We start from the raw sequence: 55645 nt of genomic DNA, 5'->3' as shown, positions 1-55645 counted from the left end.
AGTCATGGACCGCAATCGCGGGCCGTTGAGCAATGAAGAAATGGCGCGTCTGTTCCGCGAAATCATGTCTTCCTGTCTCGCGCTTGAGCAGCCGCTCAAGGTCGCCTATCTCGGCCCTGAGGGTACATTTACCCAGGCCGCCGCGATGAAGCACTTCGGGCATGCAGTCATCAGTCTGCCGATGGCTGCGATTGACGAAGTGTTTCGTAAAGTGGTTGCCGGTGCCGTGAATTTTGGCGTGGTCCCGGTGGAAAACTCCACCGAAGGCGCGGTCAACCACACGCTCGACAGCTTTCTTGAGCACGACATGGTGATCTGTGGAGAAGTCGAGCTGCTTATCCACCACCATTTGCTGGTTGGCGAAAGCACCAAGACGCAAAGCATTTCGCGCATTTATTCTCACGCTCAGTCGCTGGCCCAGTGCCGCAAATGGCTGGATGCTCATTACCCGAATGTCGAACGTGTGGCCGTTGCCAGCAACGCCGAAGCCGCCAAGCGGGTCAAGGGCGAGTGGAATTCGGCGGCTATCGCTGGCGATATGGCGGCAGGCCTGTATGGCCTGACCCGTCTGGCGGAAAAGATCGAAGATCGTCCGGACAACTCCACACGCTTTCTCATTATCGGTAATCAGGAAGTCCCGCCGACCGGCGATGACAAGACCTCGATCATTGTGTCGATGAGCAACAAGCCGGGTGCGCTGCACGAGCTGCTGGTGCCGTTTCACGAGAGCGGTCTGGACCTGACACGCATCGAAACCCGCCCGTCGCGCAGTGGCAAGTGGACTTACGTGTTTTTCATCGACTTTGTCGGCCATCACCAGGACCCGCTGGTCAAGGCTGTGCTGGAAAAAATCAGCAGTGAAGCCGTTGCCTTGAAGGTGCTGGGTTCCTACCCGAAAGCGGTTCTTTGAGGGCGTTGTGCATGATCCGTTTGTTTGTTGTTTTGTCGGGCTGTCAGGTGTGTTCGCGTGGTTGATGTGATTTCGGAACAACCTGCCCGGCCGTTGATCGGTCGTCTGGTGGTCGTGGGGCTTGGGCTGATCGGCGGCTCCTTTGCCAAGGGCGTGCGCGAAAGCGGCCTGTGTCGCGAAGTCGTCGGCGTCGATCTTGATCCGCAGTCGCGAAAGCTGGCTGTCGAACTGGGGGTAGTGGATCGCTGTGAGGCCGATCTTGCCGTGGCCTGTCATGGTGCCGACGTGATTCAGTTGGCGGTGCCGATCCTGGCTATGGAAAAGCTCCTCGCGCTGCTTGCGCCGCTGGATCTGGGTAACGCAATTCTCACCGATGTCGGCAGTGCCAAAGGCAATGTGGTCAGCGCTGCGCGCCAGGCATTCGGCCATATGCCGACACGTTTTGTGCCCGGGCATCCGATTGCCGGGTCCGAGCAGAGCGGCGTTGAAGCATCCAATGCGGCGCTGTTCAGGCGTCATAAAGTCATTCTGACTCCGCTGGCTGAGACCGATCCTCAAGCGGTGGCGATTGTCGACCGGTTGTGGTCTGCCTTGGGCGCCGATGTCGAGCACATGCAGGTCGAGCGTCACGATGAGGTATTGGCTGCAACCAGCCATCTGCCGCATTTGCTGGCATTCGGTCTGGTCGACTCACTGGCCAAGCGTAATGAAAACCTGGACATATTCAGGTATGCCGCTGGCGGTTTCCGTGATTTCACGCGTATCGCAGGCAGCGATCCGACCATGTGGCACGACATCTTCATGGCCAATCGGCAGGCAGTACTGCGCACGCTGGACAGCTTTCGTACGGATCTCGATGCCTTGCGCGATGCGGTAGACGCTGGTGATGGCGCACAACTGAAGGATGTGTTCACCCGCGCTCGCGCAGCCAGGGAGCACTTCGGCAGAATTCTGGCCAGTCGTGCCCGGGTCGATACAGCGTCTGGCGACCATCGTGAGGTTCGCGGCGGGCCTGCGGATGGCGTGAGCCACCATATCAAAGGGCCGGTGGATGTCATGTCTGCGGTGCTGTTCATGGTGGCGACGTCGATCAGCGAAGGGTGCGACTTGCTGCTCGAGGACGTTCCGGTCAGTTCCCCTTGTGAAGGGGTGATCGATATCCTGCGCCTGATGGGCGGCGACATCGTGCTGCAAAATGTCCGCAAGCTGGCGAGCGGGACGCTCGCAGACCTGCATGTCCGCTCCGCCCGGCTGAAAGGGGCTGATATTCCTGAAGCGCTGGTGCCATTGGCGATCAATACATTTCCGGTGCTGCTTGTTGCCGCAGCGTGTGCAGAAGGGCGTACCATTCTGCGCGGCGCACAGGCGCTGCAAGCCGACGAGTCAGAGTGCGTCAGGCTGATGGCCGATGGTCTGCTGGCTCTGGGTATCGAGGCCGAGCCTGTGCTGGATGGCATTATTATCGAAGGCGGTGTGCCAGGTGGCGGCGAGGTTGATGCTCGCAGCGATCAGCGTATCGTCATGGCGTTTCGCGTTGCATCGTTGAGGGCTTCGGCGCCCATCCGTATTCAAGCGTGCGCGGATGCCGCCGCATCGTTTCCCCATTTTCTGGCGCTGTGCGCTCAGGTTGGCATGCGTGTAGCGCAAGAGGACAAAAAGTGAAAATCAAAGCTCCCGTTATCACCATCGACGGACCCAGCGGTTCCGGAAAGGGCACTGTAGCCGGGTTGCTGGCCAGAAAACTCGGCTGGTGCCTGCTTGATTCCGGTGCGCTGTATCGCCTGCTGGCTTTTGCTGCGCGCAATCATGGCGTCGACCTGACCAATGAAGAAGCGCTCAAGCTTCTGGCCGCTCATCTGGATGTGCAGTTCGAAGCGACTGCGGCGGGGCAGGGGCAGCGCATCATTCTGGAAGGCGAGGATGTCACCCATGCCATTCGCAACGAGCAGGTCGGCAGCGGCGCGTCGCAGGTGGCTTCGCTGCCGGCGGTGCGCGACGCCTTGCTGTTGCGCCAGCGCGCTTTTCAGGAGGAGCCGGGCCTTGTTGCAGATGGTCGCGACATGGGCACCGTGGTGTTCCCGGATGCACCACTGAAGATATTCCTCACTGCCAGTGCCGAGGAGCGTGCGCGCAGGCGTTACTTGCAGTTGAAGGCCAAGGGCGATGATGTTAGTCTGTCGAGTCTGCTAGATGAGATATGTGCACGCGACGAGCGTGACACCCAGCGAGCGGTAGCCCCGCTGAAGCCGGCGCACGACGCCATACAGCTGGATTCCACTGAATTGTCCATCGAGCAGGTGCTGGAACGCATTCTGAGCGAAATCGCGCTTCGCGGTATCGCCGGATGACGAAGAAGCGTGTGGGAGACCAGTCATAGTCCCGCAGGTTTTCTTTTACTTGAACGAAACCCACGTTGTCTGGAGCGTGGCAGATGGGCGTATTCTTCGCCCTTGATCAACAGGAATTAAAATGAGCGAAAGCTTTGCAGAACTTTTTGAAGAAAGCCTAAAGACCCTCAACCTTCAGGCTGGTTCGATCATCACCGCTATCATCGTGGATATCGACTACCAGGCAGGTTGGGTTACGGTTCACGCCGGTCTGAAATCTGAAGGCCTCATCCCGCTGGAACAGTTCCACAACGACGCTGGCGAGCTGACCATCAAGATCGGCGATGAAGTTCACGTTGCGCTGGACGCGGTCGAAGATGGCTTTGGCGAAACCAAGCTGTCCCGCGAAAAAGCCAAGCGTGCCGAGTGCTGGATCGTTCTGGAAGCGGCTTTCGCAGCTGAAGAAGTGGTCAAGGGCGTTATCAACGGTAAGGTTAAAGGCGGCTTCACTGTCGACGTTAACGGCATCCGTGCGTTCCTGCCTGGTTCTCTGGTTGACGTCCGCCCTGTGCGTGACACGACTCACCTGGAAGGCAAAGAGCTCGAGTTCAAGGTCATCAAGCTGGACCAGAAGCGCAACAACGTTGTCGTTTCCCGTCGCAGTGTCCTGGAAGCCGAGAACAGTGCCGAGCGCGAAGCTCTGCTCGAGTCCCTGCAGGAAGGCCAACAGGTCAAGGGTATCGTCAAGAACCTCACCGATTACGGCGCATTCGTCGATCTGGGTGGCGTCGATGGCCTGCTGCACATCACCGACATGGCCTGGAAGCGCATCAAGCATCCATCGGAAATCGTCAACGTTGGCGATGAGATCGATGTAAAGGTCCTGAAGTACGATCGCGAGCGCAATCGTGTTTCCCTGGGTCTGAAGCAACTGGGTGAAGATCCATGGGTTGCTATCAAGGCTCGCTACCCGGAAAGCACCCGCGTTACCGCGCGTGTTACCAACCTGACCGACTACGGCTGCTTCGCAGAGCTGGAAGAAGGCGTGGAAGGCCTGGTACACGTTTCCGAAATGGACTGGACCAACAAGAACATCCACCCTTCGAAAGTCGTTCAGGTTGGCGACGAAGTGGAAGTCATGGTTCTGGACATCGACGAAGAGCGTCGTCGTATCTCCCTCGGCATCAAACAGTGCAAATCCAACCCATGGGAAGATTTCTCTGGCCAGTTCAACAAGGGCGATAAAATCTCCGGCACCATCAAGTCGATCACCGATTTCGGTATCTTCATTGGTCTGGACGGCGGCATCGACGGCCTGGTTCACCTGTCCGATATCTCCTGGAACGAAGTGGGCGAAGAAGCCGTACGTCGCTTCAAGAAGGGCGACGAGCTCGACACCGTGATCCTGTCTGTTGATCCTGAGCGTGAGCGCATCTCGCTGGGTATCAAGCAGCTGGAAAGCGATCCGTTCTCCGAGTACGTCACTGTCAATGACAAGGGCGCTATCGTTCGCGGTATCGTTAAAGAAGTTGACGCCAAAGGCGCCATCATCACCCTGGCCGACGACATCGAAGCGACCCTCAAAGCCTCCGAAATCAGCCGTGACCGCGTTGAAGACGCGCGTAACGTTCTGAAAGAAGGCGAAGAGATCGAAGCCAAGATCATCAGCGTTGACCGCAAGAGCCGCGTAATCAGCTTGTCCATCAAGTCGAAAGACGTTGAAGACGAGAAAGAAGCTATTCAGAGCCTGCGTAGCAAGCCTGAAGTCGCTGAAAGCACTGGTCCTACCACCATTGGTGACCTGCTGCGCGCGCAAATGGAAAAACAGAACTAAGTTCTGCTTGACCACAAAAAGGACGACTTCGGTCGTCCTTTTTTATTTCTGCTGCTAAGGCCTTACAGGCCCTTGTTTCAGGAATGTCTGCACATGCACTGCCCTAGCTGCCAAATGTCCTCAGTGGCCTCTCAGGCCGTCTCTATTCTTCGAATGCTTCAGCTCCCTTCCGATACGTCTCGCCTGTAATGTGGGTGTAATCTTTTCATGCCTGGTAGACAGTGTTGAACATAAGTCAATAGATGGGCTGTTCAAATTCATCCGGTCATGCTAAAACCTTCCAAGCGCTGATCTAGCTGCTTGAAAAAGAAGGGAAAAATATGACGAAGTCGGAGTTGATCGAACGAATTGTCACCCATCAAGGGCTGCTCTCATCCAAGGATGTCGAGCTGGCCATCAAGACCATGCTTGAACAAATGTCCCAGTGCCTGGCGACCGGTGACCGAATTGAAATTCGGGGCTTTGGCAGCTTTTCGCTGCATTACCGTGCACCGCGAGTAGGGCGCAACCCGAAGACCGGTCGGTCGGTCAGCCTCGACGGCAAGTTTGTCCCGCATTTCAAGCCGGGCAAAGAGCTGCGGGATCGGGTCAATGAGGATGAAGAAGAGGGCTTTTGAAGCCATTCACCACAGGATCATCAGATGCGTATCTTCAAACGAGTCATTTTGATCGTCGCCGTGTTGCTTGCTGTTTTGGCAACAGCCGTGTTCGTTCTTGAAAACCGGCAATCTGTCGCGGTAACTTTTTTCGGCTGGTCAGCGCCTCAGCTTCCGTTGGCATTGCCTGTTGTCCTCGCTCTGCTGCTGGGCATGATTATCGGCCCAGTGCTGACATGGATAACCAGTCTTCGAAAAAAACGTGCGCCTTCCCCTCGCTCCGTCTGAGCATCACAGCAGCGCTGATCAGGCGTCGCCGCAGGCATTTCTGGCGACGTGATATGCGCATTCTCCACGCCCTTGCGCTCAATTGAATGCCATGCGGCGTTTTGAGGCTGGCGTGTAATTTATGTCTATAGTCGGTATTTTTCAAAAAAAGCCGACTTATAATTCTGTCAGTTTATTTTTATGTTTTACGAGGAATAGTTACTTCGGTATGTAGGAATATTCTCTTTTTTAATTAAGGTGCCCATTCTAAAGGGCTATCCGGTTATCTTCTTTAGCAGCGTCTATTGCTGCTGTTCTGACGGCTTTGTGTCAAGTCTTGAAAATAAGCCTTTCACGTGCAGAATGCGCCGAAATTTACTGTTCAGATCCGATGCCGGATGTTGCAAACATCAAGTGAAGGCTGGCAAGAAAAGGTGACTGCATGTCTTATCCGGAAATTATTCATCATGGTGCTGTCGATACGGTAACGGGCTCATGCCATCAACTGTGTATGGATGTCTCGAGTAACCTGTTGATCGACTGCGGCTCGGTGCAGGAGCGCGGTGAGCGTGCCGCCTCGTTCGGGTTCGATCCCGAGACGATCAGGGCGCTGCTGGTCACCCATGTGCACAATGACCATGTCGGACGTATCCCCGAGTTGCTGGCCTCTGGCTACAAGGGACCCATACTGTGCAGCGAGCCCAGTGCTCATCTGCTGCCACTGGTCATGGAAGATATTCTGAAGATCGAGTTTGCGCATGACCCCGAACAAATACAGCGCTACCTGGAACTCATCAACAAGAGAATCATCGCGCTGCCATTCGATAACTGGTTCAGTCTGGTCGATCACGAAACATTGCACTGTCGGGTTCGTCTGCAGCGTGCCGGACATATACTCGGTTCTGCTTATATCGAGTGCGATCTGCATTACCCTGTGCAAGAGCGTTCCATGCGTTTGGTGTTCTCCGGTGATCTGGGCGCAAGTCATACACCGTTTCTGCCCGCCCCCAAGCCTCCGGAGCGAGCGGATGTTCTGATTCTGGAAAGCACTTACGGTGATCGCCTTCACGAGGATCGCAGCATTCGCCAGCAAGCACTTGAGCAGATCATTGACAAGGCACTCGAAGATAACGGCACCGTTCTGATACCTGCGTTCAGCATCGGCCGTACTCAGGAATTGCTCTACGAGCTGGAGGACATTCTGCGGCGCAAAATGCCGTTGAATCACTCTGTCGAAAACAGTGCGCTCCCGGCTGGAGGTGAAGTACCGCCTGCCGATTGGTCGAGATTGCCGATCATTCTTGACTCACCTCTGGCGAGCCGGTTCACGAAGGTTTATCAGGCATTCGAAGACTATTGGGATGAGGATGCCCGGCTAAGGCTTGACGCTGGCAGAAAGCCGCTGGGTTTCGAGCAGCTGATCACCGTCGATACGCATGAGGAGCACCTGCGTACCGTCAACTACCTGACCAGCACTGCGCGTCCGGCCATCGTGATTGCCGGCAACGGCATGTGCGCCGGCGGCAGAATTGTCAATTACCTGAAAGCCATGTTGGGCGATGCCAGGCATAACGTGGTGTTTGTCGGCTATCAGGGCAAGGGAACACCCGGTGCAGCCATCCAGATGCACGGTCCTTTGGGTGGCTATGTCGAACTCGACCGTGAACGCTTTGATATCCACGCAGGGGTTCATACTGCCAAAGGCTACTCCGCCCATGCGGATCAGGCAGGACTTGTCAGTTTCGTGACCGGCATGAAAGAGTGGCCTGCGCAGATTCGACTGGTGCATGGCGAGGCAACTGCGAAAAAGATGCTGGGGAATATTCTGGGTCGTAAATACGCGCTTGAAAAAAGAACCGTGGAGCTGCTTATTCCTTGAGGCGCGAGCGCGCTAGTTACGGTTGGGGTGTAATTGAATTTTCAAGGTGTGCACCTGACCCGGTTTAGTGTAAATCACCTCTGGCCCACACTGAAGGCCGGAGGGCACTGATGCAGGGATTTAAACAGTTGATTCAGGTGCGTTGCCGAAAAGGATTCTTACGCCAGCTGGAAAGTTATAAAATGAATTGAAGATATTTCAGTTGTCAAAAAGCGTCATATACGGAATATTTGGCTAATTTGGAAGGGCGTTCTTGCATGAGCGGTGATGTTGCATTGGTTGCAATAACAGGTGCGACAGGTTTCGTGGGCAGTGCGGTGGTGCGCCGATTGATCAAGCACACCGGTCATTCTGTTCGGGTCGCGGTGCGAGGGGCCTATAGCTGCTCTTCAGAACGTATCAATGTTGTCAGCGCAGAGTCTCTGGCCCCGGATAACCAATGGTCTGATCTGGTGACCGGGGCGCATGTAGTTATTCATTGTGCTGCCCGGGTCCATGTACTCAATGAGACTGCTGACGAGCCGGATCAGGAATACTTTCGCGCCAATGTCACTGCGACGCTGAATCTTGCCGAGCAAGCTGCAGCAGCGGGGGTCAGGCGCTTTATCTTCCTCAGCTCCATCAAGGCCAACGGCGAGTTCACCCATCCCGGTGCGCCGTTCAGAGCCGACGATCCCTGTAATCCACTGGACGCTTATGGCGTTTCCAAGCAGAAGGCCGAGGAGGGGCTACGCGAGCTTTCTGCCCGATCCGGTATGCAGGTTGTGATTATTCGTCCGGTTCTGGTCTACGGCCCGGGAGTCAAGGCCAACTTCAAGAGCATGATGCGCTGGCTCGACAAAGGGCTGCCGCTTCCGCTCGGGTCCATCAATAATCGTCGAAGCCTGGTGGCGGTGGATAATCTGGCTGATCTGGTCATGGTCTGCGTCGATCATCCTGCTGCAGGTGACCAGACATTTCTGGTCAGTGACGGGGACGACCTGTCTACTACCCGACTTCTGCGTGAAATGGGCAAGGCCCTCGGAAAACCGGCCCGCTTGCTGCCGGTGCCTGCAGGGCTGTTGAAAAACGCTGCTGCATTGCTTGGCAAGAAAGCCTTTTCACAACGGTTATGCAGCTCGCTGCAGGTCGATATCAGTAAAACCTGTACGATGCTGGACTGGCATCCACCTGTGAGTATTGAACACGCCATGCAGGATACTGCTCGATATTATCTGGAATACGACAAACATGATTGAGTGGCTGTCAGTCATTGCTATTGCCTTTGTGTCTCTGCTTCTGACGGCGTTGCTGCGCAAGTATGCCCTCGCCAGAAGTTTGATCGACGTTCCAAATGCCCGCAGCTCACATTCCACACCTACACCCAGGGGCGGTGGCGTTTCTATCGTCGTTACCTTTGTTATGGCGATGGCAGTTCTGGCTTGGGCGGGGGATCTATCTGCATCGGCTTTTGCTGCAATCGTCGGCTCGGGAGGGTTGGTCGCCGTGATCGGTTTCATGGACGATCATGGGCACATCGCCGCACGATGGCGCCTGCTGGGGCATTTTTTTGCCGCTGCCTGGGCGTTGTTCTGGCTGGACGGGCTCGCTCCGGTTGAGATCATGGGGTGGACATTCACCCCTGGTGCAGTCGGCCAGGTACTCGCGGCGTTCTACCTGGTATGGATGTTGAATCTTTATAACTTCATGGACGGTATTGACGGGATCGCCGGTATCGAGGCAGTTACGGTGTGCCTGGGCATGAGCATCATTTATGCGCTCGGTGACTATGTCGGGCTGTCGTTGGAGGTGCTTTTGCTGGCCGCCGCCGTTGCCGGTTTCCTTTATTGGAATTTTCCGCCGGCGAAGATATTCATGGGCGATGCAGGCAGCGGATTTCTCGGAATAGTGCTCGGTGTGCTATCCATTCAGGGTTCCTGGGCCTCGCCTCAGTTACTCTGGTCCTGGCTGATTCTGCTGGGTGTGTTTATTGTCGACGCCACGGTAACGCTTGTCCGGCGTCTGTTGCGCAAGGAAAAGCTCTATGAGGCCCATCGCAGCCATGCTTATCAGTTCGCGTCACGTCATTACGGCAGGCATTCGCCGGTCACGCTGGCTGTGGGGCTGATCAATCTGGTCTGGTTGTTACCTATTGCGATGTGGGTGGCACTGGGCGATGGCGAAGGGCTGATATGGACGGTAATTGCGTACATCCCCCTTGTTTTTCTGGCGCTAAGGTTCCGCGCCGGTGAGGCGGAAATCAGGTAACGAAGCGGTTTTCTGGTTGTCTCAGGCTCGTAGCTGTTTCACAGATACTGGTATGAGGTGATGGTTCAGCCGGTATTATAACGGAGCATTAAACAATTGATGAGCAGGTTGCGGGCCAGTTTGCTGGCTCTACCACGCCGCAAAAAGCGAATAATTCAGGTCGCTGCTGACGTTCTTCTTGTCTGGCTCGCGCTGTGGATGTCGTTTGTCGTGCGCTTGGGAATTGATGAGTTGATCAATCCTTTGGAAAAACATACCTGGCTTTTCATCAGTGCGCCGCTGGCTGCTATCCCATTGTTCATTCGTTTTGGCATGTACCGCGCGGTGATGCGCTATTTCGGTAACGACGCCCTGATTGCGATCATCAAGGCCGTCACGATGTCCTCTCTGATCCTCGGTTGCATGGTCTACGTTTACAGCAATCACCAGCAATTGGTGCCGCGCTCGGTCATCTTCAACTACTGGTGGCTGAGCATGGTGATGATCGGCGGCCTGCGCCTGGCCATGCGGCAGTATTTTCTCGGCGACTGGTTCGCCGCAGCGCAACACGTACCCTTTGCCAAGAGTGACAACGGTCTGCAGAAGGTCGCCATTTACGGCGCTGGCGCGGCAGGAAACCAATTGGTTGCTGCCTTGCGCATGGGACGCCTTATGCATCCGGTGGCGTTCATTGACGATGACGAGTCGATTTCCAATCGGGTGATTTCCGGCCTTCAGGTCTACAAGCCCAGAAATATCCAGCGAATGATAGATTCCACTGGTGCTCAGGAAATCCTGTTGGCGATCCCGTCTTCATCGCGCGGGCGTCGCCGGGAAATTCTGGGCTTTCTGGAAGGCTTCCCGCTCCACGTACGAAGCGTTCCCGGCTTCATGGACCTTGCCGCCGGCAGGGTCAAGGTAGACGATCTTCAGGAAGTCGATATCGCGGACCTTCTGGGACGCGATGCAGTTCCGGCCCGAGACAACCTGCTTGAGCACTGCATAAAGGGCAAAACGGTGCTGGTAACCGGCGCAGGCGGCTCGATCGGCTCAGAGTTGTGCCGACAGATATTACTGTTGCAGCCCACCCAGTTGCTGTTGCTCGACCACAGCGAGTTCAACCTCTACAGCATTCTTACCGAGCTTGAGCAGCGAGCGGCTCGCGAGTCTCTCTCGGTCAAGTTGCTGCCCATACTCGGGTCGGTACGCAATCACCCCAAGCTGCTGTCGATCATGAAAACCTGGAAGGTCGACACGGTCTATCACGCTGCAGCCTACAAGCATGTCCCTATGGTCGAGCACAATATTGCCGAGGGAGTCATCAATAACGTCGTCGGTACGCTCAATACCGCACAGGCGGCGTTGCAGGCGGGTGTTTCCAACTTCGTTCTGATTTCCACCGACAAGGCAGTGCGCCCGACCAACGTGATGGGCAGCACCAAGCGCCTTGCCGAACTGATACTGCAGGCGCTGAGTCGCGAGACCGCGCCGGTGATATTCGGTGACAAGGCCAACGTTTATCAGGTCAACAAGACGCGCTTCACAATGGTTCGTTTCGGCAATGTGCTCGGGTCGTCCGGTTCGGTTATTCCGCTGTTTCACAAGCAGATCCAGTCAGGCGGACCGTTGACGGTGACGCATCCCAAGATCACCCGTTACTTCATGACCATCCCCGAGGCCGCGCAGCTGGTCATTCAGGCGGGTTCCATGGGGCATGGTGGGGATGTGTTCGTTCTGGACATGGGCGAGCCGGTCAAGATTGTCGAACTGGCCGAGAAAATGATCCACCTGTCCGGTCTGTCCATTCGCTCCGAGAAAAACCCGCAGGGAGATATCTCCATCGAATTCACCGGGCTGCGTCCTGGTGAAAAGCTCTATGAAGAGCTGTTGATCGGGGACAATGTCGTTGCCACCGAGCACCCGATGATCATGAGTGCGAATGAAGATTTCCTGCAGTGGGATGTCTTGAAGGGCCGTCTTGTAAAACTGCTGGATGCGGTGGACCGCGACGATTACAACAGCGTGCGTCAATTGCTGCGAGAAACCGTAAACGGGTATGCGCCAGAAGGTGAAATCGTTGACTGGATGTATCAGGAGCGCAGCGGCGAACCGTGATTTGATCAACGATTACCGAGTGCCCGGCAACGGCAGACATACGTTTATTGATCTGGACATAGACAGCAACGCTCGACTTCTTTTCCAGGCGGCAGCAGTGCTCTAAGTTTCAGGCACAGCATGTGAAATGCTGCCTTTAACTGTTATGGAGCCTTATCTATGCGAACCCGTATCTTCAGTGCTTTGATCTTTGCCTTGCTTACCAGTGCCTCGGTTGCGGTCAACGCCACTGCGGCACCGTCTTCCTCCGCCGTGTCGCCCGCCACCATGGAAAACGCAGCGCCCGCTGCCGTTCACGAGCAACGTAACGATAAGGTCAATCTCAATACCGCTGATGCGCAAATGCTTCAGAAAGAACTGGCGGGTATAGGAAAAAACAAGGCCGATGCCATCGTTGCTTACCGGGACGCCAATGGCGAATTTACCTCCGTCGATGAATTGATCGAAGTAAAGGGCATTGGCAAGGCTATTCTGGAGAGGAATCGCGAGAAGCTGGCAATTGATTAACCCTTGCTCTATCCACTAAACAGACAGGCCGATCAATGATCGGCCTGTCTGTTTATGCACGCTTTATCGAGAACGGGTCTTGATAACGTTCTGCTTTCGATAAGTCAGTTGGCGCTCTTCTTTATCTCCTGTTTGAGATAGTCCCGGGTCGTGTCCAGAATGCGCTGCGACAATTCTTCGTTAAAAGCACTGCGGGCGAGTACCACGCCGCCTACCAGTGTAGACAGTACTGGCAGGCTCTTGGATTCAGTACCCGTCTGCGACAGAGACTGATCGAACAGTTCCAGCAAGTGAAGAATGATTTTATCCGTCGTCGCGCTGGGCTGGTCGCGCTGACCCAGTTCCAGGCACATGGTCGGCAGCGGACAGCCGCCGTCTGGTGGATCGCGACTGTCCAAAGAGAGGTAGAGATCAATGAATTCACTGAGCGAGTCCTGTCTGGCGAAAACGTCGCTGGTGATTCCTTTTACATTGTCGAGGGCGTGACTCAATGCCTGTTCAACAAGATCATCCTTGGATTTGAAATGCGCGTAGAAACCGCCATGGGTCAAGCCTAGTGCCTTCATCAAAGGTTGTAAGCCCGTAGCACCAATGCCATCGCGACGAAAGCGCATGGACGCTTCCTTGACGATACGTTGATGGGTTTGGGCCTTATGATCGAGCGCGTAACGCATGCGCTGAGTCTCCAGAGATGGGCCAATGTGTAACAGCATTTATACATGGATAGATGAATCGATGCAGCAGGCTTTCAATCGTTATGAGAACTTGTACCGGAATCAAGTGAAAGAACGCCTGTCTGCTTATCCAGCTAATGAGTGAGGCTGGCTGAAAAACGCAAACTGTTCCCGCGCAGAATGCAGGCACGGGTGCTCACTGAGCGCGCTGCCCTGTAAAACCACGACGTCGTCGACAAGAGGTCAATCATTCGCCAGCCCTTTGTGCAGAAGGCGTGCACGGGTTTACCTGCCTACAGTCCGGAAATTGTTGTCCTACAAGCCTTTGACTTCTGGCGTCAATCCCGGAGAATCTCGCCCGCTGTTTTCGAGGGGAGCGCTGAACTGCCGGCTTTTTCGACGCGCTGCCCTTTTTGATAAACCGGCCACGGAGAGTCGACCGGATGAATGATCAGGCTAACGGCGTCGTAGAACGCCTGGATGTAGCTCCCGAGAGCATCGCCTCTTGGAACCGTAATGACACCACCTGGATGCTCGGACTGTTCGGTACTGCCATTGGCGCAGGTACGCTGTTCCTGCCCATCAATGCAGGCATCGGTGGTTTCTGGCCACTGATGGCGCTGGCGCTGCTGGCGTTTCCCATGACGTTCTATGCTCACCGCGGGCTGACCCGTTTCGTATTGTCCGGGCGTGAAGGGGCCGACATCACGGAAGTGGTCGAGCAACATTTCGGCAAAAGCGCCGGCGCGATGATCACCTTGCTGTATTTTTTTGCGATCTTTCCGATCCTGCTGATCTACAGCGTGGCCCTCACCAATACCGTGGGCAGTTTTCTTGAGCATCAGTTGCACATAGCGCCGCCGCCACGCGCAGCGCTGGCGTTCGTGCTGATCATGGGCCTGCTGGCCGTGGTGCGTTGTGGCGAGCGGATCATCGTCAAGGCCATGAGCCTGATGGTTTACCCGTTCATCGTCGCACTGCTGTTTCTGGCGGTATTCCTGATTCCGCACTGGACTGGTGGCATCCTGAGTACCTCAACCACCTTTCCCGAGCCTTCGGCGTTCCTGCCTACTTTGTGGCTGGCCATTCCGGTAATGGTGTTTTCTTTCAACCACACGCCGATCATCTCGGCGTTTGCCGTTGATCAAAAACGTCAGTATGGAGAAAACGCCGAGGTACGCAGTTCGCAGATACTGGCCCGTGCCCACGGTTTGATGGTGGTGATGGTGCTGTTTTTCGTGTTCAGCTGCGTATTGACGCTGTCGCCAGCCCAATTGGCTGAGGCCAAAGCACAGAACATTTCGATCCTCTCCTACCTGGCCAACCACTTCAACAACCCGACCATCGCCTTCGTGGCGCCGCTGATTGCGTTCGTGGCTATTTCCAAGTCGTTCCTCGGCCACTACATCGGTGCAAGCGAGGGCCTGAAAGGGCTGGTTCTGAAAACCGGGCGTCGTCCTGCACCAAAGGCTCTGGATCGTCTGACAGCAGTCTTCATGCTGGTGGTGTGCTGGCTGGTCGCAACGCTGAACCCGAGCATTCTGGGTATGATCGAGACCCTGGGCGGGCCGGTGATTTCGGCGCTGCTGTTCCTGATGCCGATGTATGCCGTCTACAAAGTACCCGCCATGCGCAAATATGCAGGTGCATGGTCGAACTACTTTGTGGTGGCCGCCGGTGTGGTGGCGATCTCTGCACTGATTTTTTCGCTGACACGCTGAACCCGGCAGACATAACCCAGAAAGCTGCGCCGATATACCGGCGCAGCCTTTGGCCAGGCTCTGCAATCAGGGTCAATCCACAGGTTCGGGATACAACGGCCTGGACAAATGCATGATGCTGGCATAGTCATAGACGTACTGGCGTCCCGCATGGCTGGTGGAACGCAGTTGGTCGATCAGCTGTCGCTCTTTCTTGTTCAGGTATCTCAACGCCGGATCTTGACTGGACTTCAGGCGATCACGTTCATGGGCGTCAGGGAAAGCGATGACGTTCGTCATGAAAAATCTCCTTGGGTTTTAGTCCTTGTTTGCTTTGATGTTGCCCCGGTTGCGGTGATGATGGCGACGCTTCACCTTACCCACAAAAACTTGGTGCGATCAACCCTGTAGATGCCGGGTGTGTCACATCGTTTGTGTGATCTCGTAGGATTGTCCGCTGCCGTTGATGACAATCTGTACGGCATCGTCTTCGAATTTTCCCAGCAAGCTCTGCCCCAGCGGTGCCTTGGCAGTGATGACCGTGACCAGTTGTTCACCTGCGCTGACCTTCAGGCCAGCAGCGTCAGGGCCGAGAAACAGGTATTGCGTCTGACCGCCCAAGGCTTCGACAGCGACCAGATCACCGGTCTGAATGCCGCGTGATTCATCGAATGGCTTGAGCGACCATTTCCGATACGCCGCCAGCGACTGGCGAATCTCCTCGACACGTCGTGCCTGGCCTGCTGCCAGATACGATGCTTCCAGCCCCAGTGTGTCGTATTTGTTCTCGGCAATGTTCTCTTCGTGGGTTGCCGTTTCGTAGGCGGTCTGTGCCGCCCGTTGCGCGATGTCCAGATCGATTTCCAGCTTGTCGATGATCGATTGCAGCACGTCCTGCTTGTTCATGGTTTATCCGCAGTACTGATTGATGCTGGCGCGACTTTTTTCGCTCGGCGCAGTGCGGTCCTGCTGTATCCAGAAATCACACTTGGAACGGTTGAAGGTGCGCTGTTGTTGTTCTTGAGCCTGTTCACGGGCCTGACGGGCCTCGCTTTCACGCAGGCTTTGCTCGTATTTGCGGAACATTTCAGTCTCCGGGCCGGACGGCGCGGCAGTTTTTTGCGCAGGCGGGGCGGTGAGCTGGGCGGCGGCGTTTTCCAATGCCTGGGTTTGCGCCGGGGGCAGGCTTTTGTAATACAGCAGGGCGGTCAGAAACACCGCCATTGCGCCCAGCCAGATACCCAGGGCAATGCAGACAATCAATTTCAACGACACGTACAGGTCGCGACGGCGGGTAGTGGATGACATGGCTGAACTCCTTGCAGGGCAACAGATGCGATTGTGCCATGCCTGATGGCCGGGCATGAAAACTGTGCTGTCCAGTGGCATCAGGCTGGTGGCAACGGGGCGTTCTGAACGACAATCAACGTTTTTGCCATCCAGCCTCAGGGAGCCACGATGAAAGTCTCGTGGGACATTTTTTGCAGCGTAGTCGACAACTACGGTGATGCCGGCGTGACCTGGCGTCTGGCACGCCAACTGGTTGCCGAGCAGGGGCTGCACGTGCGTTTATGGATCGACGACCTGTCGGCTTTCGTTCGCCTGTGCCCCAACGCTGATCCTCAGGCTCTGCAGCAATGGCAAGAGGGTGTGAGGGTGTGCCAATGGCCCGCTGAATGGGCAGGCAGTGATATTCCTGACGTGGTCATCGAGGCCTTTGCCTGCCGCCTGCCGCCTGCCTATACCGAATCGATGCTGCAGCGTTCGCCAAGGCCGCTGTGGTTGAACCTCGAGTACCTCAGCGCCGAAGACTGGGTCTCGGGTTGCCACGGTTTGCCTTCGCCACAGTTGAACGGTTTGAAGAAGTTCTTTTTCTTTCCCGGTTTTTCCGACGCCACGGGTGGCCTGCTGCGCGAAAGAAACCTGATCGAACAGCGCCAGCGATTTCAGCAAGACAAGGCCGCGAGGCGAGGTTTCTTGCAGGAGTTGGGCGTCGAACCGTTGCCTGATGCTCGCTTGATCTCGGTATTTGCCTATGAAAATCCCGGGCTGGGCAGCTGGCTTGACGCGCTGGCCAGCGACACTCGGCCCAATCACCTGCTGGTGCCGGAGGGACGCATTCTCGCCGATCTGCGGCGCTGGCTGGGTGTCGACGATGAGTTACACGCAGGTTTCATGCAGGTAAGGGGAGGGCTGACGGTTCAGGTGTTACCGTTCATCCGCCAGGAACGCTACGACCAACTGCTGTGGAGCTGCGATTTCAACGTCGTGCGCGGGGAGGACTCGTTCGTCCGTGCGCAATGGGCGGGTCGGCCGATGCTCTGGCACATCTATCAGCAGGAAGACGACGCGCATCTGCCCAAGCTTGATGCGTTTTTAGCGCTCTACCTGGCGTGTCTTGCGCCTGAGGCGGCGCATGCTGTGAATCAGTTCTGGCAGAACTGGAATATCGGCAGCGACCTGGGCGAAAGCTGGCTGGCACTCACCGAACACTGGGCTGAAATTGAAAAGCACGCCGGGCACTGGTGCCTGCAACAAGCCGCACAGACTGATCTTGCCACGGCGCTGGTGCAGTTTTATGGAAATTCGCTATGATACGCGGCCTTGATACAAGGCTCTGTACGAAAAAGGCCTACGCAGGCTGTTTCTCGTACAGAGCCTTTGGTTAATTCCATCCAAATTCGGATATATGCAATGAAAACTGGTAAAGAGCTGAAACCCGGTACCGTGATCCGTCTCGAAAACGATCCTTGGCTGGTTCAGAAAGCTGAATTCACCAAATCCGGTCGTAACAGCGCGATCATGAAGACCAAGCTGAAAAACCTGCTGACCGGTTACAAGACCGAGATCGTTTACAGCGCCGACGACAAGCTGGACGATGTGATCCTCGATCGCAAGGAAGCCACCCTGTCTTTCATCAGCGGTGACACCTACACGTTCATGGACACCACTGACTACACCATGTACGAGCTGAACGCCGAAGACATCGAAAGCGTTCTGCCTTTCGTCGAAGAAGGCATGACCGACGTTTGTGAAGCCGTATTCTTCGAAGACCGTCTGGTTTCCGTAGAACTGCCGACCACTATCGTGCGTCAGGTCGACTACACCGAAGGCTCCGCTCGTGGCGACACGTCGGGCAAGGTCATGAAGCCTGCCAAACTGAAAAACGGTACCGAGCTGAGCGTTGCTGACTTCATCGAAATCGGCGACATGATCGAGATCGATACCCGTGAAGGCGGTTCCTACAAAGGCCGTGCGAAGTAAGCATGGTTTTGTAACCCCGTTACGCAAAAAACCCGCATTGCTGCGGGTTTTTTTACGGCTGAAGTTTGAGCCCCTGCCGTTATTTCAGGTGTTCTTTCAACTCCTGAGACGCCTGCAGGATGGCAGAGCGGACAGCCGGGACCTGGCTGACCACGTTGAGCAGGCCGTAGTCATGGATCATGCCGTTGTAACGTACCGCCGTGACCGGCACGCCCGCCTGGTCCAGCTTGCGCGCATAGGCTTCGCCTTCATCACGCAGCACGTCGGCACTGGCGGTCTGAATCAGCGCCGGTGGCAGACCTTTCAGTTGCTCGGTGGTGGCGCGCAGCGGCGAGGCGTAGATCTCGTTGCGTTGCGCGGCATCGGTGGTGTAGTTGTCCCAGAACCACTTCATCATGTTACGGGTCAGGAAGTGGCCTTCGGCGTACTGGTTGTATGAATCGTTATCAAAGTTGGCGTCAGTCACCGGCCACAGCAGCACCTGATACCTGAGCGCCGGAGTGCCTTTTTCTTTGGCCATCAGTGCGACGACCGCTGCCATGTTGCCGCCCACGCTGTTACCCGCCACAGCCAGGCGCTTACCGTCGACGTTGATTTCCTTGCCGTGCTCAGCTACCCATCTGGTTGCTGCGTAAGCCTGGTTGATCGCCGTCGGATAATGCGCTTCGGGTGAAGGCGTGTAATTGACGAACACCGCTACCGCACCCGAGCCCACGACCAGGTCGCGGACCAGTCGCTCGTGGGTCTGGAAATCACCCAGTACCCAGCCGCCGCCGTGGAAGAACATGAAAACCGGCAAGGTCCCTTTTACGCCAGCAGGGCGCACGATATTCAGGCTGATCGGCTGGCCATCGACGTTGATGGTCTTTTCGCTGACATCGGCTTTGGGCAGCGTCAGTTTGACCCCTGCCTGTGCTCCTACCAGCACGGCCCTGGCATCTTTCGGCGACAACTGCTCAATGGGCTTGCCAGTGCCCGAATTCAAGGCATCGAGAAAAGCCTGAGTGTTGTGCTCGATGACAGGATCGCCTGCGGCAAACGCGCTGCCGATGGACAGTGCGAGAAGCGTACCCGTCATGACTTTGCTGAAGGTCTTCATGTTCGTTCCCTTGCTCATGTTCGTATCTATGGCCGGTGGGTTAGACGGTTACATGCAGGCGCACATCGACGTTGCCGCGTGTGGCGTTGGAATAAGGGCAGACCACGTGAGCGGCATCGACCAGTTGCTGAGCGTCGGCTTGTTCAAGGCCGGGCAGGCTGACATGCAGGTCGATGTCCAGACCGAAACCACCGGGAATCTGGCCAATCCCTACGTGGGCGGTGATCGAGGCGTCTGCCGGGATGCTGCGTTTGCTCTGACCGGCGACGAATTTGAGGGCACCGATGAAGCAGGCCGAATAACCGGCAGCGAACAGTTGCTCCGGGTTGGTGGCTGCGCCGCCAGCACCGCCAAGCTCTTTCGGAGTGGCGAGTTTGACGTCGAGAATCTTGTCGTTGGATACGGCACGACCATCACGGCCGCCTGTGGCGGTTGCAACTGCGGTGTAAAGAGTGTCCATGATTTTTCCTCGTTCGGTAGGGTTAATTGCGCAAAATACTTGCGCGATAACTAAGTGCGGGGCAAAGGTAGTCCAAGGATAGTTAGCGCGCAAGCTAAATTTTGCGAAAAGTCGAAAGAGGTCTTTTCCGGAGGAGGAAAGCTACCAGGGCGGGCAGCTGGAAATCTTGCCAGCCCCTTGATGTGCGGGGCTTTGGCGAGACGAGCAATAGGTCAGTCCGGGGGGCGTGACCCTTTGTCTTAAAGGCTCTGGTGCAGATGGTCACGCAAGTCCAGCAACTGTGTCTGCAGGTCACGAAGCCTTTCCATGTTCAGGCCGCTCGCCGACAGAATACAGCCGGGTATGCTCAGCGCCTGGTGTTGCAGTGCACGACCTTGTTCAGTCAGGTGCAGCAATACCACGCGTTCGTCTTCCTTGCTGCGGGTGCGGCTGATAAAGCCCTCGCCCTCAAGACGCTTGAGCAAAGGTGTCAGAGAACCCGGATCGGTGAGCAGGCGCGTGCTGACATCACCTACGGTAAGGCCGTCTTTTTCCCACAGCACCATCATTGTCAGGTACTGCGGATAGGTCAGCCCAAGCGCCTGCAGCAGCGGTTTGTAAACCTTGGTCATCATCAATGAGGTGGAATACAGGGCGAAGCACAATTGGTTATCCAGCAGCAGCGAATCGCAATCGGCAGGTGCAGCGTGGGCAGGGTTTTCTTCGGCACTCATATCAGGTCCTCAAACTCAGTCGAATGAGTTTAACTTAGTGTTGCATTCTTTAATGTGCCAGATAATTTCGAGCGTGCAGGCTCAAAGCGCTGACAGCTTGCGCCGCGCGCAAAAAAAACAGGTAACACCGGGTGTTGGTTGCGCGCAGGACTGCGTAGCATTTGGCCATTGACTGGGCGGGGACGTAGTGTGATTGAAATTGTGATGTTTGTGTTACTGGGTGCAGCGATGGGCACCCTGGGGGGGCTGTTCGGAATCGGTGGTGGTCTTGTGGCAATTCCCGCGCTGGGTGTGCTGTTCGGTCTGGATCAGCAGCTGGCGCAAGGGACAGCGTTGTTGATGGTGCTGCCTAACGTGTTACTCGCCTTGTGGCGCTATAACCAGCGCAACCGGATTTTGCTGCGTAATGCGTTGATGTTGATTGTTCCCAGTTTTATTTTTGCCTGGCTGACGTCGCTGCTGGCGGTGCGCGTGGATCCGCAAAGCATGCGCCTGGGCTTTGTCGGCTTTCTAGTGGTTCTGACCGTGTTCAACGTGGCGCAGATGTATTGGCGCGGCCATCAGGCCGGTAGCGGGTTGCGCCATGAAAAATGGCTATGGCTGCTGGGCGTCGGGTCCGGTATGACCGGAGGTCTGTTTGGCGTTGGCGGGGGAGTGGTGGCCACGCCGATTCTTACCAGCGTGTTTGGCACGACACAGGTTGTGGCGCAAGGGTTGGCGCTGTCCCTCGCAGCCCCGAGCACCGGGATCACGCTGGTTACCTACGCGCTGCACGATCACGTCAACTGGTCGATGGGCATTCCATTGGCCATTGGTGGTCTGGCGAGCATCAGTTGGGGTGTCAAGCTGGCGCATTCGCTGCCGGAGCGAACGCTGCGCCTGATGTTCTGCGTGTTTCTGGTGCTCTGCGCAGTCATTCTCGCGCTCAAGGTTTGAAGCCGTCGATGATGTAGTCGGCCATGCATTCGGTGATGGGCGAGGGGTTTTTCGGATTGCGCAGCAGTACGATGCTGGCCGTTGGCAGCTCGGGCAATTGTTCGGCCGCGCCGATGATGCGCAAATCTGCAGTGATCAGGCTTTGAAACTGTGCAGTGACTGCCAGGCCCGCGCTGACCACTGCTGTGATTGCTGCCATGCTGGAGCTGCTGTAGGCGATGCGGTAATCACGCTCCACGCTGTCCAGTGCGTTGCATGCCCAGTCACGACAGAAGCAGTGCGTATTGAACATCGCCAGCGGAATGGGGTTTTGCTCATGCGGAGCAAAACCGCTGGCTTCCATCCAGACCAGACGCTCATGACGCAACAGCGTACCGATCTCGGTGCCGGGCTTGCGCGTAACGATGGTCAGGTCCAGGTCATTGCGTTGTAGCAGCAGGTCGGACGGTTCGCAATGCACCTCTACCTGAACCAGCGGGTAGGCCTGCGCGAACTGCGAAAGAATGCCGGGCAGAAAGCGCATCACGTAGTCATCGGGCGAGCCGATTTTTACCACCCCGATCATGTGTGGCTCGCGCAGCGTATTGAACACCTCACTGTGCAGCTTGAGGATGCGCCGCGCATAGCCAAGTAACACTTGCCCCTCTGCCGTCAGGTTCAGGGTCCGGCCTTCACGCTGGAACAGTTGACGCTGTACGACATCCTCCTCCAGACGCTTCATTTGCATGCTGACCGCCGATTGAGTGCGGTTCACGGCTTCACCTGCGCGGGTGAAACCGCCGTGGTCGGCAATTGCCACAAAGGTACGAAGCAGCTCTGTATCGATGCCTGGATAGTTGGCCAAACCATCAATCTCCCAGATGGACTGCATAAGAAACATTCTTCAAGCTGATCTTATGCGTCAGCTCTGTTTTTTGCGATGACGACTTTTAACAGGATGAGGACCGGTCAATGAGTGACTGATAGGCATGGACATAGTTTTCGGCCATTTGACGCGCTGAAAAACGCTTTTGAAACTGCTCGCGTATTCTCATGGCAGATAGCTGGCTCACCTTATGGACGGCGGCTACCGCTTCTGCTTCGTTGCGGACAACGAAGCCTGTGACTCCGTCTTCTATGACTTCCGGGACTGAGCCGGAGGGAAATGCGATCACTGGAGTACCGCACGCCATTGCCTCGATCATGACCAGACCGAAAGGCTCTGGCCAATCAATAGGAAACAAAAGTGCCAAGGCACCTGACAGGAAAGTGGTTTTTTCCTGCTCATTGATCTCACCTATGTATTCGACCAGCGGAGAATCCAATAGCGGACGTATGTCTCGTTCAAAGTAAGCGCTGTCAACGGCGTCTATCTTGGCAGCAATCTTGATGGGGATATCGCATTGTTGGGCGATGCGAATGGCCGCATCGACCTGCTTCACAGGCGTGATTCGTCCCAGAAAAGCAAGGTATGTCCTTTCCACTTGCCGGGGTGTATGGAGTTGTAGCGGCAAGCCGTGATACACCGTGCCCACCCAGTTGGCGGCTGGCAGATCATTGCGTTGAGCGTTGGAAATCGAAATAAGCGGCATGTCTGCAAAGGTGTTGAACACCGGTTTGAGTGCGGGCAGATCGACTCGACCATCCAAGGTGGTAACAAACGGTGTGGGCTGGCGGCTGAACAGGGAGAAGGGGTAGAAGTCCAGGTGGAAGTGAATAATGTCGAACTCCTGCGCACGACGCCTCACGCGTTCCATCATGACCAGGTGCGGGCTTATGACGTCGAAGCTTCCGTAATCGAGCCTCAGAGCGGCGGGCCAGACTGCATCAAGCTCTGCAGACGTCAATGAGTCGCCGCTGGCGAACAACGTCACTTGGTGGCCTAGTTCAACAAGTGCCTCAGTGAGGTAGGACACCACTCGCTCCGTACCTCCGTAGCGTTGAGGCGGGACCGCCTCGAACAAAGGGGCAACCTGGGCAATTTTCATAAGCGATCTCCGTTTTCAGGTACGTTTATCCATTCCCTGATTTTTTGAGCGGCCACCGCGTCACCTCCGCTGCCGAAGCGTTCGATCAGCCGAGAAGTCTTGCCGCCTGTGCACTGGCGCATGCGGGCAACTGCAACTGCCATTTTTTCATTGAGAACGGCACTTCGCTCAGTGTCTCCCAGTGTTGAAATTGCCTCGTCGATGCTAGCCAGACAGGTTTGTGTGGATGTTGTGTAATCAATGTTAACGCCCAGCGTTTCCCAGCCTAGCTCCGCGTCAACCATACCGGCGTTGCGCAGATGAGCCAGCTGAAGGCCTTGCGTATTGTTGACCGGCGGCAGCCATATGACCGGTGTTTGCATAACAGCCGATTCGTAGATGTTGCCCAAGCCAGGTGTACAAACTGCAAATTGGCAGTCATGCATCATCCGGGCGACCTCCGTAAGGGGGTAAGTGGTGGCATCGTCTGATTCCAGTGCTTCTGCGATTGTTTGGCTGGTGGCGATGTGAAGCTTTACCCCTTGATCGAGTGCTGCACGCAAGGCGAGCGTAATCGCGCGGGCAAAGTCGATAAGCATCGCCTCATCGGTATAAGGGTTCTTAAGTCCGCCCAGATTAAGCAGGACAACGTTGGACTGGCTATTTCGAGGTGCGTACCTGGCTCGGGATGTGATGGGCGGGACGACAAAGTGATTTTTTGATTTTATGCCCGCCAAGCGTTCAACTACGCCTATAAAGTTCTGGGCAATATAAAGCAAGCGAGGGCGGTGAATAAGTTCTTCGATGCGGGGCCAGCGGAGACTGTCAGAAATTTTGTGTTCGGGCATAACATGTAGCTAGAGGTGCATGTATGCCGACCAAAAAGAAGTCCGCCAATGCAACAGCGAGGGAGTTGCCCTCGATTCCCCAAGAGCTGATCGAGCAGTTTGTTAAAGGCCCGATGAGCGCCGAAGCCATTCAAGACGCGTCCATGGCGTTCAAGAAGGCTCTGATCGAGCGTGCGCTAGGCGCCGAGCTGGGTCACCACCTTGGTTATCCTCAGGGCGCGGAGCGCCCTGAGGAGTCGACCAATCAGCGCAATGGCAAAAGCAGCAAGACGGTTCTGACCGACGACGGGCCGCTTCGCCTGGATATCCCCAGAGACCGCGATGGTAGCTTCGCCCCGATCCTGATTCCCAAGCACGAACGACGTTTTACAGGCTTCGACGACAAGATAATTGCCATGTACGCCCGGGGCATGACGGTGCGTGAGATCCGCGCTTTTCTATCTGAGCAGTATGGAACTGACGTGTCCCATGACTTCATCAGCTCAGTCACCGATGCGGTCATGGAAGAGGTGGGCGCTTGGCAGCAACGACCCTTGGAACCGATGTATCCGGTGATCTTCTTCGATGCGTTACGGGTCAAAATCCGGGACGAGGGGTTAGTGTGCAACAAGGCTATTTATCTGGCGCTGGGGGTATTACCTGATGGCACGCGCGACATTCTGGGTATATGGATCGAGAGCACCGAGGGTGCCAAGTTTTGGATGAAGGTGTTCAACGACCTCAAGACTCGTGGCGTTGAAGATGTTCTGATCGCCGTCACGGATGGCCTCAAAGGAATACCGGAGGCGTTGGGGGCGGTTTTTCCTGCCACGACGCTGCAAACCTGCATCGTGCATCTGATCCGCAACAGCTTGGACTATGCCGCTTGGGATAAACGTCGGGCACTGGCCAAAGCACTCAAGCCGATCTACCAGGCGATCAATGCCGATGTGGCTGAGCAAGAGCTTAACGCCTTTGAAGCGGGCCCCTGGGGCAAGCAGTATCCGACTGTAGTTGCTGCATGGCGTCGCGCCTGGGATCGGGTTATACCGTTTTTTGTTTTTCCGGCGGGCATTCGCAAAGTGGTTTACACGACCAATGCCATCGAGAGCATCAATGCCCAGTTACGCAAGATCATCAAGACTCGAGGGCACTTCCCGACCGATGAGGCTGCGACGAAACTGATATGGCTTGGGTTGCGCAACATCACCGCCAACTGGGGTCATGCGGCACACGACTGGAAAGTGGCAATGAATCAATTTGCGATCCTGTACGGAGACCGATTTACCAGACCGAGCTGGTAAAACAAGGGCCTGCCTGACGGCAGGCCCTAACCAGCCCGAACACAAAAAAACTGATACTCCCGGCCAGCGTGTTTCTGCTTGCCACCACCAGGTCAAGGCATCATAAAAAACAACGCGTTTACCTAAGAGGGTGTAGACAAAATAAATTAAACTTTCACTCCCTTGTCTGAATAGCCCTCAAGCCATGCCTAAAACCGGACGTCCTCGCTCGATTGCCGCCGAGCACTATCCCGTGCTGGTGAAACTCGCTCATGCACAGCCCTATTCCAGCCAGGCCGAATTGGCGCTCGTATTCTTCGCCGAAACCGGTATCACTGCGCATCCCGACACCTTTGCAAAAGCGTTGAAAATGGCAGGGATTACGCGTGTAAAGCAGCGGGCCAAGGGAAGTTTTCAGTCACCTGAACCTAATAAAGCCTATGGCTACAATGAAACCCACCGCCGCCAACTGCCGGAGCAGCTATATCCGAGTTGCTTGACAGATACCGAGTGGGCACTGGTCGCCGACCTGTTTGAAAGCCAGGGCGGACGAGGAGTGCCACCGCTTCACTCTCGGCGCACGTTGCCAAACTGCTACACGGCGAGGAAAACGTAGTCTGCGCCGACGCAGGTTACACCGGGGTTGAGAAGCGCGAAGAACATGCTGGGCGCAAGGTCATTTGGCAGATTGCCGCCCGCCGCAGCACTTACAAAAAGCACGGAAAACGCAGTGTTTTGTACAAGGCGATCCGCAAAATCGAGAAGGCCAAGGCTCAGGTTCGCGCCAAGGTCGAGCATCCGTTTCGGGTCATCAAACGCCAGTTTGGCTATGAAAAAGTGCGCTTTCGGGGCTTGGCCAAGAACACCGCGCAGATGGTGACGTTGTTCGCCCTGTCAAACCTGTGGATGGCCCGCCGACATTTGTTGGCGAGCGCAGGAGAGGTGCGCGTGTAATGCAGGAAATGGTTACCGCAAAAGGCTTTGCAGCGGCCGAAAGAGCTGAAAAGCGAAGATAATTGAGCAAATTTCGACATGCATCGTTTTTTGAAAAGTGCTGAGGACTCGGTAGCCGGAAAACATCCGGCTACTTCAGACCTTCCCTAAGGACAGTGATCGAATTGCTATGTCGAGATCCATGGCTGTTACAACGATATCGACATCAGAGATTAATTTATCCCAGTCTCTCGGGCTACTTCCGGTCATGTCATGGATTTTTCGATAGGGAAGGTGCTTTTGCAGATCCAGTGAGTGCCCTTCACCCGCGTAGGCATGGCAGCCGCTGCCTATAAAGTAAGGTGCAATGGCGGCAATTGCCGCAGAGGGACCGAATCCAAACGGTTCGGCGTTGAATAAAATGCGATTGGCTTCCATGCCCATGTGTTTCTCCAGAACGCTACATATTACCGATGCACGTCTTCTCGTTTAGGGGGCGTCTCTTAGCACCCTCAGCGGTTAGCGGGTGTTTATAATGGGCATTGGTATAATGGTTTTTATAGTAGTTACCCAAGAAGCTGTTTTCAGAATTCTAGAACGTTCACGGGGCCTGTCAATTGAAACGCTAGTCTATTCTGTAATAACGAAAGCGTTTGGCTTGCTGTAAGGTTGCTGCATGTCTGGCTTGGGTTTTTATATATTGGTTATATGTCTGTCGGGGCAAGTGGGCACTTAAATAATTATCGACTGCCGGTGTGAGCGGCAGCACATTTGGATCGATCAATACATCAATTTCAAAGATGTATTGCATAAGAAACATTCGTTGGGTTGATCTTGGGTCAGGCGCGAGACTTTAGTCATCTCACACGGAGGGCAAGATGATGAATGGTCAAAAAGAGTGTGTATTGATCGCAAGGCCTGCCGGGCATGCTCAGCCTGGCAAGGCGTTGGTGTGGTTGAAGCACCACTTGCAGCGCTGGCTGGAGCTGCACCGTCAGCGCCGCTATCTGGCGCAGATGAGTGATGACACGCTGAAGGACCTGGGGCTGAGCAGGGCCGACATTCAGCAGGAAGCCGAGCGTCCGTTTTGGGATGACCCGCTCAAGCGCTGAGCGGGCGGTTTGCTCTGCTTAGCGCCTGACCTGCTTCAGGGTTTCGGCAATCAGGAACGCCAGCTCCAGTGACTGATCGGCATTCATGCGCGGATCGCAGTGGGTGTGGTAGCGATCCGAAAGGCCATCTTCGGTGATGGGGCGGGCGCCGCCGATGCATTCGGTGACGTTTTGCCCGGTCATTTCGATATGGATGCCGCCGGCATAAGTGCCTTCAGCCTGATGCACCTGAAAGAACTGCTTCACTTCGCCGAGGATCTGCGCAAAGTCGCGGGTTTTGTAGCCGCTGCTGGCCTTGATGGTGTTGCCGTGCATCGGATCGGAGCTCCACAGCACTTTGCGGCCTTCGCGCTCAACCGCACGAATCAGCTGTGGCAGGTGATCGCCGACCTTGTTGGCACCCATCCGCGCGATCAGGTTGAGACGGCCCGGATCGTTGTCCGGGTTAAGGATGTCGATCAGGCGAATCAGGTCGTCAGTGTTCATGCTCGGGCCGACCTTGACGCCGATCGGGTTGTTCACCCCACGCAGGAATTCGACATGCGCGCCATCCAGTTGCCGGGTACGGTCGCCGATCCACAGCATGTGTGCCGAGCAATCGTAGTAATCATTGGTCAGGCTGTCGCGCCGCACGAAGGCTTCTTCGTAATTGAGCAGCAATGCCTCGTGGGCGGTGAAAAAGCTGGTTTCACGCAGTTGCGGCGAGCTGTCCATGCCGCAGGCGCGCATGAACGCGAGCGTTTCATCGATGCGTCCGGCCAGCTGGCTGTATTTTTCGGCCAGCGCCGAGTTGGCAATGAAGTCCAGATTCCACTTGTGTACCTGATGCAGGTCGGCAAACCCGCCCTGTGCGAAGGCGCGCAGCAGGTTCAGGGTGGCGGTGGACTGGTTATAGGCTTGCAGCAGGCGCTCCGGGTCCGGCACACGGCTTTTTTCATCGAAACCGATACCGTTGACGATGTCACCGCGATACGCCGGGAGCGTTACGCCGTCGATGATTTCGTCGTTTGCCGAGCGAGGCTTGGCAAATTGTCCGGCCATGCGTCCGACCTTCACCACCGGGCAACCGGCGGCGAAGGTCATGACGATGGCCATCTGCAGCAGCACCTTGAACGTGTCGCGAATCTTGGCTGCGGAAAACTCCATAAAGCTTTCCGCGCAGTCGCCGCCCTGCAGCAGGAACGCGCGACCCTGGGTTACTTCGGCAAACTGGCGGCGCAACTCTCGGGCTTCGCCGGCAAACACCAGCGGCGGATAGCTGGCCAGGGTCTGTTCGACCTTCAACAGATGCGCGGCATCAGGGTAGTGAGGTTGCTGCTGAATCGGCAGTGCCCGCCAGCTGTCGGGGCTCCAGGGTTGGCTCATTATTGGCTCTAGGGTTGTGCAATCGGGTCCGCATGTTAGCAGTTCGCTGTTGCTCTGCCAGCGTAGGGCAGACCACCGGGACGGCATCACGCCCGGCAATGTGTGACAAAGCCGCGCGCTTGCCGGACAATTCGCGTTTTGCGCTCGGCGCAGCGATGACCAGGAACGGTAATGACGGAAGAGCGTGAGCGCGTAGAACGAATTCTGGCCGAGGTCCACGACGACTTCGGCATGATCCGCGTGCTGGAAGTAGAGGATTATCGCTTTCTGGAGTTTGGCGAGGCCATCGAGCAGAGCTGCACGTTTACGGCTGACCCGAGCTGGCTGGAATACGACTACACCCGCGCGATGCTGATCGGCGCACTGTGTCACGATGCGCCGGACAGCGCGCTGTTTCTAGGGCTGGGTGCGGGTACGCTGACCCAAGCCTGCATGAAGTTCCTGCCGCTTGAAGACGTGGAAGTCATCGAGCTGCGCCCTGATGTGCCGCGCCTGGCCATGGAGTTCATGGGGCTCGATGACGACCCGCGTCTGTATATCCGCATCGGCGATGCGCTGGATTTGCTGGACAGCGCAGAGCCTGCCGACCTGATCTTTGTCGACCTGTACACCGATGTCGGGCCGGGCGTCGGGCATTTGGCCTGGAATTTTTTGCAGGGCTGCCAGCAACGCCTCAATTCCGGTGGCTGGCTGATCATCAACCAGTGGGCCACCGACGACGGTAAACCGCTGGGCGCGGCTTTGCTGCGGGGTTTGTACCACCGTCATTACTGGGAGCTGCCGGTAAAAGAGGGCAACGTCATTCTGATCGTGCCTGCCGACCTCGATCAGACGCTGGATATCGAGGCACTGAGTTCGCGTGCCGAGGCACTTGCGCCGCATCTTGGGTACTCGCTGGAGTCGTTGATCAGGGCGGTCCGTTCCGCGACTTGAGCGGGCGAGGCATGTGCTGGCTGGTCTGAAATCAGGGGTGAGACAATTCGCCACACCCGCAGGTCGGGATACCGGCCATCCGCAAGAGCAGATTAAACGTTTAAGCGGCAACGCCCGCAATCTCGGGCCCGCGCCCTTGTCGGCCAGCCCTCTGCCCGGACCAAGGGCCTTGGGTTGCTCAAGGATGGCGCAATGTTTCGCAAAAAAAGACTCACTAAGGTGCATATTTCCGGTATAGTGCGCGCCGGCCTTAACAGGGCCCTCGTCAAGGTATTGCAGTACCCTGAAGCCAGCTTCGTTTGCTTGTTCGCACAACGGACTAGCCTGGACGATCCATTCATCAAACGTTTTCGCAAATCCCCGCCGACAAAGCAGCCAGGGTGACCTCAAGGTCGTACACGGCACGCGCAGCTTTGAAGCATGGGTCTTTGCGGATGCACTAGAGGCAGACCCATGACCCAGGAAATCGGCGGCTTCGCCGCTCTCGAACTTCATCCAAATATCGTTGCAGCAGTCGTCGCCACTGGCTACGAAGAGCCTTCGGCCATTCAGCAGCAATCGATCCCGATTATTCTCGCCGGTCACGACATGATTGGTCAGGCGCAAACCGGTACGGGTAAAACCGCCGCGTTCGCACTGCCTATCCTGCATCGTATCGACCCGAGCAAGCGCGAGCCGCAAGCACTGATCCTGGCCCCGACCCGCGAACTGGCACTTCAGGTTGCCACCGCGTTCGAGACCTACGCCAAACAAATGCCGGGCGTGACCGTTGTAGCGGTCTACGGCGGCGCGCCAATGGGCCCGCAGCTCAAGGCCATCCGCAACGGCGCACAAATCGTTGTCGCCACCCCGGGCCGTCTCTGCGACCACCTGCGTCGTGACGAGAAAGTCCTGGCAACCGTGAACCATCTGGTTCTCGATGAAGCGGACGAAATGCTCAAGCTGGGCTTCATGGACGACCTCGAAGTCATCTTCAAGGCCATGCCTGAAACCCGCCAGACCGTGCTGTTCTCGGCAACGCTGCCACAGTCGATCCGTGCCATCGCCGAGCGCCATCTGCGCGATCCGAAGCACGTCAAGATCCAGACCAAGACCCAGACCGTTACCGCGATCGAGCAGGCTCACCTGCTGGTTCACGCTGACCAGAAGACCTCCGCTGTACTGAGCCTGCTGGAAGTCGAAGACTTCGACGCCCTGATCATGTTCGTCCGCACCAAGCAGGCGACCCTGGACCTGGCAAGCGCCCTTGAAGCCAAAGGCTACAAGGCTGCTGCACTGAACGGTGACATCGCTCAGAACCAGCGCGAGCGCGTTATCGATTCCCTCAAGGATGGCCGTCTGGACATCGTTGTAGCGACCGATGTTGCTGCCCGTGGTCTTGACGTTCCGCGTATTACCCACGTATTCAACGTGGACATGCCTTACGATCCAGAGTCCTACGTTCACCGTATCGGCCGTACCGGTCGTGCCGGTCGCGAAGGTCGTGCACTGCTGCTGGTAACTCCTCGCGAGCGCCGTATGCTGCAGGTGATCGAGCGTGTAACCGGTCAGAAGGTTGCTGAAGTCCGCCTGCCGGATGCCCAGGCCGTTCTGGATGCCCGCATCAAGAAACTGACCAACAGCCTGTCGCCACTGGTTGCCGATGCCGAATCGACTCACGGCGATCTGCTGGATCGTCTGACTGCCGACATCGGTTGCAGCCCGCGTGCCCTTGCTGCTGCACTGCTGCGCAAGGCTACCAACGGTCAGGCTCTGACCCTGGCAGCTATCGAGCGCGAGCGCCCGCTGGTTCCGAACAACGCTCCACGCGGTGATCGTCCAGAACGTAGCGGCAGCAGCGATCGCGGTGATCGTCCTGAGCGTGAGCGTCGTGCGCCGGTCCCGCTGGCCGAAGGCCGTGCTCGTTGCCGTACCGCGCTGGGTGCGCGTGATGGTATCGCTGCCAAGAACCTGCTGGGTGCCATCCTCAACGAAGGCGGCCTGGCCCGCGAAGCTATCGGCCGCATCCAGGTGCGTGACAGCTTCAGCCTGGTCGAGCTGCCGGAAGATGGTCTTGAGCGTCTGCTGACCAAGCTCAAGGACACCCGTGTTGCTGGCAAGCAGCTCAAGCTGCGTCGCTATCGCGAAGACTGATCGGCTTCTGAGCTGATAGGTCAATAAAAAATCCCCGACTGGTTCGGGGATTTTTTTGTCTCGAATTCGGGCGGTCGGATCTTTTCGGGATCAATCGAAGCGGTAGATATCCATCCCTAGCGCGCCCATGGTGAAGCCCTGATAGGCAATGCCGAAGACACCGCCTGCACCGCGTGCGAAATACAGCGGCAGCAAATGCTCGTCACTCGGGTGCGCTCGCATCGCGTGGGGGGCGAGACTGCGGTAGTGGTGCAGTGCGGCTTCATCGTCGTTTTGCAGCTTGTCGATCATCCAGTCACGAAACGTCGCAGCCCATGGCTCTGTGCTTCCGGGGCCGGCGTTCCAGTCCAGATCGCGCAGGTTATGCGTGATGCTACCGGAGCCGATAATCAATACACCCTGTGCGCGCAGGCTGGCCAGCGCGCGGCCCACCCGTGTCTGTAGCTCGGGGCCCTGGCGGCTGGGCAGTGAGACCTGCACCACCGGAATATCGGCGTTCGGGTACATCAACGACAAAGGCACCCAGACACCATGGTCGAACGGTCGTCTGCTGTCGATGCGTGCGGGCAGACCGCTGGCGGCCAGCAACTCGACTATCGTGCGGCTCAGCTCAGGCAGACCTGGCGCCGGGTACTGCACCGCAAACAGTTCAGCCGCAAAGCCACCGAAATCATGCCAGGTCTCGGGCTCAGGGTTGGCGTTAACAGTAAGTTCGTGGCTTTCCCAGTGCGCAGACACCACTACGATGGCGCTAGGCCTGGGCAGGCTGGCGGCCAATCGCGTCAGGGCGGGGCCACTCTCGCCGGGCTCCAGCGCGAGCATGGGAGAGCCATGGGAAATAAACAGGCTTGGGAACATTTACAGCTCCAGAATATGGGAATGCCCCATAGTCGGTCATTCTGATGATCTAAATCTAATATAAGTTCTGGCGCTTTTTGATCTAATTTTCAGGAGGTTTCATGCAGGCAGAGTCTTGGCTGCAGCGTTGGAAGGCAGGGTAGATTGGCTTTCATCAGGCGCAGGTCAATCGGGACCTGCGACAGCACGATATTGGTCATTACGCAGCCTTTTACGACCGTGCCGCCTTTCCTGCCGTGCCATGCACTCAGGACCGGACGCAAAGCGTCCATAACGGCGTGCCGACGCAGAGCGCCGGCACGATAGTCATCTCGAAACCCTGAATCACCCGCGGCGGCGCAGCGCCTCGATACGTTGCTCCAGCGGCGGGTGACTCATGAACAGCCCTGCCAGGCCTTTCTTCAGGCCGGCGTTGATGCCGAACGCCGTCAGGCTGTCAGGCATGTTCACCGGTACGCCCTGTTCGGAACGCAGGCGTTGTAGCGCACCGATCATCGCGTCCGTACCGGCCAGTCGAGCCCCTGCGTCGTCAGCGCGGAATTCTCGTTTGCGCGAGAACCACATGACGATGGCGCTGGCCAGAAAGCCCAATACCAGCTCGGCGAAAATCGTCGTGATGTAGTAGGCAATACCCTGACCGTTCTCGCTCTTGAAGATCACCTTGTCGACGAAGTTACCGATGATGCGGGCAAAGAACATCACGAACGTGTTCACCACACCCTGCACCAGCGCCAGTGTGACCATGTCGCCGTTGGCAACGTGGCCGATTTCGTGCGCCAGTACAGCTTTTACCTCATCCGGCGAGAACCGCTCGAGCAGGCCGTGGCTTACCGCAACCAGTGCGTCGTTCTTGTTCCAGCCCGTGGCGAATGCGTTGGCTTCATACGCCGGGAAAATACCGACTTCCGGCATCTTGATACCCGCATCGCGGGACAGTTGTTCAACGGTCTGCAGCAACCATTGCTCATGGCGGGTGCGAGGCTGACTGATGATCTGAGTACCGGTACTCATTTTCGCCATCCACTTGGAGATGAACAGCGAGAACAACGAGCCCGCGAAACCGAACACAGCGCAGAAAACCAGCAGCTGATTGAGGTTCAGATCAACCCCGTTGGCCGCCATGAACCCATTGAAGCCAAAAAGGCTCAGGGTGATGCTGGCAATCAGCACGACCGCAAGGTTAGTGGCCAAAAACAGCAAAATGCGCATCATGGTTGAAACGTTCTCCTCAGGTAAATATGTAACTCGATGCCGGGTATATAAGGTGATGCCCGCTGCTATTCAACAGAGGGACTATTTCAAACTGTGTCCTCTTCACGCAATCGATGGTAATCCCGCAAAGCTGAACGGCGCCTGAGCCAGAGTGGTCGATGCCTGAGGGGGTGAGGGCAGGGCGGTGATGCTGTTTTGGCAGGGCACAAATAAACTGCCCCGAACAGGTCGGGGCAGGGATGCGGCGCGAGAGTGGACGATGTCTGTTTACTGACGATAACCCTTCAGGAAGTTACCGATGCGGCCAATGGCCTGCTCCAGTTCGTCGACACGTGGCAGTGTCACGACGCGGAAGTGATCAGGGTATGGCCAGTTGAACGCGGTGCCCTGAACTACCAGCAGTTTTTCAGAAAGCAGCAGGTCGAGGACGAATTTTTCGTCGTTGAAGATCGGGCACACCTTCGGGTCGATGCGCGGGAATGCATACAGCGCGCCCATCGGCTTGACGCAGCTGACGCCGGGAATATCGTTGAGCAGTTCCCAGGTGCGGTTGCGCTGTTCCAGCAGGCGGCCAGGAGGAAGAATCAAGTCGTTGATACTCTGATAGCCGCCCAGTGCAGTCTGAATGGCGTGCTGGCTCGGTACGTTGGCACACAGGCGCATGTTGGCCAGAATGTCGATGCCTTCGATGTAGCTCTGCGCGTTGTGTTTCGGCCCGGAAATGGCGATCCAGCCGGAACGGAAGCCCGCAACCCGATACGACTTGGACAGACCGTTGAAGGTCAGGCACAGCAGGTCCGGTGCCAGCGAGGCGGTGCAGATGTGCATTGCGTCGTCATAGAGAATCTTGTCGTAGATTTCGTCGGAGAACACCACCAGATTATGCTGGCGAGCCAGCTCCAGCATGCCCAGCAATACCTCGCGGGAATACACTGCGCCGGTCGGGTTATTGGGGTTGATGATCACCATGGCCTTGGTGTTAGGCGTGATTTTGGCCTTGATGTCTTCAAGGTCTGGCCACCAGTTGGCCTGCTCGTCGCACAGATAATGCACCGGGCTGCCACCGGACAAGGCGACAGCAGCGGTCCACAGCGGATAGTCGGGGGCCGGAACCAGCACTTCGTCGCCATTGTTGAGCAGCGCCTGCATCGACATCACGATCAGCTCGGACACGCCGTTGCCCAAGTAGATGTCTTCGATGCCGACGCCTTCGACCTGCTTCTGCTGGTAATACTGCATCACCGCCTTGCGGGCGCTGAACAGGCCCTTGGAGTCGCTGTAGCCCTGCGCAGTCGGCAAGTTGCGGATCACGTCCTGCAGGATTTCGTCCGGCGCCTCGAAGCCAAACGGTGCCGGGTTGCCGATGTTCAGCTTGAGGATGCGATGGCCTTCCTCTTCCAGGCGTTTGGCGTGCTTGAGCACCGGCCCGCGAATGTCGTAGCAGACGTTTGCGAGCTTGTTCGATTTGTTGAACTGCATGGTGATGATCCCGAAAATGGACGAGCTGTTGCCGGCTTGCAATGAAGGTCGCAGCACGTTCGCCATGAAAATGGGTTTGTATGCGACAAACGCGGGTGCCAGACTGACGTCTGACCTGGCGCAATCATACGTGCCACCTGATCTGTGGAAAAGGTACAGATCGGGGTTTTTCGAATTCGGAGGTGTACCTGTGGACAAGTTGCAGAAAACGCTTGAAGAGTGGAAAGAGATGCTCGACCCGGCGCAGTATCAGGTTTGCCGCCTGAAAGGCACCGAGCGGCCGTTTTCCGGTAAGTACAACGAGACAAAGACAGAAGGCGTCTACCACTGCATCTGCTGCAATGAGCCGCTGTTCGATTCCACCACCAAGTTCGATTCGGGCTGCGGCTGGCCCAGCTTTTACGCGCCGCTGGAAGGCAGCGCGGTGGTCGAAGTGCGCGATGTCAGCCACGGCATGATTCGTACCGAAGTGGTCTGTGCCAAATGCGACGCTCACTTGGGTCATGTGTTTCCCGATGGTCCGCCACCGACCGGGTTGCGTTACTGCATCAACTCGGTGTGCCTGGACCTGGTCCCGCGCCAGTAGCCGGGCGATTGCTGTGCCGCTGCACGCAGCGGCTCCGGGCTTATCGACCTGTATCAATACCGAAAATTGGCGTGCGCCGCACGCCGTTGCAGGCTAACGTCAGTGCTCACATTCCGATCCAGCCACCGCCTGGTCTTGAGGCCTCTTTTGATGAGCGAAAACCTGCTGAGTATCCCGGTCACTACGATCAAGGGAGAACAGAAAACCCTCGCCGACTACGCTGGCAAGGCGGTGCTGGTGGTCAATACAGCCAGCAAATGCGGCTTTACCCCGCAATATAAAGGCCTGGAAAAACTCTGGCTGGACTACAAGGATAAAGGGCTGGTAGTGCTGGGCTTCCCTTGCAATCAGTTCGGCAAGCAGGAGCCGGGTGACGAGGGCGCGATTTCCGGGTTTTGCGAACTGAACTATGGGGTCAGCTTCCCGCTGTTCAAGAAGATCGACGTGAACGGCGCTCAGGCCCATCCCTTGTTCGTTCAGCTCAAGCAGCAGGCACCGGGGTTGCTGGGGACCGAGCGAATCAAGTGGAATTTCACCAAGTTCCTGATTGGCAGGAATGGCGCGCTGGTCAAGCGTTTCGCCCCGTTGACCAAGCCCGAGGAACTGACCGGGGAAATCGAAGCGCTGCTGCGCTAAGCCGTTTCAGCGGATATCAGCGATGGGAATCCACTGGTCCAGAATGCCCGCCAGTTCGGCGCGCCGGAATGGCTTGGCCAGGTAGTCGTTCATGCCTGCCGCCTTGCAGCGCTCACGTTCATCGGGCATGGCGTTGGCGGTAAGTGCCACGATCGGCAGGTTTGGCCAGCGGCCGCTGCTGCGGATCTGGCGGCTGGCTTCATAGCCGTCCATGACGGGCATGTTGCAGTCCATCAACACCAGATCAAAGTGGCCTTGCTCCAATTGTTCCAAGGCCTCGCCGCCGTGACTGCTGATGATCACTTCGCACCCCAGCTTGCCAAGTATGCCCTTGGCCACCAGCTGATTGACCGGGTTGTCTTCCACCAACAGTACTCTGGCCATGCGCTGAGCCGTTTGCTCTGGCGCTTTTGTGTCCCTGACGCCTGTCTCTTCCTGACCCAGTACACGCCGCAGCGTGTGGTAAAGCGCGTTGCGCGCCAGTGGTCGAGCCTGCTGTTGCAGCGGGGCAAGGGCTGTAACCTGTTCGCCGGGCATGAAATTGCCATAGGCGGTGACCAGCAGGATCGGCACGGGTGTAGTGGGGCGAATCGCAAACAGGCATTCGGGGCAGTCGGTAATGACCAGGTCCGGGCTGCTGTCGAGGTCCACGTCTTCCGGGCGATCATCAATGCTGCGTCGCTTGAGATCGACCCCCCAGGTTGGCAGCAGGTTGCCAAGCAGCTCCACCAGGCCGCTGCCAGCCGAGCTGACCACAGTGACCCGGCCCCTGAGCGCGGTCTGAGTGACTGCGGACACATGCACCGGCAGCGGCAGCTCGGCGCAGAACTGACTGCCGAAACCGGACTGTGACTGGATACTCAGCGTGCCATTCATGGCCTCGCAGAGATTGTTGGTCAGCGCCAGACCCAGCCCGGTGCCGCCATACTGCCGAGTGATGGCGGTTTCTGCCTGAGTGAACGGCTGGAATATTTTCGCTTGGGCGTCCTGCGCAATCCCGATGCCGGTGTCACGGACTTCGATACGTACCCGGTTTTCTCCGCTGACATCTTTATGGTGAGTCAGACGCACATCCACGCGCCCAAAACGGGTGAACTTGAGTGCGTTGGACAGCAGGTTGCTGACGATCTGCCGCACCCGGGTAGGGTCGCCGGTAACCATGGCCGGAAAGTCCGGCGCAATCAGGCAGGTCAGCTCCACGCTGGGGGCCGCATTCTGTGACAGCAGGTTGGCGGTGTCCTCGATCAACACCCCAAGGTCGAAGGGAATGCGCTCGATCTCCAGATGACCTGCGTCGAACTTGGACATGTCGAGAATATCGTTGAGCAGTTCGACCAGCACCTTGCCGGAGTCGTGGGCGATCATCAGTTGCTGGCGCTGCTCGGCGCTGAGCGGGCTGTCCAGTGACAGCGCCAGCATACCCAGCAGGCCGTTGAGCGGGGTGCGGATTTCGTGGCTCATGTGCGCCAGAAACGCCGAGCGCGCATGGGCCATATCCAGCGCCGTACTGCGCGCTATCTGTAGTTCCTCGTTGGATTCGCGCAGGCGTATGTTGCTGGCCTTGAGCTCATTGGTGCGTGCCGAAACAATGTTTTCCAGCTCGTTGAGATGTTCGGTCAGCCGATCTTCGGCCGCGCGTCGTCTGGAGAACTCGCTGCCCATGGTTTCGAATTGACGATTGAAGGTCGCGACCAATACGCCGATTTCATCCTGCTCATGGTGAGGCGGGCAGGTTATTTTCCCTTGGTCGGGGTTGCGCGGGTCGCGACTGCTCAGTTCGCGGATCACCCTTACCAGCGGCTTGGTCAGGGTGGCGTAGAACAGAATGGTCAGAATGCCGGCCAGCGCCAGGCTGCGCACGAAGCCGTTGAGCAGAGTGATTTCGGCGCGCTGCAGAAAGTGGCTGCCGAAAGCGAAGGTGTCCACGGTCAGGTACAGTGTGCCGATGGTTTCATCGGGCAAATGGTTGAGGTGCAGTTTTTCCTGAAACTGACGGCTTTCACCGAACAGCCAATCGCTGAACACTCGATAGCGCCCTGTCGCCATGGGGCGTTCAACGCTTGCAAGCACGGCGTCATTGTTATCGGTCAGTCTGGCGCTGACCACGGCAGGCGAGCGCAGCAGCCCGAGTGTCAGCTCCTGAGCCAGCTCCGAGTCGATGTTGTAGGCAATGCGCGATGCCGGGTTCTGGATGATTTCCAGCAGTGATTTGATTTCACGATTGATGGACGCGTCTTCGCTGGCATAATCGATTGCAATCTGGAACAGGCTCAGCAAGGTCCCCAGCGCGAAGCCGATCAATACAGCCAGGCGCGCCTGCTTGAACGAAAGCCTGTTTTTGAGCGATATATCCATGAGTACTTACTGCCACTTCTGGTTGGCCAAGCATAGCTGATAGGCACTGCTGACCAATCAGTTAAATATAAGGAGATCCCGTGGATTCTCGGTTGGATGCTTTTCTGCAACGCGCCGATGCCGTGCTGGCCCGGCTGGAACCGCTGTTGCCAGCCGTGCGCGAGCCGGTCGACTGGTCACAGACGCTTGCGGCGCGCTGGGTTCAAGAGGGTCGTAGCGGCTACCTGATGCCGTTGCAGGTGAGCCTGGATACGCGCCTGACCGATCTGATCGGCGTCGACCTGCAGCGCGATCAGTTGGGGCGCAATACACGTCAGTTTATCGATGGCCTGCCTGCCAACCATGCCTTGCTCTGGGGCTCGCGCGGTACCGGCAAGTCGTCCCTGATCCGCGCTCTGCTGGCCGAGCACGCCTCGGCCGGTCTGCGCCTGATCGAGATCGAGCGTGATCATCTGGGCGACTTGCCGCGTGTGGTCGAACAACTGCACAAACTGCCGCAGCGCTTTGTACTGTTCTGCGATGACCTGTCGTTCGAGTCGGGCGAGGGTGATTATCGCGTACTGAAAAGCGTGCTTGACGGCTCGCTGGAGCAGGCACCGGATAACGTATTGCTGTATGCCACCTCCAATCGCCGCCATCTGGTGCCCGAAAAGGAAAGCGACAATGTTGACTGGAAGCACGTCGACGGCGAGTTGCACCCCAGCGAGGCCGTGGAAGACAAGATCGCATTGTCTGACCGCTTCGGCCTGTGGCTGTCGTTCTATCCATTCACTCAGGAGCATTACCTGAACGTGGTCGAGCACTGGATCACGCAACTGGCAGACAAAGCCGGCTTGCAATGGCAGCGCGACGAAAGCCTGGAAAAGGCTGCGATTCGCTGGGCGACCGCGCGTGGCAATCGCAATGGCCGCTGCGCATATCAATTTGCACGTTACTGGGTAGGACTTGAATTGTTGGAGCAACACACATGATCGATTTGCAAAACACCGGTGCCGGCCTCAATGGCTACGGTCTGCTGGCCGCCCAGCTTGAGGCATTGCTGGCCGACGAGCGCGACTCCATCGCCAATGCGGCGCAGTTCTCGGCATTCCTCTATACGCAGATCGACGATCTGAACTGGGCGGGTTTTTACCTCAATCGCAACGAAGAGCTGGTGCTGGGTCCGTTTCAGGGGCAGATTGCGTGCGTGCGCATTCCATTTGGTCGCGGCGTTTGCGGGGCGGCGGCGCAGAGTCGGCAAACCCAGCGTGTTCAGGACGTTCACGAGTTTCCCGGACACATCGCCTGCGACAGCGCATCGAACAGCGAGCTGGTGGTGCCCTTGATCAAGGACGGGCGTCTGATCGGCGTGCTGGACCTGGACAGTCCGAGTGTGGGGCGTTTCAACGAGGTGGATCAGGCGGGGATCGAACGTCTGGCGGCTATCTTTCTGGCATCGACCGACTGTTGAGTCGCTCGACCTGCCGCTGTCCGGAGCACAGGTCCGGCAGCGGCGGGGCAGTCATCAATCGTAGATGACTTTCTTCTTCCATTCGGATTCGGTTTCGTCTGCCTTCAGGCCTTCGGTCAGCGCGTTGTCGTCGTCTTCGGATGGCGCGGTATTGGTCAGTACCATTGAGTTGGCGCGGGCCAGTTGTTTTTCCATCGCCAGCAACTGCTGTTGGTACGTCACCGGGTCCGGCTGGTTGCGCAGATACTGCACGCCGCGTTCGAACGCCAGACGAGCCTGGCCCGGCTGGTCCTGGCTGAGGGCCATCTGACCGAGGTTGTTGAAGAACTCGATGTGCAGCGTGACCAGAATCGTGCGGATTTCGCGGATCCAGTGTTTGGCTTCGCTGGTTTGCAGAAAGCCGTCATGTGCAGCTCGGGTCACCTGACCATGCAGGGCTTCCAGAAGGAAACGCACGTCCTTGGACTTGGCTTCGGTCTGAATCGGCGTGACCGGGTTGGGGATGTCGATGCGTTCGCCTTTGCCGATCTGCTCTTCCAGCTCGCCGATGCGGTGCTTGAGTTGAGCGTTACCCTTGTCCAGGCTGAGCATGCGCTGCACGACGTTCAGTTCCAGACGCGTAAGCAGCAGCTTCAAGGCTGGCGACATCAACTGGCCGGGGAATACTTCGGTGATTTCGCTGCAGCGACGCAAGCGATCACTGAGTTCGACCTTGGTGCGGGCCTTTTCCAGTTTGCCGTTTTCAGCGACGTGATTCAGGTAGCCGATCGCGATGAGCAGAGCGATACCTGCTAATACCATCAGCGTGATCATGAGTGGAGTCACTGTGCAAACCTCATTTGTTCAATTAGTTTTAGTGCGAGTGTAGTGGCTAAGCACTACTGCGCATAGATGTCCCTCCTGGAGTTTGTCGGCATCTCTTCTATATAGATTAGGCAGCTGAACGATTGGCGACAGTCGGTCAGCGTCCGAACGGCATCGAAGTTATTGATTTCAATAAATTTTCACATGGGGGTTGACGACCCCTCAATCCATCCATAGAATGCGCGCCACTTACAGCGTAAAGCACACAGCGTAGCGCAAATAAGTAGTGAATGTTGTACGTGTGTCCCCTTCGTCTAGTGGCCTAGGACACCGCCCTTTCACGGCGGTAACAGGGGTTCGAGTCCCCTAGGGGACGCCATTGCGGGAATAGCTCAGTTGGTAGAGCACGACCTTGCCAAGGTCGGGGTCGCGAGTTCGAGTCTCGTTTCCCGCTCCAATTTTAAGCAGCTTTGCCTCAGGGCAGAGTTGAGTGAAACCAGAACACATCTTCGGATGATGTCTGGAACTGAAACACACACCATTGTGTTTCAGGCAGTGTCCCCTTCGTCTAGTGGCCTAGGACACCGCCCTTTCACGGCGGTAACAGGGGTTCGAGTCCCCTAGGGGACGCCATATTGCGGGAATAGCTCAGTTGGTAGAGCACGACCTTGCCAAGGTCGGGGTCGCGAGTTCGAGTCTCGTTTCCCGCTCCAAATTCACAAAAACGCCGCTCATCAGAGCGGCGTTTTTGTTTGTGCGTTTTGAGCATCTTTATAAAAGATCATCTTTCCCGCATGTCACGCTCAGTCCTGTCTGGATGCCAGTAACTCGTCGAGCTCCGGCATCAGGGTCACGCTCTCCTGCTCGTTGGGATCAGTACGCGCGACCAGAACCGTTGCTTCGCGCTCGTTGCTGCGGTTATAGGGCACATGCGGCATTCCCGCCGGGATATAAAAGAAGTCGCCTTCTTCCACGATGGCATGCTTTTCCAGCGACTCGCCATACCAGCAGCCGGTGGCTTCACTCAGGGCATAGATGGCGGTTTCATGCTCCTGATGTTTGTGAGCCTTGCCCCTGCCTCCAGGGGCAATTGTCAGCAGCTGCATATGGATATGTCGGGCACCTGCACTTTGTGCGGAGATGCCGACCTGATAATCCATACCCTGCTTGCCTTGAGAGGGTTTGGCGGGTTTCAAAAGGACACAATCAAGTTGATCACTGGCCACGGTTTTCTCCTCGCCTGATGCTCGATAGCGCTAACCCACCCGGCCCGCTGCCCGGCAGGGAGTGAATACTATGCCTTGTCGGCGGAGCGTGGCTCAGATGCAGGCGTCGATCAAGTGAAAGAAACGCCATGTCGGTCCCGGTAACGGGCCCGATGCATCAGGGCATTTGTGGCAGTTCATTGGGCCGCATGTCAAAGACCAACACTTCTGCGTCAACGCCTTCGCTCAGGCTAATGACCTGTTCGTTGCGCAAACGCACCCCGTCACCTTCGTCAAGCGGCTGACCATTGAGCACCACACTGCCACGGGCCACATGCACGTAGGCATATCGGTTGGCAGCCAGTTCCAGGGTCGCAGTTTCATTGCCATTGAACAGACCGGCATACACACGAGCGTCCTGACGGACCTTGAGCGCACCGTTCTCGCCTTCTGGCGAAATGATCAGCTGCAAATGACCGCGTTTCTGTTCAGCGCTGAAATGCTCCTGCTGGTAGTTCGGGGTTGAGCCTGCAACATTCGGCACGATCCATATCTGCAGAAAATGCACGCCCTCGGTGTGCGAATGGTTGAACTCGCTGTGCGCCACGCCGCTGCCGGCACTCATCAATTGCACGTCGCCAGGGCGAATCACCGACCCGGTGCCCAGCGTATCCTTGTGCTCCAGCGCACCTTCCAGCACGTAGGAAAAGATTTCCATGTCACGGTGTGGGTGCTGGCCGAAACCTTTGCCCGCAATCACGCGGTCGTCGTTGATCACCAGCAGATCGGAAAAGCCCTGCTCCTGAGGGTTGCGATAACCGGCAAAGGAAAAGGTATGAAAGGATTTCAACCAGCCATGGTTGGCAGCGCCGCGGTCGGAAGCTTTACGAAGAGTCAGCATGATTCTTTCTCCATCCGTCTATCGACGCTGCACATTCAGCAATCGATCAAGTGAGACAAAGGTTACGGCTTATCGACTGTCGCAATAAGTAGCTGGAACATGAATGACTGTCTCGCTGTGGTTGACAGTGCCGGGTGGCACGTTACGCTCTGTCGAACAGCACCCAGCGTTCACTCAGGCCACGACACATGAACCCTTTTGAAGACATGCGGATTTTCTGCCAGGTCATGGAATCCGGCAGCTTCACGGCGGCGTCCGACAAGCTGGGCCTGTCCAAGCAATTTGTCAGTCGGCGCCTGATGCAACTGGAGGAACGGCTGGGCGTACGTTTGCTCAACCGCTCGACGCGACGTCTGGATGTCACGCCGCTGGGGCAGAGTTACTACGAGTCTGCCCTGCGCCTGCTGGCCGAGATCGAACAGGTCGAGCAGGGGATTACCGGGCAGAACAGCGAGCCACGCGGCACCTTGCGCCTGAGTGCGCCGCTGTCGTTTGCCGTTGCGCATCTGGGCTGTCTGCTGCCGCTGTTTTTGCAGCGCTACCGCGACGTGGCGGTGGAGGTGGACCTGAGCGACCGTGCGGTGGACTTGATCAGCGAAGGCTATGACCTGGTGCTGCGTATCGGGGTGCTGGAAGACTCCAGCCTGATCGCCCGGCGCATTGCCTCGATTGATCGGGTCTACTGCGCCAGCCCTGCCTACCTGGCCGAGCGCGGTACGCCGCAAAAACCCGAAGATCTGCACGCTCATGATTGCCTGCCCTATGGCCACAGCCGTCAGGCGCAATGGCGTTTTCAGGTGCAGGGCAAGCCTTTGATATTGAACATCAGCGGGCGGATGCGCGCCAATAATGGCGAGCTGCTGAGAGACACGGCGGTGGCCGGGCTGGGCATCACCTACCTGCCGACGTTCATTGTTGGCGCGGCGCTGCGTGACGGCAGCCTGGTGCGGGTACTATATGACTTGCGGCCCGAGCCCTTGACGCTGTCAGCGGTTTATCCCCAGCACCGTCAGGCCTCACGTCCAGTGCAGGCATTCATCGAATTCCTGCGCGAGCGTCTGGAATCAGGTGTCGAGCTCAATGAACCGCCTGGCTGAGCGCTTCGTCGAACAGGGTTAGATAATTTTTTTGCATCTTAGGCTAGAACAAAAATGAATTTAGCTAATTTTTGTTCGGGTGTTAGGGTCGTTGCCGATCAATTCGATCTGCCCGATGCTTCTGGAGACCCTGCCTGTGCCGACAACTATCATCTGCTGGAGCCAACGCCTGCTGACGGGCCTGGCGCTGGGCCTTGTGGCCACGCTGAACACCCAGGCTGCCGACCTGATTGTCGGTGATCAGAGTTACAGCGCCCGGACCGTGATGGAAGCGGCCGGTGTACTCAAGGATCTGCCCTACGAGCTCGAATGGAAGCAGTTCACCGCAGGCTCCCCGGTCGCCGAAGCGTTGAACGTCGGTAGCCTGGACATCGGTTTGCTGGGCGATTCGCCTGCGCTGTTCATGGGCGCGCTGGGTGCGCCGATCAAGGTCATCGGCGTATCGCGGCAGAACCTCGACGGCGTTGCGATCGTAGTGCGCAAGGATTCGCCGATCAAAACCGTCGCGGATCTGGCCGGCAAGAAAGTCGCCATCTGGAAGGGCTCGTTCAGCCAGCAATTGATGCTCACCGCGCTGGACAAGGCGGGTGTCGCCCGCGATGCCGTGGACTATCGCTACCTTAGTGCACTGGATTCCTCCCACGCGCTGGATGGCGGCTCGGTGGACGCGATTGCGACCTGGGAGCCCTATGTCACTCAACAGGAGCGTCAGGGCGCACGAATCATTGCAACTGCCGACGGCTTGATCCCTGCGCAAAGCTTTATTGTCGCCAACGATCAGGCCATCAAGGACAAGCGCGCGCAGATCAGCGATTTCCTGCAGCGCCTGCAAGCCGCGCGCGCCTGGTCGGTCAGCGACCCGCAGCACAATGAAATCTACGCCAACGCCTGGGCTGCGCTGACCAAAGCCGATGCACAAGTAGCGCGCCGCTGGTTTTCCCGCGCCCAGGTCGTGGTGGTGCCGATCACCCCGCAAGTGGTGGCAGGCGCACAGCAGACTATCGATTTTTTCAACCACGCCGGGCTGACCAAACGCTATCCTGCTGCCAGCGTGTTTGACGAGTCGTTCAATGCGGCGCTGGACAGCCAGACGCAGGTTGCCCGCTGAACGACTGCCTTGTCCTGGAGCCTTCACCATGAGTTTTACGTCATTGCATTGGGGTGTTTATCGCCCGCAGGTCGAGGAAGGCAAGTTGAAAGCCCTGCTGCCTGGGGAGTGGGACAAGGACCCTTCACCGATTGGCGATTCGGTTGCCGATGCCATTACCTCGCCCACACGCGTCATGCGCCCGGCGATACGTCGCAGTTTTCTTCAGCAAGCCGGCGGGCGACCCGATCTGCGTGGGCAGGAGCCGTTCGTCGAGGTCTCCTGGGAGGTGGCGCTGGATCTGGTCGCCAGTGAGTTGCAGCGCGTCAGACGCGAGTATGGCAATCAGGCAATTTTTGGCGGCAGCTACGGCTGGGGCAGCGCGGGGCGTTTTCATCACGCACAAAGCCAGCTGCATCGCTTCCTCAACTGCATCGGCGGTTATGTATTCAGTACCGACAGCTACAGCCTGGGGGCCGGGCGGGTGCTGATGCCGCACATTGTCGGCAACATGGACTGGCTGCTGGCGGCGCATACGTCCTGGAAAAACCTCGCCGAGCACTGCGAGCTGTTCGTCGCCTTCGGGGGATTGCCCGCCAAGAATGCGCAGACCAGCCCCGGTGGTGCCAGTGACCATCTGCTGGCCGACGCGTTGCAACGCATGTCCGACGCCGGAGTGGAGTTCGTCAACGTCAGCCCGCTGCGTGATGACCTGGCTGGCCCGACACATAACCAATGGCTGGCCGTACGCCCCGGCAGCGATACGGCGTTGATGATGGCGCTTGCCTGGGTATTGATCAGCGAAGGGCTGCACAACGAAGATTTCGTTCAGCGCTACACCGTGGGTTATGCGCGTTTTCGCGATTATCTGCTGGGTCACGTCGACGGCCAGCCTAAGGACCCGCAGTGGGCCGCTGCATTGACCGATATCCCCGCGCAGCAGATTGTCGACCTGGCGCGGCGCATGGCCAGCAAACGCACCATGATCAACGTCGCTTATTCATTGCAGCGTTCTATACACGGTGAGCAACCGTTCTGGATGACCGTCACCCTGGCGGCGTTGTTGGGGCAGATCGGTTTGCCCGGTGGCGGCTTTGGCCTGGGTTATGGCTGCATGAACAACACCGGCAGCGGCCGCAAGGCGTTCTCCGGGCCGCGCTTTTCCCAAGGCAGTAATCCGGTCAAGGACTTCATTCCGGTTGCGCGGGTGACAGATATGTTGCTCAACCCCGGCACACCCTTCGATTACAACGGGCAGCAGCAGACTTACCCGGATATTCGCCTGGTGTACTGGGCGGGTGGCAATATCTTTCACCACCATCAAGACCTCAATCGGCTGCTGGAGGCGTGGCAGCGGCCGCAAACCATCATCGTTCACGAGCAGTTCTGGACCGCTCAGGCGCGCTATGCCGACATCGTGCTGCCAGCCACCACGGCGCTGGAACGCAATGACATCGGCAGCTCGGCGTCCGATCGTTTCATGATTGCGATGCAGCAGGCCATCGCGCCGGTGGGCGAGTCTCGTGATGACTATTCGATTCTGGCCGGGCTGGCCGAGCGGCTGGGTGTGGCGCAGGCGTTTACCGAAGGTCGTGATGCCCAGGCCTGGCTGTATTTTATTTACGATGAGTCTCGGCAGCGCGCTGAAACCTTTGGTATTACCCTGCCGGATTTCGAACAGTTCTGGCGTGACGGATTACTGGAAATAGACTATCCCCAGACCGATAACGTACTGCTCAAGTCCTTTCGCGATGACCCTGACGCGCATCCACTGCCGACGCCGTCCGGGCGTATCGAAATTTTCTCCGAGCGCATCGCAGGCTTCGCTTATGCGGACTGTCCTGGCCATCCGGTATGGCTGGATAAACCTGCGCCTACCCACGCGCTGCACCTGCTGTCCAATCAACCCAAAACCCGCCTGCACAGTCAGTACGACCACGGCAGCTACAGCCGTTCCTCGAAAATTCAGGCACGCGAGCCGCTGACCCTGAACCCGCTGGATGCGCAAATGCGCGGGTTGGTCGATGGTGATGTGGCCAAGGTCTTCAATGAGCGGGGGGCGTTTCTGGCCGGCGTAATCGTATCGGACAGTATTCGACCCGGCGTGGTGCAGATTGCCACCGGTGCCTGGTTCGATCCATTGGTGCATGGCGAGCCGGGCAGCCTGGAAAAGCACGGCAACCCTAATGTGATCACCCAGGACATCGGTGCTTCCAGCCTGTCGCAAGGGTGTGCGGCGCAGACCGCGTCGGTGGACATCGTCAAATGGGATCAGGCACTGCCGCCGGTGACGGCGTTCGAGCCGCCGTCACTGCTCTGAGTGCGTTTTACTGCTCTTTATTACGTGCCGCAAAAACCGCCTTGCCCACACCCGCCAATACCGCGTCGTTCTGCGGCGTATGCACCCGGCCGCACAGCACGTTGCGGTAATGGCGCTGCAGCGGGTTGCTGCGTGACAGTCCTGGATTCCCTGAGGCCTCGATGGCCAGTTCCACCGCACGGATAGCGTTGCCGGTCACCAGGTATTTGATCTGTGCAGCATGCTGTGCGGGCGTGTGGCCCTGGGCCGCGGACTGCAGCAGGCTCTGGTTGGCGAACAGCAAGGTGTCGATCTGCCCGACGGTTTCCTGAAAGCGCGGCAGGGTCGACAGCGTAGCCCCGAGGTTGGACGGCTTGCGCTGTTCCAGCCAGTGCACCAGCCAGTCGCGGGCGGAGTGGGCGATGCCGTCGTAGACCGACGACAGCAGCACCGACATCCACAGCATGCCCGACCCATCAAGTTCGGATTGCGGGGCGCTCCACGGGCTGACGCTGACGGCATGATCGAGCGGCACCAGCACGTCGTCGAAGCGGACTTCGTGGCTGCTGGTGGCGCGCATGCCCAAGTGGTCCCAGTCCTCGATGATCCTGATGCCCGGCGTGTCCTTGTGGACCAGCCAGCTGCCCACCAGCGGGTCATCGTCGTCGCTGCGCGCCCATACGGCGAACCAGGTCAGGCCATGACTGCCGGTTGAGTAGATCTTGCTGCCGCTGATGCGCCAGCCGTCGGCGCTGCGGCGGGCGACGGTACCCGGCAGGCCGCCACGCGCAGGGGTGCCCAGGTCAGGCTCGACGCGCAGGGCGTTGATCAGCGCACCTTCGCGTACCGCCTCTTCGGCAACTTGTACACGTAGATGGCTGGGCCAGTTACGGTTCTCTTGCAGCCTTGAATGCTGCAGGTATTGCATGACCAGAATCAGCGCCGTCGACGGTTCGCCCTTGGCTACTGCGCTGACTACTTGCTGCGCGCGCGGCAGATCGGCACCGCCGCCGCCCAGTTCAGCCGGTACGGTCAGACCGAGCAGGCCGTGGGTGTGCAGTAACTGAAAGTTGGCATGCGGGAACTGGGCGCTGATGTCGTACTGCTCGGCAGTTTCAGCCAGTGTGGCGGTCAGCGTAGCCAGTCGTTCGCTGAAGTCTTCGGCCGACTCGGCTGCCGGATAATGCTGGCGCGGGGTAGGGCGCAGGGTCGAGAGTGTCATGCGGGGTCCTTTTCGCAGCGGTTAGGCAGCGGTCATTGCGTGGCGGCCTGAGCGATCTGCGCGCGTGAGGCGTTGAAGCTCTTGTCGAAGCCGGTTGAAACGTCGATTTTTTTAGTCAGGATGCCTTCAGCCAAATAGGTGTCCGCGGTGTTCTGCAGTCCCTGAACGATCTGATCATCAATCGGCGTACGTTGCATTTTCGTCGCTTTGGCCACCGCCAGATGCACCGCCAGCGGCAGGCCGGTGACTTTCGCCTGAGCGGCCGCGTACTCTTCGAGATGAGCATTGGACCAGTTGAAGGCGCGCTCCACGCGGGCTACAAAATCATCCAGTTGGGCACGTTTGCCTTCAATGGCCTTGCTGGTGGCGGCGAGGTAGAGGTGATTGCTCAGCAACTCGCTGCCACTGACCAGCACACGAGCGTCGCTTTGCGCGATGGAAATCGTTGTGTAAGGGTCCCAGGTCGCCCAGGCATCGGCATCTCCGCTGTCCAGCAACAGACGCGATTCGCTGGGCAGCAGGTTGATGAAGGTGACGTCACTGGTTTTCAGCCCGGCTTCATGCAAGGCTCGGATCGCCAGATAGTGGCCGATGGAGCCGCGCCCGGTGACGATGCGCTTGCCCTTGAGGTCGGCAACGGTCTTGATCGGCGAGTCCTTCGAGACCAGCACCGCCGTGGTGAAGCGGCCCTGCGCATGGGTAATGCTGACCACTTTCAAGGGCGCACCCGCGCCCAGCGCGAACACATAGGGCGCATCACCCAGCGCACCGATATCCACAGCGCCAGCGTTCAATGCCTCTCCCAGAGGGGCCGCCGAGGGGAACTCGGAAAACTGGATCTCGTAAGGCACGTCCTTGAGTTCGCCGGAGACCTGCAACAGTATTTTCAGCAGCGACTTCTGATTGGCGACCAACAGCGGAGCCTGCTCGGCAGCGACCACTTGCTGGCCTGCCAGCACACTGAGCAACGCGCCCAGCAGCAGGCTTTTGAGCGGTAGAGGTGATTTGAAAAAAGGCAGCATTGAGGTGTTTCTCCATTGAGTTGATCGGTCGGCCAGACACTTATCGTTCCTCACGCTCAAATCACGTAAAACCCGTGCGTCCCGTCCCGGCCCAATTGCTCCACCAGGCCAGACTCCCAGTCCAGGTAGGCCTGCATGGCTTCGCGCGGCGCATCGGTGCCTTCGTACGGGCGGCGATAGCGATCGATGCGTGGCGAGGCCAGTCGGCTTTCGCCATGCTCCAACGGCAGGCCAGCCTTGATCCAGCTGGCGGTGCCGCCATCGAGCAAAAACACCGGCTTGTCGGTCAGCGCTTCGACGTCGGCCACGGCAAAGCGCGCCAGACGGCTGCTGCCACAGGTCAATACGTAGCGGTCGGCGGCAGGTATTTTTTCCAGCGCCTGTTTGAGGTCGGCGCGCAAGGTCCACCAGGCACCGGGAATGTGCTGTTTGACGTAATTGGCGCTGGCGGTGAAATCCAGCACCGCCACCTTGACCTGTGTCTGCCATTGAACAAGCGTCTCGACGCTGATCGCTTCCACTTGCGGTGGCGCAGGGAACGGCGCATCCCAGTCACCCGTTTCGCTGAAGTCTGCTGCATGCAGATCATCGAGCACCCACACGTCCCAGCCCAGTTGCGCCAGCCAGGAAGCCGACATGTTGGCGCGCACGCCGTCGTCGTCCACCAAGGCTATTCGTGCGCCGCGTACGCTGGCGAAGTGATCGGTTTCCTGCACCAGTTGCCCGCCCGGTGTGGAGCGCGCACCGGGCAGATGGCCTTTGGCAAACTCTTCCGGTGTGCGCACATCGAACAGGTACGTGGTGCGCGAAGTCTCGGCTTGCCAGCGTTGCAGGTCAGCGCGGCTGGCGCGTTTGACCTTGGCGCGATCAGCCACCTTACGCGCATCGGCACTGGCGGTTTCGCGGGTTTCCTCACTGACTGCTGCAAAACGCCGGCTTTGACCATGATCCAGCGTCTGACCGGCCAGTAACCAGCCAATCGTGCCATTGCGCAGCGCATTGATCTGATTGGGCAGGCCCGCGTTGACCAGTGACTGAGTGCCGATGATGCTGCGCGTGCGACCGGCGCAATTGACGATGATTCGGATGTTCGGATCAGGTGCCAGCTCCCGTGCCCGCAGCAGCAGTTCCGCGCCCGGTACGCTGATGCCGCCGGGGATGCTCATGGTCTGGTACTCGTCGTAGCGCCGGGCATCGAGCACCACTACATCGGCGTTGTTGTCGAGCAGGGCCTTGACCTCTTCAGCCGCCAGAGACGGGGTAGCGCGATGGTGTTCCACCAGTTCGCCAAACGCCTTGCTCGGCACATTTACATCAATGAACAACTCGCCGCCAGCCTCACGCCAGCCTTGCAGGCCGCCCTCGAGCAGTCTCACATCGCTGTAGCCCAGCGCCTGTAAACGTTGCAGCGCAACCTGCGCCAGGCCCTCGCCATCGTCGTACAGGGTTATGGCTGTGTCGCGTCGCGGGATGCGCGGGAACACCTCCAGCTCCAGCTTCGACAACGGGATGTTCACCGCAAACAGAGGATGGGCCTGGGCAAAGGGTGCTTCTTCGCGGACGTCTACCAAGGCCAGTTCCTGGCGGTCCAGCAATGCCTGACGAACGTCGGCGAATGATCGGGTGGCGGGGGTGGTCATCGGGCGGGGCTCCCTGTCGGCTGATCCTGAGTGGCGTGGGTGATGGCTGCGGCATTCGAATAGCCGGAGATGAACAGTTTTTCTGTGCCGTCCAGGTCGTAGACCGCACGTTTCACGGTGCCAATATCGGCGCCGTAAACGTGGATGCTGATCGACACTTGATCGTTGAAAGCATTGCTGACCTGATGCACATCGTTGCTTTTCGGTGACAGCGCTTCGACTTGGCCGGGTTGCAGGCGAATTGCCGGGCCGCTGGTTTCCAGGCGTCCTTGCGCGTTGCGGGTATAGCCCTGTGAATGCTCGGCACCGCGCAGCATGCCGATCAGGCCCCAGACGCGATGGTCATGAATCGGCGTGCGTTGCCCCGGCCCCCAGACAAAACTGACCACTGAAAAGCGCTGCTGCGGGTCGGCATGCAGCAGAAATTGCTGATAACGGTCGGGGTCGGGTACGGCAAATTCTTCTGCCAACCAGTCATCGTGGCTGACCAGTTGCGCCAGCAGCTTGCCGCCGCGACGCAACAGATCGCCTTCGTGCGGCTCGCTGCCAATCAGCTCGCCCAGCGCGTCGATAAAGGCCCCGAGTCGTTCCGGGTGTAGGTTCTGAGTCATGTCCATTTCCAGATCAGGGTCAGGGAATGGTTTGATATAAGCATAATATGGATATTTAATATGCTATTTTTTAATGATTAGGTTATAACGAAAACGTCTTTTACTTCCGTGCTGCAATGCGTGAAATCTAGCGTCGGTCTGTTGGACGGGCTATGAATGGACGTCTGCCGGGACTATTCTTTTTGCCTGTGTTTCTTCTCTTCTTTATGTGCGGTCCGAATGAAAATTGATGATATCGATGCGTTCGTTGCAGTCATCCGCTGTCAGTCGATCAGCCATGCCGCTGAATCGCTGGATCTGACCCAGCCGGCGATTACTCGCCGGGTGCAGAATTTCGAGCAGGCCCTTGGGGTCGAGCTGTTCGATCGTAATACCAAGCCGCTCAAGCCAACGCCGATGGGCATCCAGGTGTACCAGAAGTGCCTGGCAATCCTGCGCGAGATGGATGCGTTGCGCGAGCTGGTGGCCAGCGACACGCCGCCCAGCGGCCTATTGCGTCTGGGTGTGCCGCAAACCATCGGTGACGTGGTGCTGCTCGATGCGCTCAAGCAGCTACGCGGAGAATTCCCGGATTTGCGCGCCCAGGTCAGCACCGGCTGGGGCAGTCACCTGATCGGCAAGATCGAAAACGGTGAGCTGGATGCTGCGGCAGCGCTGTTCCCTGCTGGCAAGATATTTCCGGACAACATCGTCGGTCAGTCCATCGGCAAGATGGAACTGGTGGTGGTCTGCGCCAAGGGGCTGGTGCCGAAAAAGCCCGGCAAGCTGGCGGATTGCTACGAGCAGGGCTGGGTACTCAACCCCGACGGCTGCGGTTTTCGCGCAGGTTTGCAGCGTACGCTGACCGATCAGGGGCTGAGCATGAAGGTCAATCTGGAAACCTTCGGCACCGAGCTGCAACTGGGGCTGGTAGCCGATGGCATGGGGTTGGGTCTGGTGCCAAGGCCGTTGCTGGAGCGCAGCGCTCACCGCGAGCAACTGGTGGTGCTACCGCTCAAGGACTTCAAACCGGTGATGGACCTGTGGCTGTTCTACCCACGTTTCCTGGGCAATCTGCAAGCACCGGTCGAGGCTTTTGGCGCGCTGGTGGCGCGCTCCCTCAAGCCGGTTTCAGCAGCCGCCTGAAAACGTCATTGCGGGCGGGCAGTCTTCAGTCAGAAGCCTCGCCCGCCCGCATGGCGTTGAATCAGGCTACTTGTTCGCGAGCCTGCCGTTCACGCTGAGCCACCAGTGCGCGGGTCAGCGGGATCAGCTTCTTGCCATAATCGATAGCATCTTCCAGCGGGTCGAAGCCGCGAATCAGGAAGGTGGTAATCCCCAGGTCGTAATAGTCCAGCAGCGCTTCGGCGACCTGTTCCGGGGTGCCGACCAGCGACGTGGAATTGCCCTGCGCGCCGAGCAGGCCAGCGATGCCCGTCCACAGGCGCTTGTCCAGACGTGAACCTTGTGCCGCTGCGGCCAGCAGGCGACGCGACCCTTCGTTGGGTGGTTCGCGACGGACAAAGCCGTTGCGGTCTGCCAATGCCTTGGCTTTTTCCAGAATGCTGTCGGCGCGTGCCCAGGCTTGTTCTTCGGTGTCGGCCAGAATCGGGCGCAACGACAGGCTGAAACGAATGGTCCGGCCATGTTTGGCGGCTTCGGCGCGCACCTGTTTGACCACATCGCGTACCTGTTCGTACGTCTCGCCCCACAAGGCATAGACGTCGGCATGCTTGCCGGCCACCGCAATCGCCGCTGCCGAAGAACCGCCAAAGTACAGCGGGATGTGTGGCTGCTGCGGGGACTTGACCAGCGAGTGCGCGCCCTCGAACTGGTAGTAAGTGCCCTGATGGTCAAAGGGCTTGTCGCTGGTCCATTCCTGACGCACCACGCTGAGGTATTCATCGCTGCGCGCGTAGCGTTCGTCCTTGCCGATGTGGCTGCCGTCGGCGCGCAGCTCCTTGTCGTCGCCACCGTTAATGATATGCACCGCAGTGCGCCCGCCATTGAACACGTCCAGCGTCGCAAATTGCCGGGCTGCCACGGTGGGGGAGATGAAACCGGGACGATGCGCGACAAGAAACTTCAATGTGCTGGTCACGCTGGCGGCATGCGCGGCCACCAGTGTGCTATCCGGGCTGTTGGAGTGGTACGCGATCAGCGCACGATCAAAACCTGCGTCTTCATGAGCCTTGGCCACTGTCTTCACGTAGTCGGGCTGGATGGTCGCGCCGCTGCGCGGGTGGATTTCAGAACCGGGTTGCGTGGCGATATAGCCAATGAATTCGATGCTCATGAAAACTCCTGCCAATGGTTGAGGTCCGTTCGACCTTGTCGAGAAGCACCATAAAGGCAAGCAGACAGGGCTGTGAAATTCGATTTTGGTCTAAGTTAATTATAAAAAATATGCATTATAAGTTTTGGCGGTAATCAAATATTTTAACTATTAGCTTAGAGCTAAATAGAATTTCACTCGGCTTTCTTATGCTCTTAGCATGGTGTTCATACTGCGTCGGGTGCTTCATGCCCGATTTGCCCAGAAAGGATGCGCCCATGTCTGACACAACGCTCAACCCCGCCGACTCCGGTTTTCTGCTGGTCAACAAGCCTGAACAGCGTCGTGCCTCTGAACAGCATCGCCAGCGTCGGCAAGTGCCGGGCTCTGTTTTGCGTCTGCTCAGCCCGCTGGCGCTGTTGCTGCTCTGGGAACTGGCCTCACAAACCGGTCTGTTGCCCAGCCGAGTGATCGCCGCACCGTCGCAGATCGGCGGTACGCTATGGTCGATGATTGTTTCAGGCGAACTGGCCGTGCACCTGTGGGTATCGCTGCAGCGCGCATTGCTGGGCTTGAGCATCGGCGTCAGTATTGGTGTGGTCGCTGCATTGATAACCGGGCTTTCCCGGCGCGGCGAAATCGCCCTCGACTCGCCGATGCAAATGCTGCGCACCATTCCGTCGCTGGCACTGGTGCCGCTGTTCATCCTCTGGTTCGGCATTGGTGAATTCACCAAAGTGGCGCTGATCGTGATGGGCACCACCTTTCCGGTGTACCTGAACCTGTTTTCCGGCATCCGCAACATCGACCCGAAACTGATCAAGGCCGCCAACACCTTGGGGCTGAGCCGTCGCGAGCTGATCTGGCACGTGATTCTGCCCGGTTCGC

General features: G+C 57.7%; 52 protein-coding genes, 4 tRNA genes and 2 pseudogenes (2 of these 58 cut by a window edge). 34 read left to right on the top strand and 24 right to left on the bottom strand.

Going from position 1 to position 55645, the window contains the following annotated elements:
* From pheA to FFH21_RS19485, 11 genes are all read left to right on the top strand, one after another.
* Positions 1-910 carry the 3' portion of a prephenate dehydratase gene (pheA, locus tag FFH21_RS19535; protein ID WP_011169221.1) on the top strand. 185 nt of this gene lie to the left of the window's left edge, so 910 of the gene's 1095 nt are visible here — the last part of the coding sequence; the start codon falls outside the window, past its left edge; the stop codon is at positions 908-910.
* 57 nt (positions 911-967) lie between these two features.
* Positions 968-2572 (top strand): prephenate dehydrogenase/arogenate dehydrogenase family protein, encoded by a 1605-nt coding sequence (locus FFH21_RS19530; RefSeq protein WP_041924607.1) that lies wholly within the window; start codon positions 968-970, stop codon positions 2570-2572.
* Positions 2569-3258 (top strand): (d)CMP kinase, encoded by a 690-nt coding sequence (gene cmk, locus FFH21_RS19525; RefSeq protein ID WP_002554563.1) that lies wholly within the window; start codon positions 2569-2571, stop codon positions 3256-3258. Before FFH21_RS19530 ends, cmk begins: the two co-directional genes overlap by 4 nt.
* Positions 3259-3379: 121 nt before the next feature.
* Positions 3380-5071 carry a 30S ribosomal protein S1 gene (rpsA, locus tag FFH21_RS19520; protein WP_002554562.1) on the top strand — a complete coding sequence of 564 codons (1692 nt, stop codon included), beginning with the start codon at positions 3380-3382 and terminating at the stop codon, positions 5069-5071.
* A gap of 320 nt (positions 5072-5391) precedes the next feature.
* On the top strand, positions 5392-5688 hold the full coding sequence (gene ihfB, locus FFH21_RS19515) for an integration host factor subunit beta (protein ID WP_011169219.1): 297 nt from the start codon (positions 5392-5394) through the stop codon (positions 5686-5688).
* A gap of 24 nt (positions 5689-5712) precedes the next feature.
* On the top strand, positions 5713-5955 hold the full coding sequence (locus tag FFH21_RS19510; protein ID WP_004657309.1) for a lipopolysaccharide assembly protein LapA domain-containing protein: 243 nt from the start codon (positions 5713-5715) through the stop codon (positions 5953-5955).
* A gap of 421 nt (positions 5956-6376) precedes the next feature.
* On the top strand, positions 6377-7813 hold the full coding sequence (locus FFH21_RS19505) for an MBL fold metallo-hydrolase (RefSeq protein ID WP_011169217.1): 1437 nt from the start codon (positions 6377-6379) through the stop codon (positions 7811-7813).
* Between the two features lie 257 nt (positions 7814-8070).
* Complete coding sequence (locus FFH21_RS19500) at positions 8071-9051, top strand: SDR family oxidoreductase (protein WP_011169216.1); 981 nt, start codon at positions 8071-8073, stop codon at positions 9049-9051.
* Positions 9044-10060, top strand: a complete 1017-nt coding sequence (locus FFH21_RS19495; protein WP_004657318.1) for a glycosyltransferase family 4 protein — start codon at positions 9044-9046, stop codon at positions 10058-10060. Before FFH21_RS19500 ends, FFH21_RS19495 begins: the two co-directional genes overlap by 8 nt.
* A gap of 99 nt (positions 10061-10159) precedes the next feature.
* The gene (locus tag FFH21_RS19490) at positions 10160-12154 is read left to right on the top strand and encodes a nucleoside-diphosphate sugar epimerase/dehydratase (RefSeq protein ID WP_004665954.1); all 1995 of its coding nucleotides are present in this window, start codon (positions 10160-10162) and stop codon (positions 12152-12154) included.
* A gap of 159 nt (positions 12155-12313) precedes the next feature.
* A complete protein-coding gene (locus tag FFH21_RS19485; RefSeq protein WP_002554556.1) occupies positions 12314-12661 on the top strand; it encodes a helix-hairpin-helix domain-containing protein in 348 nt (115 codons plus the stop codon).
* Between the two features lie 104 nt (positions 12662-12765).
* On the opposite strand, the gene FFH21_RS19480 is transcribed toward FFH21_RS19485, so the two are convergent.
* Positions 12766-13335 (bottom strand): TetR/AcrR family transcriptional regulator, encoded by a 570-nt coding sequence (locus FFH21_RS19480; RefSeq protein WP_004657326.1) that lies wholly within the window; start codon positions 13333-13335, stop codon positions 12766-12768.
* A gap of 443 nt (positions 13336-13778) precedes the next feature.
* On the opposite strand from FFH21_RS19480, the gene FFH21_RS19475 reads away from it, so the two are divergent.
* Positions 13779-15056 carry an aromatic amino acid transport family protein gene (locus FFH21_RS19475; protein ID WP_011169215.1) on the top strand — a complete coding sequence of 426 codons (1278 nt, stop codon included), beginning with the start codon at positions 13779-13781 and terminating at the stop codon, positions 15054-15056.
* Between the two features lie 72 nt (positions 15057-15128).
* On the opposite strand, the gene FFH21_RS19470 is transcribed toward FFH21_RS19475, so the two are convergent.
* The 3 genes from FFH21_RS19470 to FFH21_RS19460 all read right to left on the bottom strand — a co-directional run bounded on the left by FFH21_RS19470 (position 15129) and on the right by FFH21_RS19460 (position 16343).
* A complete protein-coding gene (locus FFH21_RS19470; protein ID WP_002554553.1) occupies positions 15129-15335 on the bottom strand; it encodes a hypothetical protein in 207 nt (68 codons plus the stop codon).
* A gap of 123 nt (positions 15336-15458) precedes the next feature.
* Positions 15459-15941, bottom strand: coding sequence for an elongation factor GreAB (locus FFH21_RS19465; protein WP_004657333.1), 483 nt, complete (start codon positions 15939-15941; stop codon positions 15459-15461).
* A 3-nt stretch (positions 15942-15944) separates the two neighbouring features.
* Entirely contained in the window at positions 15945-16343 is a 399-nt protein-coding gene (locus FFH21_RS19460) for a hypothetical protein (RefSeq protein ID WP_004667822.1), read from the bottom strand.
* A gap of 150 nt (positions 16344-16493) precedes the next feature.
* Here FFH21_RS19460 and earP point away from each other — a divergent pair, with 150 nt between their 5' ends.
* Both earP and FFH21_RS19450 read left to right on the top strand, forming a co-directional pair.
* The gene (gene earP, locus FFH21_RS19455) at positions 16494-17630 is read left to right on the top strand and encodes an elongation factor P maturation arginine rhamnosyltransferase EarP (protein ID WP_004665949.1); all 1137 of its coding nucleotides are present in this window, start codon (positions 16494-16496) and stop codon (positions 17628-17630) included.
* Between the two features lie 99 nt (positions 17631-17729).
* A complete protein-coding gene (locus FFH21_RS19450) occupies positions 17730-18299 on the top strand; it encodes an elongation factor P (protein WP_002554550.1) in 570 nt (189 codons plus the stop codon).
* A 79-nt stretch (positions 18300-18378) separates the two neighbouring features.
* Here FFH21_RS19450 and FFH21_RS19445 read toward each other — a convergent pair whose 3' ends face one another.
* From FFH21_RS19445 to FFH21_RS19435, 3 genes are all read right to left on the bottom strand, one after another.
* Entirely contained in the window at positions 18379-19398 is a 1020-nt protein-coding gene (locus FFH21_RS19445) for an alpha/beta hydrolase (protein WP_004657341.1), read from the bottom strand.
* Between the two features lie 40 nt (positions 19399-19438).
* Positions 19439-19858: an organic hydroperoxide resistance protein gene (locus tag FFH21_RS19440; RefSeq protein WP_004657344.1), complete on the bottom strand. Its 420-nt coding sequence runs from the start codon at positions 19856-19858 to the stop codon at positions 19439-19441.
* Positions 19859-20097: 239 nt separating this feature from the next.
* Positions 20098-20571, bottom strand: a complete 474-nt coding sequence (locus FFH21_RS19435; protein ID WP_004657346.1) for a MarR family winged helix-turn-helix transcriptional regulator — start codon at positions 20569-20571, stop codon at positions 20098-20100.
* A gap of 189 nt (positions 20572-20760) precedes the next feature.
* Here FFH21_RS19435 and FFH21_RS19430 point away from each other — a divergent pair, with 189 nt between their 5' ends.
* Complete coding sequence (locus FFH21_RS19430; protein WP_004667821.1) at positions 20761-21507, top strand: sulfite exporter TauE/SafE family protein; 747 nt, start codon at positions 20761-20763, stop codon at positions 21505-21507.
* Here the strand turns inward: FFH21_RS19430 and FFH21_RS19425 are convergent.
* From FFH21_RS19425 to FFH21_RS19415, 3 genes are all read right to left on the bottom strand, one after another.
* Positions 21497-22351, bottom strand: coding sequence for a LysR substrate-binding domain-containing protein (locus tag FFH21_RS19425; protein WP_002554544.1), 855 nt, complete (start codon positions 22349-22351; stop codon positions 21497-21499). The genes FFH21_RS19430 and FFH21_RS19425 overlap by 11 nt on opposite strands.
* Positions 22352-22436: 85 nt before the next feature.
* Positions 22437-23474: a glycosyltransferase family 4 protein gene (locus FFH21_RS19420; protein ID WP_011169213.1), complete on the bottom strand. Its 1038-nt coding sequence runs from the start codon at positions 23472-23474 to the stop codon at positions 22437-22439.
* Complete coding sequence (locus FFH21_RS19415; RefSeq protein ID WP_011169212.1) at positions 23471-24301, bottom strand: hypothetical protein; 831 nt, start codon at positions 24299-24301, stop codon at positions 23471-23473. Before FFH21_RS19415 ends, FFH21_RS19420 begins: the two co-directional genes overlap by 4 nt.
* 23 nt (positions 24302-24324) lie before the next feature.
* Here FFH21_RS19415 and FFH21_RS19410 point away from each other — a divergent pair, with 23 nt between their 5' ends.
* From FFH21_RS19410 to FFH21_RS19395, 3 genes and pseudogenes are all read left to right on the top strand, one after another.
* On the top strand, positions 24325-25584 hold the full coding sequence (locus tag FFH21_RS19410) for an IS256-like element ISPsy17 family transposase (protein ID WP_004666928.1): 1260 nt from the start codon (positions 24325-24327) through the stop codon (positions 25582-25584).
* 184 nt (positions 25585-25768) lie between these two features.
* Positions 25769-26170: pseudogene (locus FFH21_RS19400) on the top strand (IS5/IS1182 family transposase); the annotation flags it as partial.
* Positions 26146-26517 (top strand): annotated as a pseudogene (locus tag FFH21_RS19395) (IS5/IS1182 family transposase); the annotation flags it as partial. The pseudogenes FFH21_RS19400 and FFH21_RS19395, both read left to right, overlap by 25 nt.
* 135 nt (positions 26518-26652) lie before the next feature.
* Here FFH21_RS19395 and FFH21_RS19390 read toward each other — a convergent pair.
* A complete protein-coding gene (locus FFH21_RS19390) occupies positions 26653-26940 on the bottom strand; it encodes a hypothetical protein (RefSeq protein WP_041924606.1) in 288 nt (95 codons plus the stop codon).
* 434 nt (positions 26941-27374) lie between these two features.
* Here FFH21_RS19390 and FFH21_RS19385 point away from each other — a divergent pair, with 434 nt between their 5' ends.
* Entirely contained in the window at positions 27375-27608 is a 234-nt protein-coding gene (locus FFH21_RS19385; RefSeq protein ID WP_005755120.1) for a DUF1127 domain-containing protein, read from the top strand.
* 18 nt (positions 27609-27626) lie between these two features.
* Here the strand turns inward: FFH21_RS19385 and FFH21_RS19380 are convergent, their stop codons facing one another.
* Positions 27627-28973, bottom strand: coding sequence for a class II 3-deoxy-7-phosphoheptulonate synthase (locus FFH21_RS19380; protein ID WP_002554540.1), 1347 nt, complete (start codon positions 28971-28973; stop codon positions 27627-27629).
* Between the two features lie 171 nt (positions 28974-29144).
* Between FFH21_RS19380 and FFH21_RS19375 the strand changes: the two genes are divergently transcribed.
* Positions 29145-29906: a spermidine synthase gene (locus FFH21_RS19375; RefSeq protein WP_004657356.1), complete on the top strand. Its 762-nt coding sequence runs from the start codon at positions 29145-29147 to the stop codon at positions 29904-29906.
* A gap of 420 nt (positions 29907-30326) precedes the next feature.
* Positions 30327-32039, top strand: coding sequence for a DEAD/DEAH box helicase (locus FFH21_RS19365; protein WP_011169210.1), 1713 nt, complete (start codon positions 30327-30329; stop codon positions 32037-32039).
* Positions 32040-32129: 90 nt separating this feature from the next.
* On the opposite strand, the gene FFH21_RS19360 is transcribed toward FFH21_RS19365, so the two are convergent.
* The 3 genes from FFH21_RS19360 to FFH21_RS19345 form a co-directional block, all read right to left on the bottom strand.
* The gene (locus tag FFH21_RS19360; protein ID WP_004665943.1) at positions 32130-32897 is read right to left on the bottom strand and encodes a class III extradiol ring-cleavage dioxygenase; all 768 of its coding nucleotides are present in this window, start codon (positions 32895-32897) and stop codon (positions 32130-32132) included.
* A 324-nt stretch (positions 32898-33221) separates the two neighbouring features.
* Positions 33222-34109, bottom strand: a complete 888-nt coding sequence (gene htpX / locus FFH21_RS19350; protein WP_011169209.1) for a protease HtpX — start codon at positions 34107-34109, stop codon at positions 33222-33224.
* Positions 34110-34376: 267 nt separating this feature from the next.
* Positions 34377-35588, bottom strand: a complete 1212-nt coding sequence (locus FFH21_RS19345) for a pyridoxal phosphate-dependent aminotransferase (protein WP_011169208.1) — start codon at positions 35586-35588, stop codon at positions 34377-34379.
* Between the two features lie 190 nt (positions 35589-35778).
* Here FFH21_RS19345 and msrB point away from each other — a divergent pair, with 190 nt between their 5' ends.
* Positions 35779-36174, top strand: coding sequence for a peptide-methionine (R)-S-oxide reductase MsrB (msrB, locus tag FFH21_RS19340; RefSeq protein WP_002554534.1), 396 nt, complete (start codon positions 35779-35781; stop codon positions 36172-36174).
* Positions 36175-36324: 150 nt separating this feature from the next.
* Positions 36325-36810, top strand: coding sequence for a glutathione peroxidase (locus FFH21_RS19335; protein ID WP_004665941.1), 486 nt, complete (start codon positions 36325-36327; stop codon positions 36808-36810).
* A gap of 6 nt (positions 36811-36816) precedes the next feature.
* Here FFH21_RS19335 and FFH21_RS19330 read toward each other — a convergent pair whose 3' ends face one another.
* Positions 36817-39165 (bottom strand): ATP-binding protein, encoded by a 2349-nt coding sequence (locus FFH21_RS19330; RefSeq protein ID WP_005755107.1) that lies wholly within the window; start codon positions 39163-39165, stop codon positions 36817-36819.
* A gap of 80 nt (positions 39166-39245) precedes the next feature.
* Between FFH21_RS19330 and FFH21_RS19325 the strand changes: the two genes are divergently transcribed.
* Both FFH21_RS19325 and FFH21_RS19320 read left to right on the top strand, forming a co-directional pair.
* Complete coding sequence (locus FFH21_RS19325; RefSeq protein ID WP_002554531.1) at positions 39246-40136, top strand: ATP-binding protein; 891 nt, start codon at positions 39246-39248, stop codon at positions 40134-40136.
* Positions 40133-40615 carry a GAF domain-containing protein gene (locus tag FFH21_RS19320; RefSeq protein ID WP_011169206.1) on the top strand — a complete coding sequence of 161 codons (483 nt, stop codon included), beginning with the start codon at positions 40133-40135 and terminating at the stop codon, positions 40613-40615. Before FFH21_RS19325 ends, FFH21_RS19320 begins: the two co-directional genes overlap by 4 nt.
* A 54-nt stretch (positions 40616-40669) precedes the next feature.
* Here the strand turns inward: FFH21_RS19320 and FFH21_RS19315 are convergent, their stop codons facing one another.
* The gene (locus FFH21_RS19315) at positions 40670-41428 is read right to left on the bottom strand and encodes a hypothetical protein (RefSeq protein ID WP_041924603.1); all 759 of its coding nucleotides are present in this window, start codon (positions 41426-41428) and stop codon (positions 40670-40672) included.
* Positions 41429-41722: 294 nt separating this feature from the next.
* On the opposite strand from FFH21_RS19315, the gene FFH21_RS19310 reads away from it, so the two are divergent.
* The 4 genes from FFH21_RS19310 to FFH21_RS19295 all read left to right on the top strand — a co-directional run bounded on the left by FFH21_RS19310 (position 41723) and on the right by FFH21_RS19295 (position 42132).
* A tRNA-Glu gene (locus FFH21_RS19310) sits at positions 41723-41798 on the top strand.
* A 2-nt stretch (positions 41799-41800) separates the two neighbouring features.
* A tRNA-Gly gene (locus tag FFH21_RS19305) sits at positions 41801-41876 on the top strand.
* A 100-nt stretch (positions 41877-41976) separates the two neighbouring features.
* A tRNA-Glu gene (locus tag FFH21_RS19300) sits at positions 41977-42052 on the top strand.
* A 4-nt stretch (positions 42053-42056) separates the two neighbouring features.
* Positions 42057-42132: transfer RNA gene (locus FFH21_RS19295), tRNA-Gly, on the top strand.
* A 90-nt stretch (positions 42133-42222) separates the two neighbouring features.
* On the opposite strand, the gene FFH21_RS19290 is transcribed toward FFH21_RS19295, so the two are convergent.
* Both FFH21_RS19290 and FFH21_RS19285 read right to left on the bottom strand, forming a co-directional pair.
* The gene (locus FFH21_RS19290; RefSeq protein WP_019742403.1) at positions 42223-42579 is read right to left on the bottom strand and encodes a cupin domain-containing protein; all 357 of its coding nucleotides are present in this window, start codon (positions 42577-42579) and stop codon (positions 42223-42225) included.
* Positions 42580-42802: 223 nt separating this feature from the next.
* Positions 42803-43525, bottom strand: coding sequence for a pirin family protein (locus FFH21_RS19285; protein WP_011169203.1), 723 nt, complete (start codon positions 43523-43525; stop codon positions 42803-42805).
* A 188-nt stretch (positions 43526-43713) separates the two neighbouring features.
* On the opposite strand from FFH21_RS19285, the gene FFH21_RS19280 reads away from it, so the two are divergent.
* The 3 genes from FFH21_RS19280 (at position 43714) to FFH21_RS19270 (ending at position 48029) form a co-directional block, all read left to right on the top strand.
* Positions 43714-44622 (top strand): LysR family transcriptional regulator, encoded by a 909-nt coding sequence (locus FFH21_RS19280; protein ID WP_011169202.1) that lies wholly within the window; start codon positions 43714-43716, stop codon positions 44620-44622.
* Between the two features lie 115 nt (positions 44623-44737).
* Positions 44738-45730 carry an ABC transporter substrate-binding protein gene (locus FFH21_RS19275; RefSeq protein WP_011169201.1) on the top strand — a complete coding sequence of 331 codons (993 nt, stop codon included), beginning with the start codon at positions 44738-44740 and terminating at the stop codon, positions 45728-45730.
* A gap of 28 nt (positions 45731-45758) precedes the next feature.
* Positions 45759-48029: a molybdopterin guanine dinucleotide-containing S/N-oxide reductase gene (locus FFH21_RS19270; RefSeq protein WP_011169200.1), complete on the top strand. Its 2271-nt coding sequence runs from the start codon at positions 45759-45761 to the stop codon at positions 48027-48029.
* Between the two features lie 7 nt (positions 48030-48036).
* Here FFH21_RS19270 and FFH21_RS19265 read toward each other — a convergent pair whose 3' ends face one another.
* The 4 genes from FFH21_RS19265 to FFH21_RS19250 are packed head-to-tail and all read right to left on the bottom strand — an operon-like array spanning position 48037 to position 52503.
* Positions 48037-49230: an acyl-CoA dehydrogenase family protein gene (locus FFH21_RS19265; RefSeq protein WP_004667818.1), complete on the bottom strand. Its 1194-nt coding sequence runs from the start codon at positions 49228-49230 to the stop codon at positions 48037-48039.
* A 32-nt stretch (positions 49231-49262) separates the two neighbouring features.
* The gene (locus FFH21_RS19260; RefSeq protein ID WP_011169199.1) at positions 49263-50252 is read right to left on the bottom strand and encodes an ABC transporter substrate-binding protein; all 990 of its coding nucleotides are present in this window, start codon (positions 50250-50252) and stop codon (positions 49263-49265) included.
* 56 nt (positions 50253-50308) lie between these two features.
* Entirely contained in the window at positions 50309-51892 is a 1584-nt protein-coding gene (locus tag FFH21_RS19255) for a rhodanese-related sulfurtransferase (RefSeq protein WP_011169198.1), read from the bottom strand.
* Positions 51889-52503 carry a cysteine dioxygenase gene (locus FFH21_RS19250; RefSeq protein WP_004667815.1) on the bottom strand — a complete coding sequence of 205 codons (615 nt, stop codon included), beginning with the start codon at positions 52501-52503 and terminating at the stop codon, positions 51889-51891. Before FFH21_RS19250 ends, FFH21_RS19255 begins: the two co-directional genes overlap by 4 nt.
* Positions 52504-52722: 219 nt before the next feature.
* Between FFH21_RS19250 and FFH21_RS19245 the strand changes: the two genes are divergently transcribed.
* Positions 52723-53628 carry a LysR family transcriptional regulator gene (locus FFH21_RS19245; RefSeq protein WP_004657392.1) on the top strand — a complete coding sequence of 302 codons (906 nt, stop codon included), beginning with the start codon at positions 52723-52725 and terminating at the stop codon, positions 53626-53628.
* A 61-nt stretch (positions 53629-53689) separates the two neighbouring features.
* Here the strand turns inward: FFH21_RS19245 and FFH21_RS19240 are convergent, their stop codons facing one another.
* Positions 53690-54778, bottom strand: a complete 1089-nt coding sequence (locus FFH21_RS19240) for an LLM class flavin-dependent oxidoreductase (protein WP_011169196.1) — start codon at positions 54776-54778, stop codon at positions 53690-53692.
* A 257-nt stretch (positions 54779-55035) separates the two neighbouring features.
* Here FFH21_RS19240 and FFH21_RS19235 point away from each other — a divergent pair, with 257 nt between their 5' ends.
* Positions 55036-55645, top strand: partial view of an ABC transporter permease gene (locus tag FFH21_RS19235; protein ID WP_011169195.1) — the 5' portion only. 248 nt of this gene lie beyond the right edge of the window; only the first 610 of its 858 coding nucleotides appear in the window; its start codon is at positions 55036-55038; its stop codon lies off the right edge, out of view.

It is taken from the genome of Pseudomonas sp. KBS0707, from assembly GCF_005937945.2.
Taxonomy (GTDB): domain Bacteria; phylum Pseudomonadota; class Gammaproteobacteria; order Pseudomonadales; family Pseudomonadaceae; genus Aquipseudomonas; species Aquipseudomonas amygdali.
This window is presented reverse-complemented; position numbering and strand designations above follow the sequence as displayed.

What these genes read in the sequence shown, in the direction of transcription:
- FFH21_RS19280 (WP_011169202.1), top strand. Translation starts at nt 43,714, where the DNA reads ATGAACCCTTTTGAAGACATGCGGATTTTCTGCCAGGTCATGGAATCC.
- FFH21_RS19345 (WP_011169208.1), bottom strand. Translation starts at nt 35,588, where the DNA reads ATGCAGTTCAACAAATCGAACAAGCTCGCAAACGTCTGCTACGACATT.
- ihfB (WP_011169219.1), top strand. Translation starts at nt 5,392, where the DNA reads ATGACGAAGTCGGAGTTGATCGAACGAATTGTCACCCATCAAGGGCTG.
- FFH21_RS19265 (WP_004667818.1), bottom strand. Translation starts at nt 49,230, where the DNA reads ATGACACTCTCGACCCTGCGCCCTACCCCGCGCCAGCATTATCCGGCA.
- FFH21_RS19470 (WP_002554553.1), bottom strand. Translation starts at nt 15,335, where the DNA reads ATGACGAACGTCATCGCTTTCCCTGACGCCCATGAACGTGATCGCCTG.
- FFH21_RS19315 (WP_041924603.1), bottom strand. Translation starts at nt 41,428, where the DNA reads ATGATCACGCTGATGGTATTAGCAGGTATCGCTCTGCTCATCGCGATC.
- FFH21_RS19245 (WP_004657392.1), top strand. Translation starts at nt 52,723, where the DNA reads ATGAAAATTGATGATATCGATGCGTTCGTTGCAGTCATCCGCTGTCAG.
- earP (WP_004665949.1), top strand. Translation starts at nt 16,494, where the DNA reads ATGAAAGTCTCGTGGGACATTTTTTGCAGCGTAGTCGACAACTACGGT.
- FFH21_RS19380 (WP_002554540.1), bottom strand. Translation starts at nt 28,973, where the DNA reads ATGAGCCAACCCTGGAGCCCCGACAGCTGGCGGGCACTGCCGATTCAG.
- FFH21_RS19390 (WP_041924606.1), bottom strand. Translation starts at nt 26,940, where the DNA reads ATGGGCATGGAAGCCAATCGCATTTTATTCAACGCCGAACCGTTTGGA.
- FFH21_RS19410 (WP_004666928.1), top strand. Translation starts at nt 24,325, where the DNA reads ATGCCGACCAAAAAGAAGTCCGCCAATGCAACAGCGAGGGAGTTGCCC.
- FFH21_RS19450 (WP_002554550.1), top strand. Translation starts at nt 17,730, where the DNA reads ATGAAAACTGGTAAAGAGCTGAAACCCGGTACCGTGATCCGTCTCGAA.
- FFH21_RS19335 (WP_004665941.1), top strand. Translation starts at nt 36,325, where the DNA reads ATGAGCGAAAACCTGCTGAGTATCCCGGTCACTACGATCAAGGGAGAA.
- FFH21_RS19255 (WP_011169198.1), bottom strand. Translation starts at nt 51,892, where the DNA reads ATGACCACCCCCGCCACCCGATCATTCGCCGACGTTCGTCAGGCATTG.
- FFH21_RS19505 (WP_011169217.1), top strand. Translation starts at nt 6,377, where the DNA reads ATGTCTTATCCGGAAATTATTCATCATGGTGCTGTCGATACGGTAACG.
- FFH21_RS19475 (WP_011169215.1), top strand. Translation starts at nt 13,779, where the DNA reads ATGAATGATCAGGCTAACGGCGTCGTAGAACGCCTGGATGTAGCTCCC.
- FFH21_RS19275 (WP_011169201.1), top strand. Translation starts at nt 44,738, where the DNA reads ATGCTTCTGGAGACCCTGCCTGTGCCGACAACTATCATCTGCTGGAGC.
- FFH21_RS19240 (WP_011169196.1), bottom strand. Translation starts at nt 54,778, where the DNA reads ATGAGCATCGAATTCATTGGCTATATCGCCACGCAACCCGGTTCTGAA.
- FFH21_RS19360 (WP_004665943.1), bottom strand. Translation starts at nt 32,897, where the DNA reads ATGTTCCCAAGCCTGTTTATTTCCCATGGCTCTCCCATGCTCGCGCTG.
- FFH21_RS19385 (WP_005755120.1), top strand. Translation starts at nt 27,375, where the DNA reads ATGATGAATGGTCAAAAAGAGTGTGTATTGATCGCAAGGCCTGCCGGG.
- FFH21_RS19465 (WP_004657333.1), bottom strand. Translation starts at nt 15,941, where the DNA reads ATGAACAAGCAGGACGTGCTGCAATCGATCATCGACAAGCTGGAAATC.
- FFH21_RS19495 (WP_004657318.1), top strand. Translation starts at nt 9,044, where the DNA reads ATGATTGAGTGGCTGTCAGTCATTGCTATTGCCTTTGTGTCTCTGCTT.
- FFH21_RS19440 (WP_004657344.1), bottom strand. Translation starts at nt 19,858, where the DNA reads ATGGACACTCTTTACACCGCAGTTGCAACCGCCACAGGCGGCCGTGAT.
- FFH21_RS19250 (WP_004667815.1), bottom strand. Translation starts at nt 52,503, where the DNA reads ATGACTCAGAACCTACACCCGGAACGACTCGGGGCCTTTATCGACGCG.
- FFH21_RS19285 (WP_011169203.1), bottom strand. Translation starts at nt 43,525, where the DNA reads ATGCTGACTCTTCGTAAAGCTTCCGACCGCGGCGCTGCCAACCATGGC.
- FFH21_RS19290 (WP_019742403.1), bottom strand. Translation starts at nt 42,579, where the DNA reads ATGGATTATCAGGTCGGCATCTCCGCACAAAGTGCAGGTGCCCGACAT.
- FFH21_RS19510 (WP_004657309.1), top strand. Translation starts at nt 5,713, where the DNA reads ATGCGTATCTTCAAACGAGTCATTTTGATCGTCGCCGTGTTGCTTGCT.
- FFH21_RS19460 (WP_004667822.1), bottom strand. Translation starts at nt 16,343, where the DNA reads ATGTCATCCACTACCCGCCGTCGCGACCTGTACGTGTCGTTGAAATTG.
- FFH21_RS19480 (WP_004657326.1), bottom strand. Translation starts at nt 13,335, where the DNA reads ATGCGTTACGCGCTCGATCATAAGGCCCAAACCCATCAACGTATCGTC.
- FFH21_RS19320 (WP_011169206.1), top strand. Translation starts at nt 40,133, where the DNA reads ATGATCGATTTGCAAAACACCGGTGCCGGCCTCAATGGCTACGGTCTG.
- FFH21_RS19365 (WP_011169210.1), top strand. Translation starts at nt 30,327, where the DNA reads ATGGGTCTTTGCGGATGCACTAGAGGCAGACCCATGACCCAGGAAATC.
- FFH21_RS19375 (WP_004657356.1), top strand. Translation starts at nt 29,145, where the DNA reads ATGACGGAAGAGCGTGAGCGCGTAGAACGAATTCTGGCCGAGGTCCAC.
- FFH21_RS19270 (WP_011169200.1), top strand. Translation starts at nt 45,759, where the DNA reads ATGAGTTTTACGTCATTGCATTGGGGTGTTTATCGCCCGCAGGTCGAG.
- rpsA (WP_002554562.1), top strand. Translation starts at nt 3,380, where the DNA reads ATGAGCGAAAGCTTTGCAGAACTTTTTGAAGAAAGCCTAAAGACCCTC.
- FFH21_RS19445 (WP_004657341.1), bottom strand. Translation starts at nt 19,398, where the DNA reads ATGAAGACCTTCAGCAAAGTCATGACGGGTACGCTTCTCGCACTGTCC.
- FFH21_RS19330 (WP_005755107.1), bottom strand. Translation starts at nt 39,165, where the DNA reads ATGGATATATCGCTCAAAAACAGGCTTTCGTTCAAGCAGGCGCGCCTG.
- FFH21_RS19500 (WP_011169216.1), top strand. Translation starts at nt 8,071, where the DNA reads ATGAGCGGTGATGTTGCATTGGTTGCAATAACAGGTGCGACAGGTTTC.
- FFH21_RS19415 (WP_011169212.1), bottom strand. Translation starts at nt 24,301, where the DNA reads ATGCCCGAACACAAAATTTCTGACAGTCTCCGCTGGCCCCGCATCGAA.
- FFH21_RS19260 (WP_011169199.1), bottom strand. Translation starts at nt 50,252, where the DNA reads ATGCTGCCTTTTTTCAAATCACCTCTACCGCTCAAAAGCCTGCTGCTG.
- FFH21_RS19435 (WP_004657346.1), bottom strand. Translation starts at nt 20,571, where the DNA reads ATGAGTGCCGAAGAAAACCCTGCCCACGCTGCACCTGCCGATTGCGAT.
- FFH21_RS19485 (WP_002554556.1), top strand. Translation starts at nt 12,314, where the DNA reads ATGCGAACCCGTATCTTCAGTGCTTTGATCTTTGCCTTGCTTACCAGT.
- htpX (WP_011169209.1), bottom strand. Translation starts at nt 34,109, where the DNA reads ATGATGCGCATTTTGCTGTTTTTGGCCACTAACCTTGCGGTCGTGCTG.
- FFH21_RS19420 (WP_011169213.1), bottom strand. Translation starts at nt 23,474, where the DNA reads ATGAAAATTGCCCAGGTTGCCCCTTTGTTCGAGGCGGTCCCGCCTCAA.
- FFH21_RS19490 (WP_004665954.1), top strand. Translation starts at nt 10,160, where the DNA reads ATGAGCAGGTTGCGGGCCAGTTTGCTGGCTCTACCACGCCGCAAAAAG.